The sequence below is a fragment of the Burkholderia cepacia GG4 genome, assembly GCF_000292915.1.
GTDB lineage: Bacteria > Pseudomonadota > Gammaproteobacteria > Burkholderiales > Burkholderiaceae > Burkholderia > Burkholderia cepacia_D.
In genome coordinates this window covers 1,716,854-1,774,524 of the sequence record NC_018514.1, presented here as the reverse complement: position 1 = coordinate 1,774,524, position 57,671 = coordinate 1,716,854, and the positions used below count along the sequence as shown (strand labels likewise).

51 protein-coding genes, 1 tRNA gene and 1 pseudogene (2 of these 53 running past the window's edge) are annotated in these 57,671 nt (G+C 59.1%); 38 read left to right on the top strand and 15 right to left on the bottom strand.

Translation table 11 applies throughout. The features are described 5' to 3' along the window. From fdhE to GEM_RS23530, 17 genes are all read left to right on the top strand, one after another. Window positions 1-750: the 3' portion of a formate dehydrogenase accessory protein FdhE gene (gene fdhE / locus GEM_RS23605; protein WP_014899926.1), read on the top strand. The gene continues 192 nt to the left of window position 1, outside the view; only the last 750 of its 942 coding nucleotides appear in the window; its start codon lies beyond the left edge, outside the window; the stop codon is at window positions 748-750. 75 nt (window positions 751-825) lie between these two features. Continuing rightward, window positions 826-2,265, top strand: a complete 1,440-nt coding sequence (selA, locus tag GEM_RS23600) for an L-seryl-tRNA(Sec) selenium transferase (RefSeq protein WP_014899925.1) — start codon at window positions 826-828, stop codon at window positions 2,263-2,265. Continuing rightward, the gene (selB, locus tag GEM_RS23595; protein ID WP_014899924.1) at window positions 2,262-4,187 is read left to right on the top strand and encodes a selenocysteine-specific translation elongation factor; all 1,926 of its coding nucleotides are present in this window, start codon (window positions 2,262-2,264) and stop codon (window positions 4,185-4,187) included. The genes selA and selB overlap by 4 nt, the downstream gene beginning before the upstream one ends. Before the next feature lie 41 nt (window positions 4,188-4,228). Next, window positions 4,229-4,324 (top strand) — tRNA-Sec (locus tag GEM_RS23590). Window positions 4,325-4,833: 509 nt separating this feature from the next. Beyond that, on the top strand, window positions 4,834-5,184 hold the full coding sequence (locus GEM_RS23585) for a carboxymuconolactone decarboxylase family protein (RefSeq protein ID WP_039319903.1): 351 nt from the start codon (window positions 4,834-4,836) through the stop codon (window positions 5,182-5,184). 195 nt (window positions 5,185-5,379) lie between these two features. Then, complete coding sequence (locus GEM_RS23580; protein ID WP_014899922.1) at window positions 5,380-6,348, top strand: LysR family transcriptional regulator; 969 nt, start codon at window positions 5,380-5,382, stop codon at window positions 6,346-6,348. A 315-nt stretch (window positions 6,349-6,663) separates the two neighbouring features. Then, window positions 6,664-7,461: a transporter substrate-binding domain-containing protein gene (locus GEM_RS23575; protein ID WP_014899921.1), complete on the top strand. Its 798-nt coding sequence runs from the start codon at window positions 6,664-6,666 to the stop codon at window positions 7,459-7,461. A gap of 45 nt (window positions 7,462-7,506) precedes the next feature. Further along, entirely contained in the window at window positions 7,507-8,166 is a 660-nt protein-coding gene (locus tag GEM_RS23570; protein ID WP_014899920.1) for an amino acid ABC transporter permease, read from the top strand. Window positions 8,167-8,224: 58 nt separating this feature from the next. Next, a complete protein-coding gene (locus GEM_RS23565; protein WP_014899919.1) occupies window positions 8,225-8,950 on the top strand; it encodes an amino acid ABC transporter ATP-binding protein in 726 nt (241 codons plus the stop codon). Between the two features lie 136 nt (window positions 8,951-9,086). Then, window positions 9,087-9,755 (top strand): GntR family transcriptional regulator, encoded by a 669-nt coding sequence (locus GEM_RS23560; RefSeq protein WP_014899918.1) that lies wholly within the window; start codon window positions 9,087-9,089, stop codon window positions 9,753-9,755. Window positions 9,756-10,213: 458 nt separating this feature from the next. Beyond that, window positions 10,214-11,164, top strand: coding sequence for a D-2-hydroxyacid dehydrogenase (locus GEM_RS23555; RefSeq protein WP_014899917.1), 951 nt, complete (start codon window positions 10,214-10,216; stop codon window positions 11,162-11,164). A gap of 260 nt (window positions 11,165-11,424) precedes the next feature. Then, window positions 11,425-12,570, top strand: coding sequence for a mandelate racemase/muconate lactonizing enzyme family protein (locus tag GEM_RS23550; RefSeq protein ID WP_272148397.1), 1,146 nt, complete (start codon window positions 11,425-11,427; stop codon window positions 12,568-12,570). Window positions 12,571-12,650: 80 nt separating this feature from the next. Continuing rightward, window positions 12,651-13,934, top strand: a complete 1,284-nt coding sequence (locus GEM_RS23545; protein WP_014899915.1) for an MFS transporter — start codon at window positions 12,651-12,653, stop codon at window positions 13,932-13,934. 247 nt (window positions 13,935-14,181) lie between these two features. Next, on the top strand, window positions 14,182-14,355 hold the full coding sequence (locus tag GEM_RS31955; RefSeq protein WP_014899914.1) for a hypothetical protein: 174 nt from the start codon (window positions 14,182-14,184) through the stop codon (window positions 14,353-14,355). Then, a complete protein-coding gene (locus tag GEM_RS23540) occupies window positions 14,355-14,936 on the top strand; it encodes a disulfide bond formation protein B (protein ID WP_014899913.1) in 582 nt (193 codons plus the stop codon). Before GEM_RS31955 ends, GEM_RS23540 begins: the two co-directional genes overlap by 1 nt. Before the next feature lie 145 nt (window positions 14,937-15,081). After that, window positions 15,082-16,389, top strand: a complete 1,308-nt coding sequence (gene soxC / locus GEM_RS23535; RefSeq protein ID WP_014899912.1) for a sulfite dehydrogenase — start codon at window positions 15,082-15,084, stop codon at window positions 16,387-16,389. Further along, on the top strand, window positions 16,376-16,978 hold the full coding sequence (locus GEM_RS23530) for a c-type cytochrome (RefSeq protein WP_014899911.1): 603 nt from the start codon (window positions 16,376-16,378) through the stop codon (window positions 16,976-16,978). Before soxC ends, GEM_RS23530 begins: the two co-directional genes overlap by 14 nt. A 139-nt stretch (window positions 16,979-17,117) precedes the next feature. Here the strand turns inward: GEM_RS23530 and GEM_RS23525 are convergent, their stop codons facing one another. Continuing rightward, a complete protein-coding gene (locus GEM_RS23525; protein WP_014899910.1) occupies window positions 17,118-18,419 on the bottom strand; it encodes an MFS transporter in 1,302 nt (433 codons plus the stop codon). Window positions 18,420-18,455: 36 nt separating this feature from the next. Further along, the gene (locus tag GEM_RS23520; protein WP_014899909.1) at window positions 18,456-19,649 is read right to left on the bottom strand and encodes a M20 aminoacylase family protein; all 1,194 of its coding nucleotides are present in this window, start codon (window positions 19,647-19,649) and stop codon (window positions 18,456-18,458) included. Window positions 19,650-19,776: 127 nt separating this feature from the next. On the opposite strand from GEM_RS23520, the gene GEM_RS23515 reads away from it, so the two are divergent. Together GEM_RS23515 and GEM_RS23510 are read left to right on the top strand one after the other, a co-directional pair. Continuing rightward, window positions 19,777-20,667, top strand: a complete 891-nt coding sequence (locus GEM_RS23515) for a LysR family transcriptional regulator (RefSeq protein ID WP_014899908.1) — start codon at window positions 19,777-19,779, stop codon at window positions 20,665-20,667. Window positions 20,668-21,062: 395 nt separating this feature from the next. Beyond that, window positions 21,063-22,247: an MFS transporter gene (locus GEM_RS23510; protein ID WP_014899907.1), complete on the top strand. Its 1,185-nt coding sequence runs from the start codon at window positions 21,063-21,065 to the stop codon at window positions 22,245-22,247. Window positions 22,248-22,343: 96 nt separating this feature from the next. Here GEM_RS23510 and gcvA read toward each other — a convergent pair whose 3' ends face one another. After that, window positions 22,344-23,261 (bottom strand): transcriptional regulator GcvA, encoded by a 918-nt coding sequence (gene gcvA / locus GEM_RS23505; protein WP_014899906.1) that lies wholly within the window; start codon window positions 23,259-23,261, stop codon window positions 22,344-22,346. A 140-nt stretch (window positions 23,262-23,401) separates the two neighbouring features. Here gcvA and GEM_RS23500 point away from each other — a divergent pair, with 140 nt between their 5' ends. The 8 genes from GEM_RS23500 (at window position 23,402) to GEM_RS23465 (ending at window position 31,837) form a co-directional block, all read left to right on the top strand. After that, window positions 23,402-24,034 (top strand): carboxymuconolactone decarboxylase family protein, encoded by a 633-nt coding sequence (locus tag GEM_RS23500; protein ID WP_235362692.1) that lies wholly within the window; start codon window positions 23,402-23,404, stop codon window positions 24,032-24,034. Window positions 24,035-24,174: 140 nt separating this feature from the next. Continuing rightward, a complete protein-coding gene (locus tag GEM_RS23495; protein WP_014899904.1) occupies window positions 24,175-25,425 on the top strand; it encodes a MalY/PatB family protein in 1,251 nt (416 codons plus the stop codon). Window positions 25,426-25,777: 352 nt separating this feature from the next. Further along, on the top strand, window positions 25,778-27,211 hold the full coding sequence (locus GEM_RS23490) for an amino acid permease (protein ID WP_014899903.1): 1,434 nt from the start codon (window positions 25,778-25,780) through the stop codon (window positions 27,209-27,211). A gap of 578 nt (window positions 27,212-27,789) precedes the next feature. Continuing rightward, the gene (locus tag GEM_RS23485) at window positions 27,790-28,563 is read left to right on the top strand and encodes an SDR family NAD(P)-dependent oxidoreductase (RefSeq protein ID WP_039319829.1); all 774 of its coding nucleotides are present in this window, start codon (window positions 27,790-27,792) and stop codon (window positions 28,561-28,563) included. A 75-nt stretch (window positions 28,564-28,638) separates the two neighbouring features. Continuing rightward, entirely contained in the window at window positions 28,639-28,920 is a 282-nt protein-coding gene (locus GEM_RS23480; RefSeq protein WP_014899901.1) for a hypothetical protein, read from the top strand. Window positions 28,921-28,995: 75 nt separating this feature from the next. After that, window positions 28,996-29,664: a cupin domain-containing protein gene (locus tag GEM_RS23475; RefSeq protein ID WP_014899900.1), complete on the top strand. Its 669-nt coding sequence runs from the start codon at window positions 28,996-28,998 to the stop codon at window positions 29,662-29,664. Window positions 29,665-29,666: 2 nt separating this feature from the next. Next, a complete protein-coding gene (locus GEM_RS23470) occupies window positions 29,667-30,782 on the top strand; it encodes a flavin monoamine oxidase family protein (RefSeq protein ID WP_014899899.1) in 1,116 nt (371 codons plus the stop codon). 38 nt (window positions 30,783-30,820) lie between these two features. Next, window positions 30,821-31,837: an alcohol dehydrogenase gene (locus tag GEM_RS23465; RefSeq protein ID WP_014899898.1), complete on the top strand. Its 1,017-nt coding sequence runs from the start codon at window positions 30,821-30,823 to the stop codon at window positions 31,835-31,837. A 104-nt stretch (window positions 31,838-31,941) separates the two neighbouring features. Here the strand turns inward: GEM_RS23465 and GEM_RS23460 are convergent, their stop codons facing one another. From GEM_RS23460 to GEM_RS23450, 3 genes are all read right to left on the bottom strand, one after another. Next, on the bottom strand, window positions 31,942-32,856 hold the full coding sequence (locus tag GEM_RS23460; protein WP_014899897.1) for a LysR family transcriptional regulator: 915 nt from the start codon (window positions 32,854-32,856) through the stop codon (window positions 31,942-31,944). 40 nt (window positions 32,857-32,896) lie between these two features. After that, entirely contained in the window at window positions 32,897-34,147 is a 1,251-nt protein-coding gene (locus GEM_RS23455; RefSeq protein WP_041490996.1) for an MFS transporter, read from the bottom strand. A gap of 156 nt (window positions 34,148-34,303) precedes the next feature. After that, window positions 34,304-35,626, bottom strand: coding sequence for a tetratricopeptide repeat protein (locus GEM_RS23450; protein WP_014899895.1), 1,323 nt, complete (start codon window positions 35,624-35,626; stop codon window positions 34,304-34,306). A gap of 166 nt (window positions 35,627-35,792) precedes the next feature. On the opposite strand from GEM_RS23450, the gene GEM_RS23445 reads away from it, so the two are divergent. The 5 genes and pseudogenes from GEM_RS23445 to GEM_RS23430 all read left to right on the top strand — a co-directional run bounded on the left by GEM_RS23445 (window position 35,793) and on the right by GEM_RS23430 (window position 40,670). Continuing rightward, on the top strand, window positions 35,793-36,602 hold the full coding sequence (locus tag GEM_RS23445) for an AraC family transcriptional regulator (protein ID WP_014899894.1): 810 nt from the start codon (window positions 35,793-35,795) through the stop codon (window positions 36,600-36,602). Between the two features lie 259 nt (window positions 36,603-36,861). Next, window positions 36,862-37,311: pseudogene (locus GEM_RS23440) on the top strand (HAD-IC family P-type ATPase); the annotation flags it as partial. A 396-nt stretch (window positions 37,312-37,707) separates the two neighbouring features. Further along, window positions 37,708-38,004: a MerR family transcriptional regulator gene (locus GEM_RS30480; RefSeq protein ID WP_235362694.1), complete on the top strand. Its 297-nt coding sequence runs from the start codon at window positions 37,708-37,710 to the stop codon at window positions 38,002-38,004. 149 nt (window positions 38,005-38,153) lie between these two features. After that, a complete protein-coding gene (locus GEM_RS30475) occupies window positions 38,154-39,674 on the top strand; it encodes a GMC oxidoreductase (protein WP_080599467.1) in 1,521 nt (506 codons plus the stop codon). Between the two features lie 204 nt (window positions 39,675-39,878). Continuing rightward, window positions 39,879-40,670: a substrate-binding domain-containing protein gene (locus tag GEM_RS23430; RefSeq protein ID WP_014899891.1), complete on the top strand. Its 792-nt coding sequence runs from the start codon at window positions 39,879-39,881 to the stop codon at window positions 40,668-40,670. A 22-nt stretch (window positions 40,671-40,692) separates the two neighbouring features. Here the strand turns inward: GEM_RS23430 and GEM_RS23425 are convergent, their stop codons facing one another. Further along, window positions 40,693-41,232, bottom strand: a complete 540-nt coding sequence (locus tag GEM_RS23425; RefSeq protein WP_014899890.1) for a LysR substrate-binding domain-containing protein — start codon at window positions 41,230-41,232, stop codon at window positions 40,693-40,695. Window positions 41,233-41,271: 39 nt separating this feature from the next. Here GEM_RS23425 and GEM_RS23420 point away from each other — a divergent pair, with 39 nt between their 5' ends. The 3 genes from GEM_RS23420 to GEM_RS23410 all read left to right on the top strand — a co-directional run bounded on the left by GEM_RS23420 (window position 41,272) and on the right by GEM_RS23410 (window position 44,483). Continuing rightward, window positions 41,272-42,822 (top strand): GMC oxidoreductase, encoded by a 1,551-nt coding sequence (locus GEM_RS23420; protein WP_039319846.1) that lies wholly within the window; start codon window positions 41,272-41,274, stop codon window positions 42,820-42,822. A 122-nt stretch (window positions 42,823-42,944) separates the two neighbouring features. Then, window positions 42,945-43,784 carry an archaetidylserine decarboxylase gene (gene asd, locus GEM_RS23415; RefSeq protein WP_041490805.1) on the top strand — a complete coding sequence of 280 codons (840 nt, stop codon included), beginning with the start codon at window positions 42,945-42,947 and terminating at the stop codon, window positions 43,782-43,784. A gap of 300 nt (window positions 43,785-44,084) precedes the next feature. After that, window positions 44,085-44,483, top strand: coding sequence for an MFS transporter (locus GEM_RS23410; protein WP_051138017.1), 399 nt, complete (start codon window positions 44,085-44,087; stop codon window positions 44,481-44,483). 224 nt (window positions 44,484-44,707) lie between these two features. Here the strand turns inward: GEM_RS23410 and GEM_RS23405 are convergent, their stop codons facing one another. The 6 genes from GEM_RS23405 to GEM_RS23380 form a co-directional block, all read right to left on the bottom strand. Then, complete coding sequence (locus GEM_RS23405; protein ID WP_014899885.1) at window positions 44,708-45,931, bottom strand: IS110 family transposase; 1,224 nt, start codon at window positions 45,929-45,931, stop codon at window positions 44,708-44,710. A gap of 427 nt (window positions 45,932-46,358) precedes the next feature. Beyond that, a complete protein-coding gene (locus GEM_RS23400) occupies window positions 46,359-47,747 on the bottom strand; it encodes an FAD-binding oxidoreductase (RefSeq protein WP_014899884.1) in 1,389 nt (462 codons plus the stop codon). A 444-nt stretch (window positions 47,748-48,191) separates the two neighbouring features. Beyond that, window positions 48,192-49,220, bottom strand: a complete 1,029-nt coding sequence (locus GEM_RS23395; protein WP_014899883.1) for an ABC transporter substrate-binding protein — start codon at window positions 49,218-49,220, stop codon at window positions 48,192-48,194. Between the two features lie 336 nt (window positions 49,221-49,556). Next, window positions 49,557-50,399: an ABC transporter permease gene (locus GEM_RS23390; RefSeq protein WP_014899882.1), complete on the bottom strand. Its 843-nt coding sequence runs from the start codon at window positions 50,397-50,399 to the stop codon at window positions 49,557-49,559. An 11-nt stretch (window positions 50,400-50,410) separates the two neighbouring features. Further along, the gene (locus GEM_RS23385; RefSeq protein WP_420358934.1) at window positions 50,411-51,673 is read right to left on the bottom strand and encodes an ABC transporter permease; all 1,263 of its coding nucleotides are present in this window, start codon (window positions 51,671-51,673) and stop codon (window positions 50,411-50,413) included. A 270-nt stretch (window positions 51,674-51,943) separates the two neighbouring features. Continuing rightward, entirely contained in the window at window positions 51,944-53,035 is a 1,092-nt protein-coding gene (locus GEM_RS23380) for an ABC transporter ATP-binding protein (protein ID WP_014899880.1), read from the bottom strand. A 361-nt stretch (window positions 53,036-53,396) separates the two neighbouring features. On the opposite strand from GEM_RS23380, the gene GEM_RS30470 reads away from it, so the two are divergent. Beyond that, window positions 53,397-54,110: a GntR family transcriptional regulator gene (locus GEM_RS30470; protein WP_187293252.1), complete on the top strand. Its 714-nt coding sequence runs from the start codon at window positions 53,397-53,399 to the stop codon at window positions 54,108-54,110. A 279-nt stretch (window positions 54,111-54,389) separates the two neighbouring features. On the opposite strand, the gene GEM_RS30465 is transcribed toward GEM_RS30470, so the two are convergent. Then, entirely contained in the window at window positions 54,390-55,139 is a 750-nt protein-coding gene (locus GEM_RS30465) for an SDR family NAD(P)-dependent oxidoreductase (protein WP_014899878.1), read from the bottom strand. A 190-nt stretch (window positions 55,140-55,329) separates the two neighbouring features. Between GEM_RS30465 and GEM_RS23370 the strand changes: the two genes are divergently transcribed. After that, window positions 55,330-55,866: a TetR/AcrR family transcriptional regulator gene (locus GEM_RS23370; protein ID WP_080599466.1), complete on the top strand. Its 537-nt coding sequence runs from the start codon at window positions 55,330-55,332 to the stop codon at window positions 55,864-55,866. Between the two features lie 167 nt (window positions 55,867-56,033). Here GEM_RS23370 and GEM_RS23365 read toward each other — a convergent pair whose 3' ends face one another. Continuing rightward, complete coding sequence (locus tag GEM_RS23365; protein ID WP_014899877.1) at window positions 56,034-56,981, bottom strand: LysR family transcriptional regulator; 948 nt, start codon at window positions 56,979-56,981, stop codon at window positions 56,034-56,036. A 273-nt stretch (window positions 56,982-57,254) separates the two neighbouring features. Here GEM_RS23365 and GEM_RS23360 point away from each other — a divergent pair, with 273 nt between their 5' ends. Beyond that, window positions 57,255-57,671, top strand: the 5' end (the start) of a protein-coding gene (locus GEM_RS23360) for an MDR family oxidoreductase (RefSeq protein WP_014899876.1). It continues 585 nt past the right edge of the window; the window shows 417 of its 1,002 coding nt (coding positions 1-417); it begins with the start codon at window positions 57,255-57,257; its stop codon lies beyond the right edge, outside the window.

Below are 57,671 nucleotides of genomic sequence, written 5' to 3'. Positions count from 1 at the left end.
CTGCAGGCGCTGAACCTGCCGCTGCCGTCGCCCGAAGCGATCGCGCGGGCGCAGCAGCATTCGATGCCGCTCGTGCCGGCGCTCGACGGCGAGCGCGACCCGCAGTGGCGTGCCGTTCTGTATGAACTGCTCGACCGCGTCGACAGCGCCGGGCTCGTCAATCCGTCGCTCGCGAAGCTGCTCGACCGGCTGCGCCTGATGGCGCCCGCCGAACTCGACGCGCAGGCCGACGCGATCCTCGCGCTGCGCTTCGCCGAAGTCGATCCGGCCACCGCGCCGTTCGTGATGGCCGCGCTGCAGGTCGTCTGGACCGATCTCGCGAGCCGCATCGCACCGGCCGACGTGCCGTATCTCGACCAGCCGGGGTTGTGCCCCGTATGCGGCACGCATCCGGTCGCGAGCGTGGTGCGCGTCGGCGGCCAGTTCCAGGGCTACCGTTTCCTGCAGTGCGGGCTGTGCACGACCGAGTGGCACATGGTGCGCACGAAATGTTCGCACTGCGACTCGACCAAGGGCATCGCGTACCACGGGATCGAGGGCGGCAGCGAGGCCGTCAAGGCCGAATCGTGCGACGAATGCAAAACTTATCGCAAGATCGGCTACCAGGAGAAGGACTACGAGTTCGAGCCGCTGGCGGACGATCTCGCGAGCCTCACGCTCGACCTGCTGATGAACGAAGCCGGCTACCAGCGCAGTTCGCCGAACCCGCTGCTGTGGCCGGACATGTCGCGCGAAGCAGAGGCGGACTGACGGCATGGAGCCGGGGCGGGCGCGCGAGCGCCGGCCCCGGTTGCCTGCCGTGCATGGAAATGGAGCCACGATTACGTGACCGAACCGGGTTTGAATGAACTGAATGCCGTCCTCGCACGCGTGCCGTCCGTTGAGCGCGTGCTGTCGTCGGCGCCGCTGCAGCCGCTACTCGCCGACTATGGGCGCACGCGTGTCCTGAATGCCGTGCGCGCCGAACTCGAACGCTGGCGCACCGCCGCGCAGCATGATCCGTCAGCGGCCGAGCCGCTCGACGAGGTGCGCATCGCGGCAGCGGTCGCCCGCACGCTGTCCGCGCAGAGCGCGGGCGCCGTGCGACCGGTGTTCAACCTGACGGGCACGGTGCTGCACACCAATCTCGGGCGCGCGCTGTTGCCCGACGCCGCGGTGCGCGCGGTGGTCGACGCGCTCACGCACCCCGTCAACCTCGAATTCGATCTCGAAACCGGCCGCCGCGGCGACCGCGACGACCTGATCGACGATCTGCTGTGCGAACTGACGGGCGCGGAAGCCGCGACCGTCGTCAACAACAATGCGGCGGCCGTGCTGCTGACCCTGTCGGCGCTCGCGCCGCAACGCGAAGTGATCGTGTCGCGCGGCGAGCTGGTCGAGATCGGCGGCGCGTTCCGCATTCCGGACATCATGCGACGTGCGGGTGCGAAGCTGCACGAGGTCGGAACGACCAACCGTACCCATCTGCACGACTACGCGGACGCGATCGGCCCGCGCACGGCGATGCTGATGAAGGTGCACTGCAGCAATTACGCGATCAGCGGCTTCACCAAGGAAGTGACGCTTGCCGAACTTGCGCCGCTCGCGCGCGAGCACGGTCTGCCGGTGGCGGTCGATCTCGGCAGTGGCATGCTCGCTGACCTGTCGCAATGGGGCTTGCCGCACGAGACGACCGTGCAGGAGACCGTCGCTGCCGGCGCGAATCTCGTCACGTTCAGCGGCGACAAACTGCTCGGCGGGCCGCAGGCCGGCCTGATCGTCGGCGATCGCGCGCTCGTCGCGAAGATCAAGAAACATCCGCTCAAGCGCGCGCTGCGCGTCGGCAAGCTGACGCTCGCCGCGCTCGAACCGGTGTTGCGGCTTTACCAGGCGCCAGAATTCCTGCGCGACCGGCTCACGACGCTGCGCCTGCTGACGCGGCCGCAGCGCGACATCGCCGACGCGGCCGAACGCGTGCGTCCGGCGCTGCAGGCGGCGCTTGGCAGCGGCTTCGAGGTGTGCGTCGAACCGTTGTTCAGCCAGATCGGCAGCGGCGCGCTACCGGTCGATCAGTTGCCGAGCGCCGGGCTCGTCGTGCGCACGCCGGACGGCAAGCGCGGTGGCCGCGCCCTCGTGCAGCTCGAGAAGCGGCTGCGCGAATGGCCGCGCCCGGTGATCGGGCGCGTCGCCGACAACGCGCTGCGGCTCGACCTGCGCTGCCTCGAAGCCGCAGACGAAGCGGTTTTCGTCGCGCAATGCGCGCGGATCGCGGGGCCGGCTGCATGATCGTCGGTACCGCGGGACATATCGACCACGGCAAGACCACGCTCGTGCGGGCGCTGACGGGCGTCGACACCGACCGGTTGAAGGAAGAGAAGGCGCGCGGCATCTCGATCGAACTCGGCTATGCGTATACGCCGCTCGAGAACGGCGACGTGCTCGGGCTGATCGACGTGCCGGGCCACGAGAAGCTGATTCATACGATGGCGGCCGGCGCGAGCGGGATCGACTTCGCGCTGCTCGTGATCGCCGCCGACGATGGCGTGATGCCGCAGACCCGCGAGCATCTCGCGATCCTGCAACTGCTCGGCGTCGCGCATGGCGCGGTCGCGCTGACGAAGTGCGATCGCGTCGACGCCGCGCGCGTGTCGGCGGTGCGCGACGAGATTGCCGCATGGCTGCACGGCTCGACGCTGGACGGCGCGCCGATCTTCGAAACCTGCGCCACGCGCGCGGACGATCCCGGTGTCGCCGCATTGAAGCGTCATCTTGCCGATGCGGCCCAGGCGTGGCGTGCGCGTCGCGACGACGGCCTGTTCCGGCTCGCGGTCGATCGCGTGTTTACGCTTGCCGGGCAGGGCACCATCGTGACGGGCACCGCGTTCGCGGGCCGCGTGGAGACCGGCGACACGCTCGCCGTCGTGCGCACCGGCGGCGCGGCGCGCGTGCGCAGCATCCATGCGCAGAACCGGCCGGTCGAGGCGGGCCGCGCGGGCGAGCGCTGCGCGCTGAACCTGGCCGGCGTCGACAAGACGGACGTCGAGCGCGGCGATACCGTCGCGGATGCGCGGCTCGTCGCGACGTCGCCGCGTCTCGACGTCGAGCTGGCGCTGCTGGCCGATGCGGGGCTCACGCTGACGCACTGGGCGCCGCTGCACGTGCATCTCGGCACGCTGCATCGCGTCGCGCACGTCGCGCTGCTCGACGGCGATACGCTCGCGGCCGGCCAGACGATGCGCGTGCAACTGGTGTTCGACGAACCCGTGTTCGCGCTGCCGGGCGATCGCTTCATCGTCCGCAATCCGCAAGCGACCCGCACCGTCGGCGGCGGTCGCGTGCTCGATCCGTTCGGGCCCGCGCGCAAGCGTCGTACGCCAGCGCGCCGTGCATGGCTCGACGCGTTGGCGGCGTGGCTCGATGAAGGGCGGCTCGATGTGCTGCTCGCTCAGGCGCCGCTCGGCATCGCACGCACGATGCTCACGCACCTGACTGGGTTTGCGCCGGACGCGCTCGCGCTGCCGGACGATGCATTGGCGATCGGGCAACGCGAGCGCGCGTCGAACGACGGCACGGTGATGGCGCGGGTGCACTGGCAGGCGCTACAGGCGCGCGCGATCGACACGTTGCATGCGTATCACGAGCGCATGCCGGACGAGCAGGGACTCGATGCGGCACGCTTGCGGCGGATGGCGGCGCCGCTCGTCGGCGATGCGCTGTGGCGTGCGCTGGTCGATGCGCTGGTGGCGGGCGGGGAGGTTGCACGAAGCGGGCCGTGGCTGCATCTGCCGTCGCATTCCGTGAGTTTCGATGCACGCGAGGAAGCGCTGGCGCAGCAACTGCTGCCGCTGCTCCATGCGGGGCGCTTCGATCCGCCGTGGGTGCGCGATCTGGCGCGCGACACGGGCGCGGCCGAGGAGGCCGTGCGCACGCTGCTGCGCAAGCTCGCGCGGCGCGGCGATGTGCAGCAGGTCGTGCGTGACCTGTTCTATCACGCGGAAGTCGTGTGCGAGTTGGCCGGGCTGGTGGCGCATCTCGCACCGACACGCGGCGGCGGGCTCGATGCAGCGACGTTCCGCGACGCGACGGGGCTCGGCCGCAAGCGCGCGATCCAGATTCTCGAGTTCTTCGATCGGGTTGGGTATACTCGCTTCCACCGCGATCTTCACTTCCTGCGGCCTGACAGCGGTTGGGTGGGTGTACAGGCGTAGGCGCTCGTCGTTCTTCTCGCTCTTTTGGTTCTTTTCCCCACGGAAGGCATTCGTATCCGGTGGTACGGCCGGACTTCAAATCCGGTTGGGGGTGTCAGACACTCCCGGGTAGGTTCGACTCCTGCTGCCTTCCGCCAGTCAAGGGTTTCTGGGCATTCCGACGTCTCTCTTCGCGCTGCTCGCACCGCTTGTGTCGCTTTCCATTCTGCGGGGGCTGAGCGTTCGATATCCGACGCAGTCGTTTCGAGTGCGCGCGGGCGACTTGCGCTACGTCAACGTTCTGATGACGTTTGATCCCTTGCACGTCGCGTTCTTCTTTTTGTCAGTTGATTGGGACTAACCTGAAGTGGGCCGCCGAAGATTTTCTTTCAGTGACGAACAGAATATCTCGTTTGCGGAGGTCGATTGGGCGGCAAAAAATAGCTCTCGGTGGAGACGACTATAAGAGACCCGACCGCCTCTTCCGGCAGTGCTCGGCTGAGGGCGTCGAGACATGAGTGGATCGTCTTCACTGAGGTGTGGATCCGATGCAACGAGTTGTCCATCGACCGCCTTGAAGTTCGCGGAATCGTTCGGTTCAGTCTCGATGTTCGGCCGAAGAGAAGAATGGTGTACTGAGACCTGGTGTAACTAAAGGAGAATGACGCTGATGAAAGACTGGAATGCCTATCGCAATGCCCTGTCGGCGCGATTCGGTGAATTCACTTCGATGAGCCCGGATGTGATGGAGGGGATGAGCAAGATCAGTGGTAGTGCCGTCAAGACGGGGCATCTTGAGCCGAAAATTCATGAGCTGATCGCACTTGCGGTAGCGGTGACGACCCGCTGCGATGGCTGCATCAGCTTTCATACGAAGGCGGCCGTTGAGCGCGGCGCATCGCGAGAAGAAATCGCGGAAGCGCTCGGCGTAGCGATAGCACTGAATGCCGGTGCGGCTGCCGTGTATTCGGCACGCGTACTCGACGCGCATGCCGCACTGCCGGCAGCGAACAAGTAACAGTGCCACGCGACCGGACATGGCCTCGCCGTGGGCGGTCGCATCACCTCTCCCGGCCGGGAAATCGCGCTTTCATTGGACCGGCCTTGATCTCGGCGTGACGACACGGCGCTCGTCGGGCCGGTCCGGCACTGGTGGTCGATGCACGCGTCGTCGCGGCGTGACCGCGCCGGTTCGGATTGATTTGGTCGTGTTATGAAGAACTTTGCGTCGCTGACTCAGATCACCGCTTTCGTTCGAATAGCGGAATTGGGAAGCCTGTCCGCTGCTGCCCGAGAGTTGAACCTGTCGCCGTCGGCAGTCAGCAAGAGCCTTGCGCAACTCGAAAACCGGCTCGGGGTGCTCCTCGTGAAGCGCACGACGCGAAGCCTGACCTTGACGGACAGCGGTCGGATCATTTTCGAGCGTGCCAACGACATACTGGCCGATCTCGAAGTCACCCTGGACGCGGCGCGTCAATCGAAGAGCCCGGAAGGGAATCTGCGCCTGACGTGCTCCATGGCCTTTGGTTCCAAACAACTCACGCCGATCCTGGGCCGCTATCTGGATGCCCGGTCACAGGTGAGTGCGTCGATCGCACTTGAAGACCGGCTGACCAACCTCGTCGAGGAAAACTTCGATCTCGCGATCCGCATTACCAGCAGGGCGGATTCCAGCTACGCCGCGAGAAAACTGGCAACGATACATTGGGTGTACTGCGCGGCACCCGCCTATCTCGATTCGAACGAGTCGATTCGCGAGCCGGCGGATCTTATGCAACACAGGTGCCTGGTCTACCCCGCTATGACCGTAAATGGCGCATGGACGTTCAGTGACGGGCAGCGCACCCACCAGGTACAGCAGATACCGGTCAAGTCGGTCCTCGATTCGAATTCAAGTTTGGCACTACACGAAGCTGCGTTGCAGGGCCTCGGGGTTGCGTGCTTGCCCACGTATCTCGTCTCATCCGATGTGGTTCAGGGCGCGCTGCGCGTTGTCGTGCCGGATCACCGACCGATCATCACGCATACGTTGTATGCGATGTATTACCGATCGAAGCACGCGAACATGCTCGTGCGCAACTTCATCGATTTCGTGGTTGCCGATATCGGGGACATTCCGCATTGGGACCGGGCGGTGCAGGATTCAGTCGGTTTGCCGCGGTTTGAATACGAAGCAACTTGAGTCATCGGATCACGGGGGCCTGAAGGACGCTGAATGGGTGCCGGCAATACTGCTTGCCGTGTGCCTGTCCATGCGTGTGCGTGAACGCGGACACCCTCTGAATACCGTTGGCTAAACGGCCGGGTCACGGCGAGTTGTCGAGGCGCGACCCGTGATGTTTCGGGGGTCGAATTGCGCCCACATTTGTGAGTAAAACGCTCGACTGTGGAGAGAAAAAGTCAATTGTGTCGAAAATTATAGCTGCCGATACTCAAGTTGAGGCACGCGTTAGTCCTTGATTTCTGGTATCAATTAGACGCTACAGGAGATGCAGAAGTGAAACTCAAGAATGCTATTGTATTCGGAATCCTATCGATTTCGACGGTTGGTTCGATCCTTTCAGCACACGCGGAAGACCTGCTCGATACGGTCAAGTCTCGCGGTGTCCTGATGGTCGGGATGGAGGGAACCTACCCGCCGTTCAACTACCGGGACCAGAGCGGCGAGTTGCAGGGCTTCGATGTGGATGTGGCGCGCGGAGTGGCCGCGAAGCTGGGTGTCAAGCCGCAATTCTTCACGTCGGAATGGTCCAGTCTGATTGGCGGCCTGCAGGCCGGGAAATTCGATGTCGTGACCAACCAGGTGTCGATCACGCCGCAACGCCGTCAATCTCTCGATTTCACCCCGCCGTACGCGTACTCCGCGGTTCAGGTCCTGGAACGGCGCGATGACAAGCAGGAGTACCGAAGCCTCGACGAGCTGAAAGGGAAGCGGGTTGCCGTCACGCTCGGCTCCAACTACGCCGACTATGCCAAGTCGGTTCCCGGCATCATCGTACAGACCTATCCGGGGATGTCCGAAGCGCTCAGTGATCTCGTGAGCGGGCGAGCCGATGCGTACCTGAACGATCGCCTGTTCGTTCCGTATCTGATCAAGACCTCGAAGGTCGCGGTTCGCGGGGGCGGATTGATGAAGAACACGGACGTGCAGATCGGCATTCCGTATCGAAAAGGTAATCCGAAATTCGCGGCGGCGGTAAATGGGGCGGTGAGCGCGATGGAACAGGACGGTACGCTCGCCGCGATCTCGAAGAAGTGGTTCGGTACCGATGTGACCCATCCCACGGGCAACTGAACCTTTGATTGCCGATAGAGCGTGCCGCACGCAGGAAACGAACAGATGGAACAATTCAATCTAATTCTGAGCTCCGGTCCCGTCCTGTTGATGGGTGCATTGTTGACCATCAAGTTTGCGATTGCCGCGATGGTCCTCGGTCTCATCGTCGGCGCCGCTGTGGCGGTGATGAGAATCAGCGGCAATCGCGTACTGGATCGTGTCGCTCAGGCTTACGTCAGTATCATGCGCGGCACGCCGTTGCTGGTTCAGATGTTCGTCATGTACTACGGGCTTCCCGACGTGGGTATCTCGCTGTCTCCGACCGCGGCCGGGGTGCTCACGTTGACGCTCAATGCCGGGGCCTATCTTTCCGAAAGCATGCGTGGGGCGATCCTCGGTATTCCACGAGGGCAATGGAGTGCGTCCCACAGCCTGGGGCTCACCTATTTCCAGACGCTGCGGTACGTGGTCGGGCCGCAGGCACTGCGCCTCGCGGTTCCGTCGATGGGGAACACGTTGATCAGCCTGATCAAGGATACATCGCTGGTATCGGTGATCACGGTGACGGAATTGCTGCGGTCTGCGCAAGAGGTGATTGCAACGACATTCCAGCCGCTGCCGCTGTATCTGGCCGTGGCGGCGTTGTACTGGGTGTTGAGTTCGTTGTTGGGTGCGGTTCAGACCCGGCTCGAAGGGCGTCTGACGCTGCGGACCCGACATTGACCCGTGGCGAACGCTCGGCCCCCAACGTTGAATGCACTTGCAGGATAGGTAACCCAACATGATCGACATCAATAACGTCTCGAAGTGGTATGGCCAGTTTCGTGTGCTCGATAGCTGCACGACTGCGGTTCAGAAAGGTGAGGTCGTCGTCGTATGCGGACCGTCCGGTTCTGGCAAGTCGACACTCATCAAGACGATCAACGGTCTTGAAGGATTTCAGGAAGGCTCGATCACGGTCGATGGCGTCAGCGTGGGACATTCGAAGACGAACCTGTCGTCGCTTCGGTCGCGAGTTGGGATGGTTTTTCAGCATTTCGAACTGTTCCCGCATATGACAATTCTTCAAAATCTGACCCTGGCGCAGCTAAAGGTGCTTCGCCGGCCTCGCGACGAGGCGGAGGACAAGGCGCTGACGCTTCTGGAGCGTGTGGGGCTCAAGTGTCACGCGCAGAAGTATCCGGGACAAATGTCCGGAGGACAGCAGCAACGTGTGGCCATAGCGAGGGCGTTGTCGATGGATCCCCATGCCATGCTGTTCGATGAGCCGACATCTGCACTCGATCCGGAAATGATTAACGAGGTCCTGGATGTGATGATCGAGCTCGCGCAGGAAGGGATGACGATGGTTTGCGTGACGCACGAGATGGGCTTTGCCCGCAAAGTTGCGGACCGCGTTCTGTTCATGGATGCCGGCATCATCGTGGAAGACTGCGTGAAGGACAGCTTCTTTGACGCACCGCGATCGGAGCGCGCTCGAGATTTCCTCGCGAAGGTCCTGCATTGAAATCCGACGTGCACACGTTCCCCGTGTAGCGATGGCACCCGCATTGGCGGGTGCCATCGCTGCCGCCGGCGCTGAGGTGGCCGTGCGCGATTCTCTGATCCGCACACAGGATCCTGAAATGTACTAGTGACAGAAAATGGAAGATCGCTTTTGCGCTGCTCCCGATTCCGTAGCGCTGCAACAGAAGATCAAGGAGCTGATCGCCACCGGTGAATTCGAGATGGGGGGGAAGATCAGCGAGGACCAGTTGACCACGCGGTTTGGCGCTGGCAGGGCGACGATTCGTCATGCATTGGCGAGCCTGTCGGCAGTCGGTTTGCTCGACGTTCGGCCCAGGGTCGGAACGTTTGTCTTCTCGCTCGATCTCGAGGAGTTCGATGAGCTCAACACCTTGAGAGAAGTTCTCGAGTGCGCTGCCATCCGGATTTCGATGGAATCGAACCGTCGGATATTTTTGCAGTGCATGCAGGAAAATCTGGAAAAGGCCAGCACACTGACATTCCGGAGCAACCATCACCTCGAATATCGGATGCTCGACCGCGAGTTTCACCGACTTCCATTTGTCTGTGCCAGAAACAAGTACCTGACGGAGGCCTACGGAAACATAGAAATCAAAATCTGGACGATGCGCAGCCTCCTGACCTTTCCCGACGCTCACTACAACGCGTCCCTCGAATCGCATCGTTCCGTCGTCGAACTGTTGACCGACGGTCACGTGGAGCTGGCCTGCGAAAGACTCCAGAAACATATCAAGACGAGTTTTTCGCCTCGGGAAAAGAATCTCCTTCGATCCTTCGACGGGTGACGTTGCCTGCCGGCTATTCATGCACCTCGCGCTCTCCGGAAGTCCTCGGGGCGCGTCAAGCGGGTTCCATGCTCCTCTCTAGTGCTTTCGGCGATGCCTTTGCGGCGCCGGTTCACCTGTGGTGCTTGAATGAGCGTCGCGCATCAACATGCGACTCATAGCGGTTCGTCGAGCGTTACTGAAAGGCTGCTTCGCCGAAGCACGACACGGCGCTTCACCAACCGTACCCGTCCTTGGCGTCCGGTCCGCATCCCGATTGGCCGGCGTTGATCGGCTTTCGAATCCTGTGTCAATCGGCATTTTCATAATCCTGGCAGGCCAGCGCGCGAGGCCATTCATTGACGCTGTATTCGATGGATACCTAAACTTTCGCTGTGTTCTTCGGGCGGCTGCAATCGATCGCGAGTCGTAACAAGCAGTCAACGCGATGAGAATCGCGCGTGTATCGGGAGATTCGAATGAAAGTGGCTTATCTTGGTTCGTTGGCGCGATCGCTGGTCGCGATGGAACTGGACAATGATCCGTTTGAAATCATGCCGGCCGACAACGCATCTGAGCTGGCCGCGATGATCTCCGATGCGGATGTGCTCGTCACGACCGGTCCGTCGTACACGAAGGAGATCGCAGACGTCGTCGGTCGATCCACGCGGCTACAGCTCATTCAGTTGATGTCCGCGGGGTTTGAGAATCTGGTGAAGTATGGTTTTCCGCCGAGCGCAAAAGTCACCAATGCTGCCGACGCTTGGTCGATTGCGGTGGCCGAGCATGCAATGATGCTCGTTCTCGCACTCAGCAAGCGCATTCCGGACGCATTGTTTCTGCAAGCGGCCCGGCAATGGGGGCGCACCTACTCGGACTCGTCGCGATCCCTTTACGGCAAGACGATCGCGATCGTCGGATACGGCAGGATCGGCAGGGCGCTGGCCGTTCGGGCCAAAGCATTCTCGATGCGCACCATTGGTTTGAATCGCGCGGGCGAGGGCGATGCCTTCGTCGACGAAATCGCGGAGATCGTGAACTTCCGAACGGTGGTTTCGCAGGCCGACGTCGTGGTCGCTGCGGTGCCGTCGACGTCGGAGACGGTCGGCATGTTCGACCGAGAGGCGTTCTCCCGGTTCAAGGATGGTGCGCTTTTCATCAACGTAGCGAGGGGAGACATCGTCAACCAGACCGATCTCGACGATGCGCTTCGTTCCGGGAAATTGGGCGGCGCGGCCGTCGATGTCACCAGCCCGGAGCCATTGCCTCGCAGCGATCCATTCTGGTCGACCCCGAACCTTATCATTACTCCGCATGTTGCAGGGGCCGTGTCGGATATCGTTCCTGACAATATTAAGGACATCGTCTCCGAGAATCTGAGAAGGCTCGCGAGAGGCGAGAAACTTAAGAACCTGGTATCTATAAGTTAGTTATTCGAAATTAATTGACCAGGGAGGACGACTTCTCGGTAGCAGGATTGCCGGACACCGGGAATTAGACCACTCTGGTTTATTGGGCGGGTGAAGTGTGCTTCCCCGAGTGAATCCTGTTCGAGTCGACACTTGTTTTTCATGCCCTGCGCTTTGCGGCGTGCCGGTTCAATTGTTTGTGTATTTTTTATATTCGAGGATATATGAAGATAACAAAGGTCGAGATTTTCGATTGCGAGGTCAACCGGAAGGATCCGGCCATGGCGAAGTTCAATCCGGTCATGGTTCGCGTGCATACCGATGCGGGAATCAGCGGTATCGGCGAGGTAGGGCTTGCGTATGGTGCGGGCGCGAAAGCTGCCGTCGGGATTCTGCGCGATTTCGCCCCGTTCGTGCTGGGGCGCGATCCGATGAAGGTCGAGGCGCTGTGGGAGCTGTTGTTTCGAACCACCTACTGGGGTGCAGGCGGCGGGCCGGTCGTTTATGGCGGCATCAGTGCCTACGATATCGCGCTTTGGGATATCCGCGGCCAGGTCATGAACCAACCGGTGTATCAACTGCTTGGCGGCAAGACGAACGACGACCTTCGGACTTACGCGAGCCAGTTGCAGTTCGGCTGGGGCGACGAGTACTCGCAGAACGTGACGCCGGAGCAGTATGCGGCCAGCGCTCGGGCTGCTCTCGCAGAAGGCTATGACGCAGTGAAGGTGGATCCGCTGCAGATCGGCCGCGACGGCGTGAAAACGGGCGTTGCCAAAATCAACCAGAAAAACTACGGGATATTGCGTTACGACGATCTTCAGATGGGCGTCGAGCGCATCGCGGCAATTCGGGACGCGGTCGGGCCACAGGTCGACATCATCTGCGAGATTCATTCGCTGCTCGGTACGAATTCGGCAATTCAGTTCGCGCGCGCCATTGAGCCGTACAACATCTTCTACTATGAAGAGCCGGTGAACCCGCTGAACTCGAAGAATTTCGAGAAGATTTCCGCCAACACGCACATTCCGCTCTCAACCGGTGAGCGCTCCTATACGCGCTGGGGATACCGGGAACTCCTCGAAAAACAGACGCTGGCGGTCGTGCAGCCGGACCTGTGCCTGGTCGGCGGCATTACTGAGGGCAAGAAGATCTGCGACATGGCCAACATCTACGATGCAACGGTGCAGGTACATGTCTGCGGCGGCCCGGTGTCGACGGCTGCGTCGCTGCATCTGGAAGCAGTGATCCCGAACTTCGTCATTCACGAGCACCACACCTATGCGCTGAAGTCCTGTGTGCGTGAACTCTGCGTGAACGACTATCAACCGCATCGCGGGCGCTTCAAGGTTCCCGATGTGCCGGGACTGGGCCAGGCGCTCAACGACGAAGTGGTTAAAGACTATCTCGCCTATACGATCGAGTGACCCGGCATCGCTCCGTCTCGGAGCGATGGAAATAAAGACGGATCAGAAGTCATTTGATCCGTCTTATGGAGGAGACCCCCATGTTGTCGAACAAAGCGGTTCTGGCTCTGACCGACCGTCCGACGCGCCAACGTCATGTGTTGGCGGCGATTCTGCTCGCAGTCCTGTTTTTCTCTTATATAGACCGGGTCAACGTTTCGATCCTGGTCGTCGATCCGACATTTCTTGCGGAAATGGGCATCGCCGGTAATGCGGTGCAGAAGGGTCTCCTGATGACGGTGTTTCTGATCGCTTACGGTGTAGGGAACGTTGTTCTCAGCCCGCTCGGTGACAGGATCGGCGCACGCAAGGCGATGGCCTTGTCGATTGCGTGCTGGGCCCTGTCGTTACTGGTCGGCGGGATGGCGACTGCGTTCATGACGATTCTGGTGTCGCGGGCCGTGCTGGGCATGAGCGAGGGACTGCACTTTCCGATGCAGAGCAAGTATGTGAAGGAGTGGTTCCCGGTGTCCGAGCGAGGCAAGGCAAACGCGGTGTGGCAGACCGGGCTGTCGATTGCGCCGGCATTGGCGATGCCCTTGTTCACGATGATCATTCAGGTCAGCGGCTGGCGGTCGAGTTTCGTGATCCTGAGTGCGCTGGGGTTGATCCCGCTGGCTCTCGTCTGGTTCATGACGACGGATACGCCGCGACAGCACAAGAAAGTCAATGAGCTGGAACTCGACCATATCGAGGCGGGCCTCCAGCCTGGAGACGGTTCGCCGGAGACGGGTGACTCGCTCGCGGCGGGCACCCGGTCATTCACTCGCGACTACCGGTTCTGGCTTCTGGTTTCGTACTATTCCTTCCACGCGTCAATCTTCTGGGGGACGATTACGTGGTTGCCGACCTATCTCAAGGAGGCCAAGGGGTTCTCGTGGGGTGAGATGGGTGTCCTTTCGTCGTTGCCGTGGATTCTGGCGTTCGTCGCGAAAATCGCGTCGGGGTATGTCTGTGACAGGACCGGACAGCGGGCGCCCCTGATTTTCGTGTCAATGGTCGTTGTCAGCCTCGGCGTGCTGTTCGGCGCGACGTTGAGTAACACGGTGATGGCCACGATTCTGCTCTCACTTGGCATCGGGGCACTCGGTTTCGCTTTTCCGCCGGTCTGGACGATGCTGCAGGATATCGTGCCGCGCAATGCAATCGGCATCGGGTCCGGGCTGATGAATGGCCTCGCAAACGGATTTTCAGCGTTGGCGCCAACGGCGATCGGCTTCGTCATCCATATGACGGGATCGTATGCGTACGGCCTTTACTTCCTGGTCTGCTGCAGCGCAATCTCGGCACTCATCATGCTGTTCATGACGCTCAAGGGGCGCTGAACCCCGGCCCTGCAATCCCGGCACGACGACACGAAACGCGTGCCGGGATGTGCGTCAATCAGGCGCCTTCGAACAAGCGGTCAACCTTCGATTGCCTCGACGAGTCAGGTGATTCGCCAACACGAATCACGCGTGAAGGTTGTCTGTTCCTATATATACAACGTCAAATACTCGACAGACAGTCATGTCGCGATGTCTTAAATTCGGTCAGGAAACAAATTTTTAAACCGATAACTGGAATCAATAAATGTTTATTGGCTTTATCCCGGTGCTGGTGGCATTCGCGGCGACGATCACGTCGTTGCGAAATCAGAAAAACGCGCGCCTCCTGTGGATGGTTTGTGCGCTTCTGGTCGTCGTGTGGACCGTGTTTCACGGCAGTCATCACATGGCCGATCTCTCGAAGCTGGGGTCGTGGTGATGAAACGTGACGGTCGAAATCTCCGGAATATCGATGTGGCCGCGCTTGCGGGTGTTTGTTTTGTCCTGATCGAGGCGTTTTACTATCAGCTCGTGCTCGGTGAACTGCCGTGCGCATTCTGCAATCTGATTCGCGTCGGATTCATGTTGTTCGGCAGCGGCCTGTTGCTGAACATGCGATTCGGGGTGAGCGCCTGGAACTACGTTCTCAGTGCATCCGGGGCCCTGATCGGCGGGCTGATCAGCCTGCTGTTCATGTTCGCGAAGGCCCCGCCGTACACGACCCCCACCGGATCGGCGATTTTCGGCCTGCATATGTACACATGGTCGTACATCGCCTTTACCGTCGCGCTGATGTATTGCGTGGTCATGCTGGCGTTGCACGCGCCGGTCGCCACGGGCAACGAACAACTGGCGGTTGGCTCGCCCTCCATTCCGCGATCGATCGTGATCGGCGTATTTGTCCTCCTGGTCGGTGCCAATCTGCTTTCCGCCTTTCTGCAGAATGGATTCCATACGTTCAAGGCGGGCGGACAAAAGCATTATCAGATGCTCTATGACGGGGACGTCATGAAACCGTGACGCGGGCGCGAAGACGCCACGTCGACGATGTGAAGGAAGCGAATCTTTATCGGGCAGGCCAGGGCCGCGACCCTGGTCTGCCGACAACGCGATGCATGCTGTCATGTTGCCTGGTCGGCATGGTCGATCCACCCTGGAGGAGAGAATGGGAGACGTGGGCAAGATCAGCAGGCGTACTGCATTGAAGAATATTGCATCGACCGCATTGGGCGCGAGCGCGGCGTTGAGCGTCGGCACTGCTCACGCAGGTTCGGAATCCGCACGTGGTCGGAATCGTGCAGCGGGGTCGCAAGAGCCCTCCGAGGGGACGAATGTGCCTCCCGGTCGCCCGGCCTGGATGATGGCACCGGGACGAGGGCTGACCGGATACGGCACGCCGTCTTCGTACGAAAAGAATGTCGTGCGCATTCCGACCACCACGACGGCAATCGACCTGGCCTCGTGGAACTTCACACCGTTACAACACCTTCACGGCATCGTGACGCCCAGCGGGCTGCATTTTGAACGCAACCACGGGGGCGTTCCGGACATCGACCCTTCGCAACACCGACTGCTGATCGAAGGGATGGTCAAGCGACCGCTGATGCTGACGATGGACGACCTGATGCGCTATCCGAGCGTCTCGCGCATGCATTTCATAGAATGTTCGGGCAATACGTCGACGGAATGGCGCAGGCCCACGGGCAAGACCGTCCAGCAAACGCATGGACTGCTCAGTTGCTCGGAATGGACCGGGGTTCTGCTTTCGACAGTGTTGAGCGATGTCGGGATCGACCCGAAAGCGACCTGGGCACTTGCCGAAGGGGCCGATGCGGCAGCGATGGATCGCAGCATTCCGGTGCGAAAGCTGCTCGACGATGCGATGCTTGCCTATGCGCAGAATGGCGAAATGCTGCGGCCGTCGCAGGGTTATCCGTTGCGACTGCTCGTGCCGGGCTACGAAGGCAACATGAACATCAAATGGTTGCGGCGTCTGAAATTCGGCGCTGCGCCGTTCGAGACCTACGAGGAGACCGCGTACTACACGGAATTGCTGAAAGGCGGGAGGGCCAGGCAGTTCAATTTCGTGATGCGGGCGAAGTCCGTCATCACGTCTCCTTCGGGCGGCATGCTGCTGGATAAGTCCGGGTACCGCGAGATCTCCGGTCTCGCATGGTCCGGGGAAGGAAAAATCCGGCAGGTCGATGTATCGACCGATGGCGGACGGACCTGGCGCCGTGCCCGGCTTCAGGAACCGGTGCTCTCGAAGTGCCTGACGAGATTCAGGCTCGACTGGGACTGGGATGGCTCACCGGCCATCCTGCAGAGTCGGTGCGTAGACGAGACGGGATACGAACAGCCGTCGATGCAGAGCATCATCCAGGCGCGCGGCGTGAATTCGGTTTATCACTTGAACGGCATCCAGAGCTGGCAGGTCGATCGCAACGGGGAGGTGACCAATGTTCGCGTCTGACCAGACCCTGCGTAGGTTGCTGCTCGCGAGTGCGATATACGCGGGAACCGCGTGTACTGTATTCGCGCAGTCCGTTGCGAAGCCGTCGATGCATGTCGGCCGCAGCCCGACGGCCGAGGAGATCGCAGGATGGGATATCGATGTCGTACCCGACGGCACCGGGCTTCCGATCGGACATGGAACGGCGGCAGAGGGCGCCGCCGTATTTGCGATGCGGTGCGCGGCATGTCATGGCGCGAATGGGGAGGGCGTTTCTGTTCCGGAGCGAGGCGCATTTCCGCGGCTCGTTGGCGGCATCGGGACGCTGGCTGACGATGTGCCCGTGAAAACGGTCGGGAGTTATTGGCCATACGCAACCGGCGTGTTCGACTATATCCGGCGCGCGATGCCGCTGACGGCCCCGGGCTCGTTGACCAGCAACGAGGTCTACGCGCTCGTCGCGTTCATTCTGTCGCGCAACGGCGTGATTCCCGCACCTGCCGTGATGAATGAAAAGACGCTCCCTGCCGTGGTGATGCCAAACCGTGACGGCTTTATCCGTAGTGCGCAAAGCGAGAAGCTGGCGCGTCCGAGGGCTGACGGCGACTGATACCGTCGCCGGTCCCCGTCACTCGCGAACGTCGTTGCATATCCGGGCCATGGCCGCGTGTTGCAGCATCGCGGCGTTCGGAGATGCCTTGCGCGCCGACAACACGTGCCGGCGCGCAAGGACATGCCGGGGGATCGGCTTACGGGACCACCAGCGCCGTATCGCGCTGCTCGCGTGCGGAAGGCGGGGTGCTGAGCAGGCAGCCGACTACGCCGAGCACGCCGCCCGCCACGCTATACAGCACCGGGGCCAGCGGCAGACCCGTTGCATGGATCAGCAAAGTGACATTGAACGGGGCAAACCCTCCGAACACCATGACCGCGAGGTTGTAGCAGATTGCCAGGCCGGAAGAGCGGATGCCGGCGGGAAACTGCTCGCCGAGCGCCGTCGTGAAGGGCCCGAGGAAACCGCCGAAGAAAATGCTGAGCACGACGTAGATGATCACGATGTGCGCGAGCGACGGGGCGCTTTGCACCCAATGGAACATCGGATAGGTGAGGATCGTGAACGGGATCATCGTCGAGAGCATGACGCGCTTCCGGCCAAACCGGTCGGACAGCCATCCGGTGACCGGCGCCATCAAGGTGAGCGCGACGAGCGCGATCGACTGGACTGTGAACGAGCTGGACAGCGGCACGTGCAGTTCGCGGCTCAGAAAAGTCGGCATGTAGCTGATGAACACATAGACGCCTGCAGTGGCACTGGTGGTGAGGAGGAGCGCGGCTGCGATAGCCCTGGGGAACTGGCTGAACAGTTCGCGCAGGACCAGGGTCGTTCCGGCCGACCGAGCCTGGGTCGGCTCGTGGGTCTCGTCGAGATGCCGACGAATCCACCAGCCCACCGGTGCGATCACCAAGCCGAGCGCGAACGGAATCCGCCATGCCCCGTCCAGGAGTTGCTGTTTGGTGAATACGGACGTCAGCACGAGCGCGGAGACTGCGCCGAGCAGCATCGCGATGGCCTGGCCGGTCATCTGCCATGACCCGTACAGGCCTTTTCGATGGGGCGGGGCGGCTTCCACCAGGTAAGCGGTGGCGGACGCGAACTCGCCTCCGGAGGCGAGGCCTTGCAGTAGGCGAGAGACCAGAACCAGTATCGGCGCCGCTATGCCGATGGTCGCATAGGATGGCGTCAACACCAGAATCAGCATCGACACCGCCATCAAGGCGACGATCAGCTGGAGTGCCGCCTTTCTGCCGCGCTTGTCCGCATAGATCCCGATGACGATGCCGCCCAGCGGTCGCGTGACGAATCCCGCTCCGTAAGTGGCGGTCGTCAGGAGCAACCCGGAGTACAGGCCGGCATCCGGGAAAAAAACTTGCGAAATGATGATGGCAAGCGTGCCGTAGATGCCGAAGTCGTACCATTCCAGTGCGTTGCCGACTATGGCAGCTGATACTTGCAACCACCGCGGGGTTACCTTCGTTTGCTGAAGCTGCATGATTCGTCTCCTTGATTTATTGAATGGTCGTCGTCGTTACAGGGTCATCGGTATGCTCATCTCCGCGATTCGAGCGAGCAACGCGGCGCCGATGGGGATCGCGGAATCGTTGAAATCGAAATGGGCACTGTGAAGGCCGTGGCAATGCTCGTTGTCCCCGGTGCCCAGATGGACGTAGGCGCCCGGACGTTCGAGCAGCATGAATGAGAAGTCCTCGCCGCCGAGGCTCGGAACCGGTTGATGAACTACGTTATCCTGACCAACGAGCTCGGCTGCCGCCAGTTGGGCAAGCCGGGCCTCCGGTTCGGAGTTGATGGTGGCCGGGACGCCCGCGCTGTATTCGATGGTGACGGCGCCACCGAATGCCCGAACGATGCCTTCGACGGTTTCGCGCAGGCGGGCCTCGAGCACCTGACGTACTTCGGGCTTCAGTGAACGAACCGTACCGGCGATCGTCACGTCTTCCGGGATGACGCTACGGGCGGCAAGATTGCCCCCGGCAATCCCGCCGATGCTGATCACGCCCGCCTCCAGCGGATTCACGTTCCTGCTGACGATGGAATGGAGCGCGGTGACGACGTGCGCTGCGATGAGTACCGGATCCACGGTCAGGTGAGGGGCGACGCCGCCGTGTCCGCCCTTGCCGTGGATGCAGATCCTGAACCCGTCCGCAGCGGCCATGACCGGGCCGATCGGAACGGAGATCGTGCCGAGCGGCAGGTCCGGCCAGTTGTGAAGCGCGTACACCTGCTCGATCGGAAATCGCTCGAAGAGCCCGTCCGTGACCATTTCCAGCGCGCCGTTGTATCCTTCCTCGCCCGGTTGAAAAATCAGGTAGACAGTGCCGTCGAAGTTGCGGGTGCGCTGCAGGTAGCTCGCGGCGGCCAGCAGCATGGCGACGTGTCCATCGTGCCCGCATGCATGCATTTTTCCATCGCATCGCGACGCATGGTCGAGCCCGGTGCGCTCCAGAACCGGCAACGCATCCATATCCGCTCGAAGGCCGATGGCACGTGCGTGGGTGTTCCCCCGCCCGCGGATGACACCGACGATTCCGGTTTTTCCGATACCTTCGTGATATTCGATGTCGAGTTCGCGAAGCGTCTGGCCGACCACCCCGGCCGTTCGATGCTCGTTGAATCCCAGTTCCGGGTTGGCATGGAGATCGCGACGGAGTGCAAGAAAGGTCGCGAGTTCCGAGCGAATTGCTTCGATGATCGTGTGCGGCATGGGCGGTCGAATCCGGTGGACGATGATTGAATCGGCTCATCGTTGCAGCCTGATCGCATGCTACGAACCGCGGCCCATGCCGTAAAATACCGATTTCTGATGTCCGCCATACCGCGAAGGTATCCCTATGGATCTGCGCCAGATGCGTTACTTCGTTGCGGTTGCCGAATGCCGGAGCATCAGTGTCGCGGCGCGGCTCGTGCACGTGGCCCAACCTGCGCTGACGCGCCAGATGCATGCGCTGGAAGTCGAGCTAGGTACGCCGTTGTTCGATCGAACGACGCGCGGAGTCAATCTGACTGACGCCGGAAAGCAATTGCTCGCGGACGCCACGAAGATGCTCGACGATGCGGCCACTGCAATGGATCGCGTTCGTCGAGCCGGCCGTGGCGAAATCGGACACCTTTCGATCGCGCTGCCGATCCGGCAGGGTTCGGTACCGGAGATCGCGGGGATACTCAAGGCCTTTCGCCGGGAAGTTCCGGGCGTGTCGATCACGCTCAGCCACCTGCTGTCCGAGGCGCAATTGAAACAGCTGTCGACCGGACAGCTAGATGCCGGTTTTTTGCTTTTCAGGCCGGAGGACGATCCGTCTCTCAATGGCATACCGGTGTGTTCGAAGCAACTGCTGTTGTTCTATCCGGCGGACTGGCAATGGGAGCGCGGCAAACCGGAATCGCTGCGTGACCTGAACGATGTGGACTTCATCTGGGTCCAGCGCAGCGCCGCGCCCACCTGGCATGACTCGTTGGTCCACAGCTTCTTCAACGCGGGCTTCGTGCCGAAAGTGTCCGCGCATGGCGTTGACGCAGGCTCCATGCTGACGCTGGTTTCGGCAGGCATGGGCTGTACCGTTTTGCCCGAGATGGCGAACAACACCATGCCGGAGTCAGTCGCCTGCATGAGAATTCCGGACCTGGACGTCGTTCAGAAGTGGGAGTTCGTGTGGCGCGAAGACCGGTGCTCGTCCGTCCTGAGGCGGTTCATCGATGTCGTGACCGTGTACGTTCGGCAATGACGTAACGGAGGAACCGGTTCGTCGGTACCGAAGCCGGCTTCGGTGCGCTCCGTCTGCATGATTGGATGATCGTGTCGATACGCGTGGACGGCATTGCGCGGAAAGATTTCCTTTCTCTGGGCGACATATTTTCTTTGTTGTCCGCATAGCGGAAAGCGAGAAGAATACGGCGCAATCTCATGCCGATTCAGGTCAGTGGTGGAGGGCGGCTGGCAGTTGCCTTTTGTCGCAGGCCTGACTATCAATCACTTTCCCGGTGCTGCCATTTCGCCGCGGACTCGTTCGACATCGACAACAAGACCGGCTCCATCAGATGACGGTCGCTGACGCTTCACCGCCGAAGTTGATACCGGTCAATGACGAATGGGAGGCCGGCATGCGGACTCCATTCTCCGATGCTCAATTCGAAAGTCAGCAGTTCGGTGCTGCGTCTGGCCATCGCGCAAGCACTCGCAGGCGCCAATTCGACCGTCGTCTATGCGACCGGCGCGATTATCGGAAACTTCCTCGCGCCAAGCCCCGAACTGGCGACGTTGCCGATATCCGCGTTCGTCGTGGGCATGGCGATCGCGACGCTGCCGGTCGGGATGATCGCGCGGCGCTACGGCCGGCACCTCGCCTTCCTCGCCGGAAACTTGTGTGGCGTGATCGCGGGACTCGTGGCCGCACTGGCATTGGTCATCCAGTCCTTCTCGCTCTTTTGCTTCGCATTGCTGTTCGGCGGCTCCTATGCGGCTGTCGTGCTGAGCTTCCGCTTCGCGGCCGCCGAATGCGTATCCGAGGAAAATCGTCCGCGGGCGCTGTCAGCAGTTCTGGCAGGCGGCGTGGTGGCCGGCGTTTTTGGATCGCAGTTGGTCACGGGCACGATGAATCTATGGTCGCCGCACGTGTATGCAGTCACCTATATTGCCGCTGCCGGCGCGGCCGCGCTGTCGGCCGTCGTATTGTCGGGCGTCAGGTTCGAGCGCCAGCCGCCGAGCTCGCGTCATGCATCGGGACGTCCAACTTCAATGCTCCTCGCACAACCGCGCTTCGTCGTGGCGATGATCTGTGGCGTCGTGAGCTACATGATGATGAACTTCATGATGACGTCTGCGCCACTTGCCATGGAGCTATGCGGGATCTCGCGGGTGCATGCCAACCTCGGCATTGAAATCCATATAATCGCGATGTATGCCCCAAGCTTCTTCACCGGACGGCTGATTGCTCGCTTTGGCGCGCTCAACGTAACCCTTGCCGGAATGGCGTTGATCGCGCTTGCTGCATTGGCCGGGTTGAGCGGCATCACGGATTATCACTTCTGGGGCGCGCTGCTGCTTCTGGGTGCGGGCTGGAACTTCGGGTTCCTCGGCGCATCGGCTCAGGTATTGGCATGCCACACGCCAGAAGAAGGGCCGCGCGTCCAGTCCATCAACGACTTCATCGTATTCGGTGCGATGGTCGTTGGATCGTTCGTCTCGGGCGGTTTGTTGAGCGCGTTCGGGTGGTCGCTCGTATCGGGGCTGATCCTGCCGCCAGTTGTGGTCGCAACGATCTGTGTGATGTGGCTGAAATCGTCGAGACACGCGGTTGCCGGATAGAAAAACGGATTTCGCCGGTCGGCGTCGAGCGTCGACGACGATGGGATGTGAGCCGGTGGGCACGAGAGTCGCGTGTTGCCGGCCGACCACGAACGTTCACTGCCCTGATGCCGCTTCCTGAATCAGCCATTCCCGAAAAGCAACGAGTTTGGGAAGAGACGCGTATTCGGCGCGATAGACGATGTAGTAAGCCAGTTCAGACGTCCACGTTACAGCGGGAAATAGCTGCACGAGGCGCCCTGCGGTCAGGTCGTCGCCGGCCATCACGCTCCGGGCCAGTGCGACACCATGCCCGTCGATCGCAGCCTGCAGGACGGCGGCCGAGTTGTTGATCTGCATCCCTCGGCTGGCATCGACGTTCGATGCATCCGCTCGCTGAAGCCAGTCGTTCCATGACGCGAATCCGATATGAGCGTCTACCGATAGATCATGTATCAGCGCCTTGCCGGCGAGGTCGCTCGGCGCTGTCACGCTACCGTTCTTGTCGAGCCACGAGGGCGAGCAAACCGGAAAGATCTGCTCGTCCATCAACTTCTCGGACAGAAGCCCGGACCAAGCTCCCCGACCGTATCGCACGCCAATATCGACGCCCTGCGCGGCGAAGTCGACGAGCTTGAGGTTCGTATCGAGTCGAACGTCGATCTCGGGGCAGGTCGCATGAAATCTTTCGATCCGCGGCAGCAGCCACTTCGCCGCGAACGCCGGGCTGACTGCCACAGTCAGCACGCCGCTCCTTGCCCCTTGGCGCATGCGGCTCATGCCGAGCGAGAGCCGATCAAAGCCCGCGCGGATATCCGGCAACGCTTGCTCTGCCGTTTCAGTGGGAATCAGGCGGACGCGCCCGCTCACTTCCCGGCGAAACAGCGGCGTACCCAGCCACTCCTCGAGCGAGCGGACCTGTTGTCCTACCGCGGCTGGCGTCACGTTCAGTTCGGCCGCGGCGGCCGAAAAGCTTTGGTGCCGCGCACTCGCTTCGAAGGCTCGAAGCGCATTCAGAAAGATAGGTGTCTTCATGAAAGTTTTTCTTTGTCACGTGCAAAGAATATAGCAGTTGTGACACCGATCCGTTGACCGCAAAATTTTTTTGCATGGTCGATTGGTCTGATGGTTTCTCGAGTTGCTGGGATGGACTACTGAGCGAGAGGGGGCGGAGCATGAGAAGAAAATCCTACAAAGATTTTCCATCAGCATTCGCAACGCGATGGTCGTGGCGCATCGTCGATGACGTTCCCGCGACCATCCAAATATTGATGAAGGAGAGATTCATGAGTGGTGTACGAGTAGTCCCTTGGCAGGATGGGGAGCCAGCTCCTCCCGAGTTGCTCGCCGGCATGCGTGCGCGCCGGCCGAACGGCGAGCTGATCGGTATAGACCGGATACTGCTGAAGAGTTTCCCGCTTGCAATGGGGTGGAATGAGCTTCTGCGTCGAGTTCGCGCGGACTTCGAGCTTGAGCTCGAGTATCGCGAACTGATCATGTTGCGGGTCGCTGTGTTGAACGGCGCGGATTTCGAATGGCGGGTGCATCAGCCCGCCTACCTGCAGGCGGGCGGCACGCTCGAGAAATGTAGCGCCATTCAGGCCGACCAGGTGACGAGCGCACTATTCGACGAGAGGGAACGAGTCCTGCTTGAACTCGCCGATCAATCGACCAGGCGAGTCGTCGTGGACGCGGCCGCCATCGAGAAACTGAAAGCGCTCTTCGGAGAACGCAAGGCCGTGGAAGCCGTGGCGACAGTTGCTGCGTACAACATGGTTTCGCGTTTCCTGGTCGCGCTGGCGATATGACACCGCCCGAGTACGGGTGCGCGATGAACCCATGAGCTACGCTCACGGGTCCATGAGAACATACCATTGTTGCTCATGAATCCACGCTGTTACTCTTGTCCCAATACGAAGTCGCGCCACTGGCGCGCGGTCCTACAGTAATGGAAGTTATCGTGAGCGCTTATTCAAAATCACTCGTTTGTGGTGCAGCAGCAGGAAAGGAAACTTCGGTCTTCGATCGCGTTGTGGACCGGAAGCACACGAATTCGCTGAAGTGGGCGCTTGGCGAAAAACTCCTCGCAGCAGATGAATTTGCAGCGCAGCCGCTGCCGATGTGGGTGGCCGACATGGATTTCAGGGCTCCCCAGCCGGTGATCGATGCCCTTCACGAAGCCGTGGAGTTCGGCGTTTTCGGCTACTCGTGCGGCGCAACCGCCAGTTACCTGGACGCCGTGGTCCGTTGGCAGGGGAAACGGTTCGGGTGGGATGTGGCCAAGGAGTGGGTGATGCAGACGAGCGGCATCATCACCGCGCTTAAGACGGCGATACAGGCGTTTTCCGCACCGGGCGATACGGTCCTGATTCAGCCGCCCGTCTATGCGCATTTCCACGATGACGTCCTGCTGAACGGTCGGCGGCTGGCGCTGGCGCCGCTCGAACGTACGGATACCGGGTACCGTTTCAATGAAAAGGTGTTCGAAGCGGCGATCCGGGACAACACCAAGCTGTTCATCCTGAGCAATCCGCATAATCCGACCGGGAACGTATGGTCGGAAGATGAGCTGACGGCCATGGGGGAGATCTGTCTCCGCCACGGTGTTCTCGTGATCTCCGACGAGATTCATCAGGACTTGATCATCAACCCGGCGAAGAAGCATATTCCGTTCGCTTCGTTAAGCGAAAAATTTGCAGAAAACAGTATCACCTGCACGGCACCGAGCAAGACGTTCAATCTGCCCGGCCTGCAAAGCGCGAACGTGTTCGTCGCGAACCGTCGCCTCCGTGACGAACTGCGCCGGCAGTACGACCGGAATTCCTACCAGTCGGTCAACACGCTCGGCATGGTTGCGGCGGAAGCCGCCTATGCACATGGCGAATCATGGCTGGAGGAGTTGCTCGTGTATCTCCGCGGCAATCATCTCTACTTCCGCGAAGCGATCCGCGGCATGACCTCGAAAATCGAGGTTCTCCCGGCCGATTCACTGTATCTGGCCTGGATGGACTGTCGCGGCATGGACATGGATGCGGATGCGCTCAACAAGTTCATGCTGACGACGGCGCGAGTCTGGCTCGACAAGGGGCAGAAATTCGGCATCGAGGGGCACGGCTATATGCGGGCGAATCTGGGCTGCTCCCGCGCCACGATCGACGAAGCCGTCCGCCGTCTGACCGATGCGGTAGCGGGCCTCTGAGCGAGCAGGTTTGCGCGTGGCCTGAGAAGGGGAGCGGATCTGGTGCGGTAGCGGTCGGCCGGCGCGTGCGCGCCGGCCGGAACGCTGTGTTCCTCGTGCCTGACCCGAGGCGGAACTGACTAGCTGGCCGATCAGGCCGACGCGATCACGACTCAGTCGTTTGATAGATTATCAAATAATTCGTTATGCGATGGAATTGATTATCGTTGCGCCATCGGATGATGCCGTATATCGGAATGTGGGCGGATTTCCCCGGGTCCGCGGCAAACTAAAATAAGGGCTTCATTTTTTCGCATGTTGCGATAGGGGCCAACTTAAAAAATTAATCATATTGTGATTCTTTGGAGGTGACATGACTGATGGTAGCCAGATACAGGCATACGAACAAGAAGATCTAAAAAGAGACCTGAAAAACCGCCATATTCAGATGATCGCGATTGGCGGCGCGATCGGTACTGGGCTCTTCTACGGTTCTTCCTGGGCCATCAGGACGGCCGGGCCGGCGATTCTCATCGTGTATCTGCTCGCGGCCGTGGCGATCTACTTCGTGATGCGCGCGCTCGGTGAGATGGCCGTCGAGGAACCGGTATCGGGTTCCTACGTCTCGTATTCGAATCGCTACATTCATCGCTTCGTCGGGTTTTTGAATGGCTGGAATGCCTTCATATTTCTTCTTGCCACGAGCGCGGCCGACCTCAATGCGCTGGGAAATTACGTGCACTTCTGGTTTCCCGGTATCCCGATCTGGGTGACGGCCGCTGCTGCGGTGTCGATGATGTTCGTCATCAATATCATCGGCGTGAAAATATATGGAGAAGCCGAGTTCTGGTTCTCGTTGATCAAGGTCGTGGCAATCGTCGCGATGATCGTGTTCGGCGTATGCATGATCGTGTTCGGCATCGGAAACCATGGTGTGCCGATCGGCTATCGCAACCTTGTCGATCACGGCGGGTTCTTCGCGAAAGGTGCTGGCGGAACTTTCCTGGCCATTGTGATGGTGGCCTTTTCGTTCGGCGGCGTCGAGAACCTTGGCCTTGCTGCAGGCGAAGCAAAGGACGTGAAGAAGACAATGCCGAAAGCGGTCAACGCCACGTTCTGGCGACTGCTGATTTTCTATGTCGGCGCGATCGCGGTGCTGCTGATGGTGTTCCCGTGGACGTCGCTCACCACGAAGGGCAGCCCGTTCGTCGAGGTCTTCACGAAGATCGGCATTCCGGCCGCTGCGGGAATCATGAACCTGGTCGTGATCATGGCTGTGTTGTCCGCGGTCAATGCGAGCGTCTTCACGAACAGCCGGACCTTCTACAACCTCGCATTGCAGAAGAACGCGCCGGCATTCCTTGGTGTCGTCAACAGCCGCAAGGTGCCGTCTCGTGCGATCTTCATGGTCTTTGCCGCGATGTTCGCCGGTGTGCTCCTGAACTACATCATGCCCGAGAAGGCGTTTGAACTGTTCTCGTCGGTCACCGTGTTCGCGCTCGTTTGCGCATGGGGGTCCATCGTCATCAGCCATCTGAAGTTCAGGAAGATTCGAATTCAGAACGGCCAGGCAGCCAGTCTTTCGTACAAGATGCCTTTCTATCCGTATGGCAACTATATCGCGCTCGCGTTCGTTGCCGCAGTGATCGCGTGTATCGCCATCTTGCCGGACATGCGCATGTCCTTGATCGTGTCGGGTGTCTGGGTGGGCGTCGTTTTCGTGGCGTACAAGTTTTATACGAGACACGACACGGCGCTTGCGGCTGACGCACCGGAGCCGCGGGAAGCCAAGAATCTGCTTGCGTGATTCCAGCCCCGCGCAAGCGGGAGTTTGACGGGCGGCGATCGGTCGACGCAGGCCTGACAGAATCGCTGCCGCGCATCATGCGGCCAACGCGCGGGGCCGCCTGCAATAGAGAAAGTTTATAGCAGGGGGTTCCCGCCAAATTCGCGCGTTTCGCTTCGGTATGGGGCTGCAAGCTCCGCTGGAGCATGACGATCCGGCCTGGATCGGGGGCGGGGACGCGCGATAGCCGCGTCACGAAACAGCTTCGGCGTATGCGCCGGATGCATCGCGCCAACGCGTTCGACGGTTGCTCATCCGTCGCACTGACATAGTTTTTCTTTCAGGCCAGGACAGTTTATCTCATTTGTCGACCACGGCCGACCGGCACAGAATTCCAGTCAATGTGTGGGGCAGCGATTCGTCGCGGGTGGTCGGCGCAGGCCGTTTTGCGGCCGTTCTTGTTGGTGCGCGTCGTTGCGAACGAGCCAGTGAGACTCGGGTTGCGTGGTGCGCGTGCATCGATCCGTTAACGCCAGGCGTACTTCCCCATTTCGTTCAATCAGAGCCTGACCATGGTCAGGCTGGCAGAGGGATTCGACATGAGCAACCGGTTCGAAGGAAGGAAACTGCTGGTCGTTGGCGGCACCAGCGGAATGGGGCTGCAGACGGCCCGGATCGTTCTCGCCGATGGCGGCAGCGTGGTGATCGTGGGGAATCGCGCCGAGAAAGCCGAATCCGCGCGCGCGGAACTGGCGGCGCTCGGTCAGGTGACGGCGCTGACGGCCGACATCTCGAGCGATCAGGGCCTGGCTTCGCTGCTCGATACGATCGACGAGCAGCACGCGGATGTCGATCTGTTGGTGAATGCAGCCGGGATCTTTTTCCCGAAGCCTTTCCTCGACCATCAGGCAGCGGACTACGAGCAGTACATGAAGCTGAACAAGGCGTTCTTCTTCATCACGCGGAAGGTCGCGGCGAACCTAGTCGACAAGGAGCGCCCCGGCGCGATCGTCAATATCGGTTCGATGTGGGCCAGGCAGGCCATCGCGGCCACGCCGTCCTCCGCGTACTCGATGGCAAAAGCGGGTGTGCACGCGCTGACTCAGCACCTGGCCATGGAACTCGCGCCGAAGCGGATCCGCGTCAACGCGGTATCGCCCGCTGTCGTACAGACACCGATCTACGAGGGTTTCATCCCGAAGGCCGAGGTACACGGCGTGCTGCAGGGCTTCAACGCCTTCCATCCGCTCGGCCGTGTCGGTACGCCACAGGATGTCGCGGAAGTCGTCACGTTCCTGCTGTCGGAGAAGGCGGCCTGGGTAACCGGTGCAATATGGGACGTCGACGGCGGCGTGATGGCCGGCCGCAACTGACGCAATCGGCGCGGGCGCTTCCGGTTCTGAACGCCCGCATCAACTGCTTCATCAACCTAGCCAAGAGAAACAGACATGGTCTATCTGCAGATTACGCTCAAGATCGCCAATGCCAAGCGTGCAACGGCTGCCGGCATATACGAGAAATACAAGGCGCCGTTCCTCGATAACGTCGCGGGCGCGAAGTCCAAGCAACTGCTGTTGCGTGACGAAGACGTACAGGTGCTGCACGGCTTCGACACGGAAGTGAACGCGAATGCGTACCTGCAAAGCGATCTGTTTACCGCGGATGTGGTTGGCGGTCTCCAGCCCCTGCTCGATGCTGCACCGGATGTGCGCATTTACCAGGTTGCATAATCGTGCACGGTCGGGCGCCCTTGTCGGCGTCCGACAACGGCCGGCCACAATCCTTCGATCTCTGAACGAATTTCTATGCTCGTCAATGCGGATTTCTCGCGCAGCGTCATCGTTTCGCCCGACCATTACCAATGGGTGGCCTCCCCGCAGAGCGGCGTGGAGCGAGTGATGCTTGATCGACTGGGTGGCGAGAAAGCGCGCGCGACGAGCATTGTCCGGTATGCGCCCGGTTCCCGCTTTCCGGGTCATGTGCATCCGGGTGGGGAAGAAATTCTTGTCCTGTCCGGGACGTTCTCAGACGACGACGCGCACTATCCGGCAGGCTGGTATCTGCGCAATCCGCCGGGTTCGTGCCATCAGCCGTTCAGCGACACCGGAGCCGTTATTTTCGTCAAGCTTTGGCAGATGTCGCCGAAAGACGAACTTCGCGTACGCATCGACACGTGTGATCCGGCGTCTTGGTGGAAGCGGGACGGTCGGGAGATTTGCGTGCTCCATTCATGCGACGACGAGCAGGTCAGCTTGCATCGCCTGGCTCCAGGCGAGATCTTGCTCGCCGGACCCACTGATAGTGCCGAACTGCTGGTAATTGCCGGCGGCGTGGTTTCAGCCGGACGTTCATATGAGCGCGGCAGCTGGATGCGACTTCCCGCCGGAGAGTATCCGGAACTTGCCGCGGGTGCACGCGGGGCCACTGTATATCTCAAGACCGGCCACCTGTCCCGCGTGGCGATGGGGGCGTAAGCATGCACAAGACGCGCATTGCCATCGTCGGCGGAGGCTTGAGCGGCCTGTATGCCGCTTTCATGCTCGAGGAGAGCGGCATCAGGGACTATGTGCTTCTGGAGGCTCGCGATTCGTTTGGAGGCCGCATTGCGTCGATAGAAGGACATGCGGCTTCCGATCAAGCGGTCGATGGGAGTGGATTCGATCGCTTCGATCTCGGCCCCACGTGGTTCTGGCCGATGGTTCAGCCGCAATTGGAGCGGCTTGTTTCCAGGCTCGGCCTGTCGACCTTCGAGCAACATGAGGTCGGTGACATGATGGTCGAGCGCACACCCGATGCAGCTCCCTTGCGGATGCAAGGCTATGCCAATTCGCCGATCTCGATGCGCCTGATCGGAGGGATGGGCGCATTGACCGATGCGGTACGCGCCCGCGTGGATGCTTCGCGGACGATCGCCGGACAGAAGGTTCGTCACGCACGCAGCATCGGCGCCCACGTCGAACTGACCTGTGTTGACGCCCGCAACGAAGTCTCGACCTGGTGTGTCGAGCATGTGCTTCTAGCTGTCCCTCCGCGCCTGGCCGAAGACACGATCGAATTCACGCCGCCTTTGCCGCCGGGACTGGCGCTGCAATGGCGCATGACACCCACGTGGATGGCCCCGCATGCCAAGTACGTTGCAATTTACGGTTCCGCGTTCTGGCGTGAACAAGGGTTGTCCGGTGAAGCGCGCAGTGCGCGCGGGCCCTTGGGAGAAATTCACGATGCGTCCATGCCGGGCGGCAGCGCAGCGCTGTTCGGCTTTTTCTCGGTGCCGGCGAGTCTGCGCAAGCGTGTGCCTGACGAGATGCTTCGCATGCATTGCCGCGCGCAACTGGCGCGCTTGTTCGGTGCGCGCGCGGCGACGCCGAGGACCGATGTCATTAAGGACTGGGCGATCGATCCGTGCACAGCCGCTGCGGCCGATCTGGAACAGCCTCGAGACCACGGGATGGCTCCACGCGCTACGGCTGCCTCGGGCGTCTGGAGCAGCCGTTTGACCGGTATTGCAAGCGAGTGGTCGAAACAATTTCCCGGCTATGTCGCAGGTGCTGTCGAGGCTGCCAGCGTCGGCGTGCGGACGCTATTGGACTGACTCGTCTCGAAACGATCTATCAATCAGGAGTGTCAATCATGAAATCCCGTTACCGTGCGATGCAAGTGACCCGGCCGGGCATTCTCGAGCTCGTGGAGCGCGAGACACCGACCCCGGGCGTGGGAGAAGTGCTGATCGAAGTCGAGGCTTGCGGCATATGCGGTGCGGATGCTGCCGACATTGAAGGCGCCGATCCGGCGTTGCAGCCGCCTCGCGTGCCCGGACATGAAATTGTCGGACGCATCGCCGCGCTCGGCGCCAATGTATCGGCGATGTGGAAAGTGGGGCAGCGCGTGGGCATAGGCCGGCTTGGTGGTTGCTGCAACGAATGCAGTCAATGTCGCCAGGGGCATTTCCAGCTTTGCGGGAACCAGCCGGTCGTTGGCGCGACGTGCGATGGCGGCTACGCCGAAATGATGCTCGCGCGCAGCACCGGGCTGGTGTCGATTCCGGATGAACTGGATGCGGAAGAAGCCGCGCCGATTTTGTGCGCCGGCATCGCAACGTTCAATGCGCTCAAGAAGTGCGGCGCACAGGCAGGCGACGTCGTGGCCATTCTCGGCGTGGGCGGTCTGGGCCACATGGCCTTGCAGTATGCGCGCCACATGGGCTTCAAGGTTGTCGCCATCGGGCGCCGCAGCGAGGTTCGCGAAGATGCGCTGGCGTTGGGTGCACACATCTACATCGATACCGAGCGGGAAGATCCGGTTGCCAGGCTGAAGGACTTGGGTGGCGCACTCGCCATCGTGACGACCATCGGCCATCGCGATACCGTGTCCGGGCTGCTGGGCGGCCTGGCTCCCATGGGACGTCTGGTTCTGCTCGGCATCGGCAGGGACCCGTTGTCGGTCTCGTTCGGCCAGATGGTTGCCGGCGAACGCAGCGTGCAGGGCTCGATTACCGGATCACCCTACGAGAGCGAGAGGGCGCTCGACTTCAGCGTACTCACCGGCGTGCGTCCGATGATCGAGGTCATGCCGCTGGAACAGGCCGGCGACGCTTATCAGAAGATGCGTTCGGGTGACGTGAGGTATCGGATGGTACTCACGATGTGACGCGGGAATCTACGGCAATCAAACGCTGATTGACCATTCACCTTACTGGTGCACCGCTGTCGATCGATCGCGAGTTAATCAACCGTGCCGTCGACACAGGACGATCATGCTTGACTGGTGGTTCGCCCGACGTAGACGCCGGTTTCCTTCGCCAGTGACAGGAAGCCGGCAATATAGGCGATTTCCTCCTCTCCGCGTCGAACGCCAAGATTGATGCATTTCCTAATGCCGTCCTGCCCTAGCCGAATCGAGCGAATCGGCAGGCCGGCCCCTTCCTCGAGCACCAGCCAATCCGGCAGAACAGCGATCCCGCGTCCGGCGGCGACGAGCTGCAGCATCAGGTCAGTTGCCTCCGCGGTTCGATGGAACCTCGGTTGGCAATGAGCAGGTACGAGAAAGCGCGTGTAGATGTCGAGCCGCTCCTTGCTGACAGGAACAGTGATCAGCTCTTCATCGAGCAGATCGTGCGGTACGGCGAACACCCGTGTAGCAAGCGCGTGCGTTTCATGCACGACAAGAACCAGCTCGTAGTCGATGACCGGGACGAACACGAGGTCCGGCAAGTCGATGGGGTCCGGCGTGACAAGCAGGTCGATCTCATAGCCCAGAAGGGCAGCGACACCATCGAAACGAAATGCGGTACGGACATCGAAATCGACATCCGGCCAGGTCGCTAGATACCGGGGTGTCAACCTTGCCAGCCATTTCTGGCATGGGTGACATTCCATTCCCACGCGCAAGGCTCCCTGGCGACCCTGCGCGAAGTCGATCAGGACTCGCTCCGCGTGTTCGATTTGCGGAAGCACGCGTTGCGCAAGCGCGAGTAGGTATTGTCCCGTCTGCGTAAAGCGCAAGCCGCGCCCGCTCTTCGTCCATAGCTTGACGCCATGTCGCTCTTCGAATCTGCGCACCATGTGCGATAGCGCCGACTGCGTCACATTCAGCTTTTCCGCGGCAGCAGTGACACTGCCGAGGCGCTCGACTTCCATCAGGATCGCAAGGTATTGGAGGTCCAGCATCTTTGATCTCCTTTCGCGGGGCGCCGGATGGGGTTTCCCGTCAGTGTGGCGACGCGGCGTTTCGACAGGTCAGGTAAAAACCCGCCAGGCCGAGCACCGGTCCGGGAATCAGGAGCCACATCGCGTCGAGCCCGATGTGCTCGAACAGGGCTGTGGTCGCGGCGATCGAGATGACCGTGATGGCAAACCCGATGGAGTTCTGGATGGCCAGTGCACTGCCGACCAGGTCCGGCGGACAGGCCTTGGCGGCCAGGGCCGAGAACTGCGGTGAGTCTGCAACGACTGAGGCTCCCCAGACAATCAGGAGGATCGCGATTGCGCCTGTAGGGAGGTGGCGCCAACCGAGCGCAAAAGTCAGTGCACAGAGACCCGAGATGGTCAGTGCTCCGATGGCTACCCTCGCGCTGCCAACATGCCGTGACAATTTCCCGCCAATTAGCGAGCCTGCCGCGCCGGCGCCGATAATGCAAAACGAGATACCGGAAACACCAAGCCCGGGTGCGCGTGCGGTAAGCGACGTGTGGGCGACGAGCAAGGGCACGGTCGTCCAGAACGTATAGAGCTCCCACATATGGCCAAAGTATCCGAGCGTTGCAGCTCGAAAAGGACGCATCCGGAATGCGCCGAGGACGGACGGTGTCCGCGCCATCGAATCCGGTGTCGTCGACGACCGGCGTTTGCTCACGGCATGCGGACCGTCTCCCAGCGCGCCGATCATGCAGGCGCCGATGAGCGCGAGAACCGACGAGGCCGTGATGATCGACTGCCATGGGAAGCCGGCGCCCAGCACGCGCATCGCATGGGGTAGCGCCGTACCGAGGGTGAGCATCGCCACGAGCTGGGCGAGTGCCTGGCCGGTCCGGTCGGGCGCCCAACCGACGATCAGCTTCATGCCCATCGGGTATATCCCCGCAAGACAGATGCCGACACCGAACCGGAACAGGGCCCCGCTCACCAGGCCCGTCGACAGCCATGCGAAGCACACGTTGAACAGCGCTCCCGCGATCGCGCTGCAGACGAAGATACTGCTCGCGCGGAATCGGTCGGCACCGCCGCTCAACGAGATGACGAGTGTGCCGAGTATGAATCCGAGCTGGACGGCGTTCGTCAGCCAGCCGATGTCGGACGCGCTGGCGTGCCAGATGCGCATCAAGTCACCCGCCGTGCTGTTGGCACTGAACCACAGGGCGGTGCCGAACAATTGCGCAATCGACACGGTGGCGACGGGTCCGAGGCCGTTGGTGAGCAACCGCTGCAACCCGCTCTTCTTCACGGCAATGGCCGAATTCATTTCACTTTCCATAAGACGCCTGAGAACCGGCGAGGGGGAACCTCTTTACCGGCGATGCATACTGACTGCTCCTGCATGCCGGGTTTTGCGTACCCGGTTGCGAGTCTCGGGCAGGTCGCGGGCGGCAGCCAACGGCCAGCGATCTCCCCGGCCGACTCAAGCGCCTGCGACCTGGCCAAGCCAGTTCGTGTCGCGCAGCGACGGGCGACGGTGCAAGCGTTTGTCGAGAATCGCGCGCGCCTTGGTCACGTCGCCGCTTCGCATGAGGGACACGAGCAGCGTGTCTTCCACGATTTCTCGTTGTGCGCCGCTGCCGCCGATACGGACCACGTCATGCGCGACCGGCTCGAGGATCTCGGCGCAACGCGCGTAGTTTTCCTCGGCAAAGGCAAGCGCTGCGCGACAGATCGCCGGGACGACAGGGCCGGCCGCCAGGCTGCCCGTTTCGACCATGTTGGCGAGGGCGTCCGCGCGCTGATCGAGTGCGGCCTTGTCTCCGGTTGCCGCGGCGATCATCGCCATGTGGACGTCGGCAAACGGGAAGCCGGCTTGCTTGAAGTAGGCGGACGCGTATTGGGCCGCGTCGTCCCACATTTGCGTCGGCACGGCGTGGCCGTATGCCTGCATGCGCCACAGGAACGACGAGGTGTCGCTGACGACGTTGATGGGCACGCCGGTCGCAACCGCGGGCGCAATGTTCTCGTTGTAGATGGCGAGTGCGCGATCGGTGTCGCCGCGCTCCAGCGCAAGAAGTGCCCCGTGCCATGCGATATGGTTATGGAGAACGCCGCTTCGGTCATATTCCGGCAGCCAGCCGCTGATCACCGCTTCTGCATCGTCGCTGGCGCCAGCTTCATACAAAACGTGCGAGACGGCATGCACGGCGTTGACGTTGTGTCGGCGCAGTTCGAGCGCACGTTCGGTCAATGTGCGGCCCAGCTTGACGTCGCCATTTTCGCCATGCGCCCAGCCACGGTAGGTATTGAACCACCAGTCGTCGGAATCGAAGTGTCGGGCGTGGCGCTCGCAAAGATCGACGCGTGCCTGATCGTGGTCCGCCATTCCGGAAAACGCAAAGAGGCCGAAAGCGCCAAGCGGGAGCGACAGGATCAGGATGTCGCGCGGCCATTGGTCGGCGTGTGCCAGCGCGGCCGTCAAGGCCCTGGCGGACTGTCCGTTGATCGCGAGCGAAAGGACATTGACGTGGCTGCGCTCCCGCTCGGTGCCGTTGCGGGCAACGAGTTCCGTCGCCTTCGCGATCTTGTCCCGAGCCTCGGTGACCTGGGCGCGGATCGCGTGGAAACGCGCACGCGCGGCATAGGCGAGCGCAAAGTCCGGATCGGCGGCAATCGCGTCGTCGAGCGTTTCGGCGACACCTGGCCACAATGATAGAAGGAGATCGACGCCGGTACGGTAGCGCTCGGCCGCGAGATCGGAAGTCGTCGAAAGGGGAAGGCTGTAGCGGTCGAGGCAGGCCATAGAACAGGTTTACTCCAATGGGAATCGTGGGCGATCGGTGCAGTCGGTCGATTGCGGCCCATCCGGTGTCGGGGACTGTAACCTGTCTATTAAACCAATTTTTGTGATGTCGGTATTTCGATGAGCGGCCAATCTGTATAGAATAAATGCCAACCGGAGGATTGCCATGACATGGGATACGATCGAGACACCACCGGGCCTGGCGCCGCCCGGGCCACTGGCGGTTCGCGCGCAATCCATTCCTGCCCGGCATAGCTTCCCCGAACATTCTCATCACTGGAATCAGGTCGTTTACGCAGTGTCCGGAGCGTTGACGGTAATCGCCGAAGGAGGGTCGTTCGTCATTTCTCCTGAGCAAGCAGTATGGCTGCCGACGGGCGTCCGGCATCGGGTCGGATCGCTATTGGGCGCGGAGTTCCGCAGTCTGTGGATTGCAGACGATATTGGCGACGGCCTGCCGTGTGGGACACCGACCGTGTTTGCCGTTTCGCCGTTACTGAAGGCACTGATCGTCGAGGCGGTCGAGATAGTCGACGCGGAAGATCACGACGGGTATGCCGAACGTGTCACTCGATTGATTCTCGACCAGTTGCGTCGCGCGCGTACTCTTTCCGCTGCGCTCCCTTGGCCGAAGGCGGGTACCGTTTCAGCATTGTGCGAGGCGCTTTACGCGGATCCGGCGGACCCGCGCGGTCCGGAGGAGTGGGGGCGAATGTTCGGGATGTCGGCACGGACCCTCGCTCGGCATTTCGTTCACGAAACTGGCATGAGCTTGCGATCATGGCGGCGGCGCCTGCGGTTGTTTAGAGCGATCGAACTGCTCGGGGGCGGGCTCGGCGTGACGCGGACAGCAATGGAACTGGGATACGGTTCGACGTCCGCATTCGTGTACGCGTTTCGAGTCGAAATGGGTTGCAGCCCGCAAGCGTACATTCGTGGACGCGGAGAGGATGCGAGCGTCGCCCGAGATCGGTAGCCGTGCTGGTCGATTGAAAAGGCATGAGGTAGTTGGGCACATATAAAGTGCCTCGACTTACGCTCAAGTGCGATTTCGTGCTTGCTGCCGTTGTGCGAAAGCCGGAGCGATGTCGATCGTAAAGGGCCAATGTGCCGCCGATTTGTCACTCGATTACGGAGGGGGCAGGTCAGACCGTGGCCAGATGCGCTGAGTAGTCCATCCCGCGATAGCTTGTTCAGCATTTTGGAATCTCAGCCGGATGCTCATCAGTGATTTCGCGAATGCCGCGGCGCGTGAGCTTGGCATTGATGAAGTCCGTGCGGAATTGTTGCCAGGTGACAAGGCTGCCGTCGTCCGGGAACTGCGCAAGCAAGGCCATATCGTGGCGATGGTCGGTGACGGACTGAACGACGCACCGTCTCTCGTGGCAGCGGACGTTGGCTTGTCGATGTCGACGGGCACTGACGTCGCGATGGAGGCGGCGGGCATCACGCTGATGCGCGGCGACCCGCGCCTGGTGGCGGATTCGTTCGACGTTTCGCGTAGCGCCTACTCGAAAATCAAACAAGGCCTGTTCTGGGCGTTTGCTTACAACGTGCTGGGCATTCCACTGGCGGCCCTGGGCACGCTGACCCCGGTCATCGCCGGTGCTGCCATGGCCTTCAGCAGCGTGAGCGTGGTCACCAATGCACTGATGCTTCGGCGCAGGCCCGGCGACCGGCGTTAGCCCGATCCAAGGAGCCTGATCGCGAACATCGGCGAAGCAGTCTCGAACCGAAGATCTCGTAGCAGTAAAGATTTTCTTTAGATTTTCGATACTTTATCTCGTTTGCCGCACGACGAGAATCACCGAAGAATGTAATCAATGACTAAGTCCGGCCGTATCTGTGAGCTATGGTCGGCAGCAGGCCCATCGAATCTCGGGAAAGTCGGATAGTTTTTCTTTCCCTTCGATTCGCGATGGTCGGTGACGGACTGAACGATGCGCCGTCTCTCGTGGCGGCTGACGTTGGCTCGTCGATGTCGGCCGGCGCCGACGGCGCGATGGAGGCGGCGGGGATCACGCTGATGCGAGGCGTCCCGCGCCGGGGGGCGACGTCATATCTACTTGAGAATCAAACCTATGAATATCGGCGAAGCGGCCACCGCCTCCGGCGTCTCGGCGAAAATGATCCGGCACTACGAAGGCCTCGGACTGTTGCCGCCGGCGAGCCGCACGGACAACGGCTACCGGCGACACGGCGACAAGGACGTGGGCAGACTGCGGTTTATCGGGCAATGCCGAGACCTCGGCTTCTCGCTGGACAGGGTCAGCGAACTGCTCGATGCACTGCTGCAATGGCGACGATACGCCGGACTGCCCGATCATCGAGTCGCTCACGTCCAAAGCATTCGTGCGAGATCGCGCCGCCAACACTAACCCGCGAAAGACGCTGTCTGAGAAGCGGCGACCGCTCGCTCGTTAGAGCTCGAGCTTTCCGTGAACCGGCTGCTGCTGATGATGATCGTGGGTCGACGTCAGAGGCTGGTTCGAGCGTACTTCGACAATCGGGGGAATTAAGCGTGGCTATGGAAAACGAAGTGGAAATATTGGTAATAGGAAGTGGCTTTGGAGGTTCTATTTCCGCAAAGCGATTTGCGGAGGCAGGACGAAATGTTTTAATGCTCGAGCGTGGGCCATGGAGGAATACCGTTCCCATTCGGTCGACCGGTATCGAGGATTTATCACCGCTCCCGCAAGGGGTAAAGGCGTTTACCCATGGGTTACGATCCGTCAGATCTCGTTTTATTGAAAGAGAATTCGTTTTTAATAAAAGAGGATTTGTGGAGGTGTACGTTGGTGATGGTATAAACGTTATTTGCTCTTCGAATGTTGGTGGTGGTAGCCACATCTATGCCGCTGTGCTGGGCAAGCCTTTCAATCCTGGATACTGGAGCAATCGCCATCCGGAAATTTCTCAGGAGGGCATGGATAAGTACTACGACGAAATTCTGGGATTTCTTGCTGCGCGGCCCGTGTCGCCTCATGACATGGTGCCAAACAGTTTTGATCAAACGAACTACGATGGTGAACTATCGAATGCGGGCCTGAGAAATTCACCCGTTGGCATCCTATTGCCTGAAAGGCCGGGAGAGGCTCGAAAAGTGGTCGATCGGAACGGGGTCGAGCGATGGGAATCCGACATGCGGAATAATAGTTTTCTGGGATCTCCGTCCGGCGCAAAAACGACCCTGGATTTCGCCGTCCTTTGGCCTGCCATAGGGCATGGACTATCGGTTCGTGACTTGTGTGAAGTAAAGTCAATTCATAAGCTGAGAAGGGATGGCGCCGGCAAGATGCGATACGAAGTTCGATATCGCGACCATCGAAGCGGACGGGATGAGCACGTGTTCGCGGAACACGTAGTCCTGGCTGCTGGAGCCTTGAATACAGTTCGCTTACTGTTGAAAAGCCGTGATGTAGAGCGCGGATTGGATGGAATGCCTAGGCTAGGTTTCCGGTTTGGTACGAACGGGGGATTTTTCGGATTTTGGAAAGAAAACAGTGAGAGAGATCTTTCTGCCGGTACGCCGCTATGTGGGCCCTTCAGGGCGAAAGACTCGAAAAGTAAATCAGCTCTGATGCTTCGCGCCAGCATACAGGGATTGGATGCCGTACCGATTCCAAAGCTGATAAGGAAGTGGTTGTGCAAGAACTCCTGTATGGTTGCCTTCGGTGGCGATGGTAGCAATGGATCGATGTCGCTGCGACGCGGAAAATTCGAGGTACGATACAGGAAAAGTGAAAACAGTGTTTATCAAGAAATTGCAGATGAAGTAAAAAATATAGAAGCGGCAACGAATACAACGGTATATGCGCCTGGCACTCCGATAACGGTTCAACCGATCGGAGGTGCTTGTTTGGGCACATCGAATTTGGATGGTGTGATTGGTGCGAACGGTGAGATTTTTGATAACCCTGGGCTATATGTCGCAGATGCCTCTGCTCTCCCGGAATCTCCCGGGGCGCCGCCAAGTTTGTCGATAGCTGCATGGTCCGCCAACGTTGCAGATAGACTGTTGGAATCGCTGCAATGTCGCGACGTATAGGCTCAAAGATGAGCAAAGAAGACCATTGCGGTGAAACGCAGCGAGTTTAAGAAAACATGGTGAGTGCACAGTAGGGAAGGTTTTCTTGCGATTATATAAACGAATATCTAATTTTCGATAGAAAGATGAAAATCGATTCAATTTCTAGTATGCCAGTGCGCTATCTCAGGAGTTTTTGTGCATAGTTCGTGTTCGAGGGAAACCATGAAAGCCATCATGCGAATTGCCGCTGTGTTGACATTATCGATGTCGCCAGGACACGCATTTCCGCAATCCGTGTTGCATGCCTATGGGCCTGGCGGCCCGGCGCCGGCGATGAAGGAGGCTGCCGCGGCATTCGAGAAGCAGACGGGTACGCACGTTGACGTCACGGCTGGACCGACGCCGACGTGGATCGAGCACGCACGCGCCGATGCCGACCTGATCTTCAGCGGCTCGGAGACGATGATGTCCGACTTCGTTGTTGCGATGGGCGACCAGCTAACGCCTCAAGCGCCGGTGCCTTTATACCTTCGTCCAATGGCGATCCTCGTTCGCCCCGGCAACCCTCGCAATATTCATGGCATCGCGGACTTGCTCAAGCCGGGTATGAAGATTCTGGTCGTTAATGGCGCCGGACAGAACGGTGTATGGGAAGACGTGGCGGGCCGGCTTGGCGACGTCCGTTCGGTCGCAGCGATGCGCCGCAATATCGTGAGTTATGCGGGTAATAGTGCGATTGCTCGGCAAACTTGGACCGCGCAGCCCGACATCGATGCGTGGCTCATCTGGAACATCTGGCAGGTGTCGAATCCGTCTCTTGCTGAGACGGTGCCGATCGAACAACGTTACGCGATCTATCGCGATTCTGGTGTGGCTGTGACCAAGCGCGGGAAGGAGAATCCCGCTGCGCAGCAGTTCGTTGATTTCCTTCGCTCCAAAGCGGGCGCAGCAATTTTCTCCCGCTGGGGCTGGATGACTGGGGACCAAGCCGGCAGCCAGGACGGGCGGAACTAGCCAGCGACCGAAGCTTGTGTCGTCAGTGAGGGCGTTTCCTTGCCGACGCGGTAGCCTCGTTGAGCAGCCAATCGCGAAAGGCGACGAGTTTCGGCATGCCAGAGCAATCGGCCCGATACACGACGTAATAGGCCAACGGCGAAGCGAACGTTATCTTCGGGAACAACCGGACGAGCCGTCCGGTCGCCAGGTCGTCGCTCGCGATCACACTGCGAGCGAGCGCGATGCCATGGCCCTGAATGGCTGCCTGCAAGACTGCAGCAGAATTGTTGATTCTCATGCCGCGATTCGTTGCGACTCCCGTAACCCCCGACTTTTGCGGCCATATATCCCAAGTGGGAAAGTCCGTATGGCTGTCCATCGAGAGGCCGTGGATCAACGTCTCGCGCGCTTGGCCGTTCGGTTTTTGCAAGCGTCCCTGCTTGTGCAGCAGCTTGGGCGAGCATACTGGGTGCATCTTCGCGCCCATCAGCTTGACCGCCGTCAGCCCAGGCCAGCTTCCCGTGCCGTAGCGTACGCCAATATCGACGTGCTGAGCGACGAAACGCCATCGAAGCGGCATGCCGTACGCGTATTCAGAGTCAGATTAATAAATATCACCATGAATAATGAAGTTGAAATTTTGGTAATCGGAAGTGGCTTTGGTGGGTCTGTCGCCGCAAAACGAATTGCCGAAGCAGGTCGCGATGTCCTCATGCTTGAGCGCGGCCCCTGGAGAGACACCGTTCCCAACCGGTCGATGGGCATTAAGAATCTGGTGTCTCTGCCGCAGGGCGCCAAAGCCTTCACCCATGGCATACGATCCGTTAGTTCCCATTTATTCAAACGCGATATGGTTCTGAATAAGAAAGGGCTCATCGAAGCTTATTTCGGCGATGGCATCAGCGTTGTTTGCTCGTCCAATGTGGGCGGTGGCAGCCATGTTTACGCAGGATTCCTTGATAAACCGCTGGCTCCAAACTACTGGGATAACCATCACCCGGAAATCTCGCAGGCCGGCATGGAGCGCTATTACAACGAGATCCTTGAAGCCCTTGGTGCTCGCGCACTCACACCACAAGACCAAGCGCCCAACCGGATCGAGGAGGCAAATTATAACGGCCTGCTCACGTGCCTGGGCAACCCACCGGTCGCCATGCTGCTTCCAAAAAAACCAGGATTTCCTTCCAAGGTCGTGGATAGGAATGGAATCGAGCGGTGGGAATGTGACATGAAGAACAATAGCTTCTTGGGCTCTCCTTCAGGCGCAAAGACCACTCTGGATTTCTCGTTTATCCGGCCGGCCATGCAACGGGGCCTGGTCGTCAGGGATATGTGCGAGGCCTTGTCAATACGCCGATTGGCGCAACAAGGTCATGGCGAAATGCGCTATGAGGTCCGCTACCGCGATCATCGAAGCGGGAAAGAAGAATGTGTCCGAGCGGAGCGTGTCATTCTGGCCGCGGGCGGCTTGGGCACCGTTCGGCTGCTGCTCAAGAGCCGCGACGTCGAAAAGGGCTTGGCAGGGATGCCAAGGCTCGGCTTCGAATTCGGGGGGAATGGCGATTTCTTCGGAGTCTGGAAGGAGAATAGCAAATCAGACCTTTCAAAAGGCATGCCTATTGCCTCACCGTTCAGGCTCAAGGACTCGAAGAATGAGCGCGTCATTGTCCTGCGCGCGAGCATTCAAGGCCTGGATGGTGTACCGGCACCTTCCTTTGTCAAGCGTTGGCTACGGAGGCAATCCGTCATTATCGCTTTTGGCGGCGACAATAATAACGGAACCATGGAAATTAAACGTGGCAGATTCAAGATTAAATACAGGTCAAAAGACAACGTCATCTATGGTCAGATTAATGATGAACTGAAGGACATCCAGACGATCACCAAGACAAAAGTTTACGCGCCTCGGAATCCCGTCACGGTACATCCCATTGGAGGTGCCTGCCTGGGCACCTCCAACGCGGACGGCGTGGTAGGTGCCAATGGAGAGGTATTCGATAATCCCGGATTGTACGTCGCCGATGCCGCCGCGCTTCCGATGTCCCCCGGGGGGGCTCCCAGTCTGACCATAGCTGCATGGTCAGCCAACGTCGCCGACCGATTGATCTCAGAATTGGAAAATCGCGGCTCGCCAAGCAAGGATCAGCGGACGGTGCTGAAAGCCACCTGACGCCCCTCGCGGTGCTGTCAACTTTTCACCCGGTGCGCGAGGGTATTTTGCAATTTCCCCGTCTCGGGGCATCCAGCGCGGCGACCTGTCGAATCAACCATGCTTTATGTTCTAAGCCACTTGTGTCCGAGCGCCTATTCGTCCAATTGCAGCATCTGCTGCCCAAGCGTCTCATCACACGCGTGCTGGGCTTTCTCGCGCAACGGCGCGCCGGTGCCTTGACACAGTGGGCAATACGCCGCTTCATCGCCCACTACAATGTCGACCTGACGGAAGCCGTGCAGAGGGAACCCGGCGCCTATGCCACGTTCAACGACTTTTTCACCCGTGCGTTGCTGCCCGGCGTGCGTCCTCTGGCGAAAGCGCGAGTCGTTTGTCCAGTGGACGGCGCGATCAGCCAGTCCGGTCGCATCGAGCGCGACCAGATCTTCCAGGCAAAGGGCAAATCCTTCAGCAGTAGCGCGTTGCTGGCTGGTGATGAGGAACTGGCACGTCAATTCGATGACGGCCTATTTGCCACCCTCTATCTCAGCCCGGGCGACTACCACCGCATCCATATGCCGTGCGATGGCCGCCTGATCTCAATGAGCTATGTGCCAGGCGAGTTGTACTCGGTGAACCCGGCCACCGCGCGCGGCGTCGATGCGCTGTTCGCTCGCAACGAGCGTGTGGTGTGCCACTTCGATTCGCCGCACGGCCCGTTCGCTCTGGTGCTAGTGGGCGCCGTCATCGTCGGGAGCATCATGACGGCCTGGCACGGCGTAGTCAACCCGCCGCGCAGCCCCAGCGTGCGTCACTGGAATTATCGGAACAGGAATATCATCCTGATGCAGGGCGAGGAGATGGGGCGCTTCCTGCTAGGCTCGACCGTGGTCGTGCTGTTCCCGCAGGGGGCGCTGCAGCTCAATCCCGACTGGATGCCGACGCGCGTGGTGTACCTGGGTGAACCGATGGCGGACTGAGCGTTGGCCAGTCGAGCGTTCGATTGCATGGCTTCACTCGTTTCGATTCCTGAAGACTTGTTAATAGCACTAAGGAATCGACCGAGTCTGGAAAAGCTTCCCAGGTGTCCCCAATCGTTGGCAACTCACCGGAGCCGGATGAAGAAGGGGGTGAGGTTCCAGACTTTCGTCGGGGAAAGCTCCACGCAGCAGTCGACGTTTATTTTGAGGCCGGCGACCACGAGGCGTTGATAGACCGGGCCTCGCATGCACATTTGTCGCACAAGACGCAAGGCATGGTCTCGTGAGCGTCGTTCCAGCATGGGCCTCGTCATCGTTCGGGGCGCCTGTGACCGAACGGGACAGCGTGCGTCCTTGATCTTTGTGTCAATGCTCGTCGTCAGTTTCGGAGTATTGTTCGGCGCCACGTTGAGTAATCCAGTGATCTCCACGATCCTGCTCTCGTTGGGTATCGGGGCGCTCGGATTTGCCTTTCCGCCAGTCTGGACCATGCTGCAAGACATTGTGCCGAGCAACGCAATCGGTGTCGGGTCCGGTGTGATGAACGGGCTGGCAAACGGATTTTCGGCTTTGGTGCCACTGGCGATCGGGTTCGTCATCCATATAACCGGGTCGTATGCTTACGGTCTTTACTTCCTTGTTTGCTGTAGCGCGCTCTCGGCGCTCATCATGCTGTTTATGACGATCAAAGGTCGGTGAACACCAGTTCTGCGATCGCGGCAGGACGACTCGCGGTGAACCGCACCGGGAATCGTGGAGGCTGGTTGGTTTAAGTTAATGCGGACACGTCAGCGGCATTTCTGAGTTGCCTGTAGTAGTTTGCCTCAGCTTCAGCAGGCGTACCAGGCGCACTGCGCGCTCTCGGACTTCCGGGGAAAACTTGCTTGGCTTCTTGTTCATGGCTCCATTCCGGTAAGAAGCCCTTACGATGGAGACGCGGGTTGAACGGGATACCCGAGATCCGTCAGTCTTTTGAGCAGCCGTTTAACAGTCCCCTGCATGTCGTGTCGATTGAAGTAATCAGAGCCGAGGTCCTTGTATTCCACGCCGTTGCGAAGCATGTGCCACGCGGCAGTGAGCATGGACGCCGCAACAGCGACGATCGCTTTTTTAGCACCGCGCCGCGCTTTGATTCGCAAGAACTGGGCGTGCAGATAGGTGTTTTTTGTGCGAACTGCTGCCCATGCAGCCGTGACCAGTGCAGTCTTTAACCACGTACCGCTCTTGCGGACACGAGTGCTACGGCGTTTGCCCGCGCTTTCGTCATTACGTGGGCACAAGCCGGCCCACGATATCAAATGGGCGGGATTGGGGAAGCGCGTCATGTCGACGCCGATCTCGGCTACCAAGACCCGAGCAGTCAAATCCCCAACCCCAGGAATGGTCCTGAGCAGTTGGACGTGCTGCCGGATCGGCGTCAACGCCAGCCCCACTGCGGCATCCAAGTCTGCCAGCGCGCGCTCAAGTGCGTCGATGACTTGCAGATGCAGTCCGAGCATGGCGCGGTGATGGGCGGTGACACGGCCGCTCAGCGCTTCGCGCAGTTCACTGGTCTTTCTGCGGGCGTGGCCCTGAGCCAGCGAGGCCAATCGCACCGGGTCATCCTCGCCCGCGACGATGGCCTTGAGCATAGCCCGCCCGCTGTCGCCAAGCACGTCGGACAGTACGCTGCCGAGTTTGAGGTTGGCGTCCTCAAGCACCTTCTGAATGCGCAGACAATGCTGGGCGATTTCGCGGGCCAGCTGCTTACGCGTGCGTGTCAGATCGCGCAACTCCTGAATCGCGGCAGGTGGCACAAAGCTAGAGCGGATCAACCCGTGTGCGAGCAGGTCCGCGATCCACATCGCATCGTTGACATCCGTTTTGCGGCCAGGCACGTTCCGGATGTGTGCGGCATTACCAAGCACCAACTCGAAGGAATCCTCGAGTACGTGCCAGACGGGTTTCCAATACACGCCAGTGGCTTCCATTGCTACATGGGTGCAGAGATGGCTTGCCAACCAGTCAGATAGCGCCAGCAAACCGGTCGTGGTGCTGGAAAAGCTTTGGACCTCGTGGTGCTCAGGCGCAGACACGCAACGTACGCATGCCACGATAGTGTCCTTGTGCACGTCCAGCCCGGCGCAGCGTGGATAAAGTACCTGCATGTTGCCCTCCTGCACGATGGAGAATGGCAGCGGCGGCAGCCCTCGTTATCGGATTCTGGTAAGCGTGATCCAGCAGGGCGACAGACTGCCCCAGGTCACAATTTGGGGTGCTCGCAGGGCTGCGGGTCCAACTCTCAAACGGGCTCAGTGCACCAGACAATGGGCCGACCTCGACCACCGCTGCCTCGCAATACTAGCTCGGCGCGGTGGCCGCTTCATCCTTCGGGGTCGGGCACGTCCGATGAATCACTCTCAAGAGTTGGAGCCTCCACAAAACTCGGGGCGGTTCATAGTGGCTCGCGGTCGAGATTGCAAGGCGCGACCGCAGAAGGCCAAACGAAACAGAGGTGGCAGCCAGGCTGGCGACGATCACCACGCTCATGCTGAGCGGTCTGGACGCATGACAGTGGCTGCCCCACGTGAATTGTCAGATGACCTTCCCCGGGTTGAGGATTTCACGCGGATCCAGTGCCGCCTTGATCTTGCGCATTGCGGTGATCTCGGCATCGCTGCGAGTATGACCTAGGAAGGCCTTCTTCTTCACACCGATACCGTGTTCTGCAGATACTGAACCGTGAAATTCGCGCGTCACGTCGTAGATGACGTGGTCAATTTCATCGTGCAATCGCCCGTCAGAACCGGGAATATCCACCTCGATATGCAGGTTGCCATCACCCAAGTGACCGTAGATTATGATGAGGGCATCTGGCCATTGCTCACGCAACCTTTGCTCACAACGCTCAGCTACGCGTCCAGCGTCAACAATAGGGAAACTCACATCGTACCCGCTATGGTTGGGAATAAATTTCATATATTCGCCAGGTGCATCGCGGATTGTCCAGAATGCAGATGCATCCGATTCCGATCGCGCTAGCGCTGCATCGCTCACGATTCCCTCTTCGAGCAGTTTTCCAAGAAATGTCTCGAACGTGCCCGTATGTTGTTCAGGGTCATTGCCTACGCTTTCAAGTAAAACGTAATAAGGATGTCGTCCATTTAGTGGTGCACGCAATTGGGGGAGAAAAATCTGAACGGCATCGAAATAACAAGCCCACATCACTTCGAAAGCCGTTACAGCGTCCGACAGTTCTTTTTGCGAGCGAGCGAGCAGAGTCGTGACGGCATCGTAGTCGGGTAATGCGCACCATGCGGTAGCCACCGCCATGGGCCGAGGGCGCAAACGTAGTACAGTCCGCGTAATGATACCTAGCGTGCCTTCGCTGCCGATAAGTAGATGCCGCAAATCATAGCCGCTATTATTCTTGATCATTTTGTGCATCGCACTGACTACTTCGCCATTGGCGAGCACGGCTTCGATCCCGAGTACTTGATCGCGCATCATGCCGTACTTGATCACGCGGTTACCGCCGGCGTTGGTCGCTAGATTGCCGCCGATAGTGCAGCTACCACGAGCGCCGAGATCGAGTGGAAAATAGAGCCCTGCGTCGAGTGCCGCCTCTTGCACCACCTGCAGAGGCACACCTGCCTCGACCGTGATGGTCGACGACGTGCGATCCACTTCCAGAATGCGGTTCATTCGCTCCAAGCTCAATGCTACTTCGTCACTGAGTCCATTTGCTCCGCCAACGAGCCCCGTCATCCCCCCTTGGGTCACAATGGGCTGACCGAGCGAATGACACACGCGCAATGCAGTGGCTACATCCGCGGTCGTGCGTGGTCGAATTAGTGCGGTCGGAACCGAGCCCGGAAGCCCGCTCCAGTCTTTCAATTGCCGATTGCCAAACTCGCAGGGCAATTGCACTATATCATCGCCGAGTGCCGCAAGCAATGCGTCAGTTACTGACAATTCAGACATATTAGATTCCAATATGATTGTTCAATTTAGGAAAAATCTGACCGCTGCTAGTCGGATCGAATTGCAACAATGTAAAAACTGAAGCGTGATTCGGGGGTCCGGCTGCCTTAAAAACATTTTTTTCTGTTCATTGGGTAGGTGGGCGTAGTAACGAAGTGTCTAATCAAATTCTACTTCCAGCCGTTGGAATGACAGATGCTTGGATCAGAGTGCTGCTGATTCGTACATGGTTGTTTTTCTTTATTTGAGTGTCGGTAAACTAATTTGGTGACGTTATATAATAATAGGCTGTCGAATTCAATGATTTGGTTAATGAGAGGCCTGGCTCCTTTGCGTCTATTCGATTTCAACGATCACGGGTTTAACGCACTCTGATGTGCCCAGCGGACGGTGCTGGAAAACACTGGTCAGCACCGTGCATGTGGGTGGTTCTGGAGTCCGACCTTACTTGGTAGCCCATGCCCGGAAGCGCTGTTCAAGGTCTTCACCGTTCTCCACCCAGAACTTTGCATCAAGCGCAAGAGCGGTTTGAAGGTTCTGCGGGGAGGAGCTCATCTCTGCAACTACCTTGGGGGCGAGCATCGCATTCGTTTTGATGTTCGTCGGACCGTAAAAAAGTCGACTGGAGTAAATCTTCTGTTGTTCAGGTTGTTCGGTAAATCTGATGAACTGCTCGGCGATCTTTTTGTTCTTGCTGCCTTTCGGGATAGCCCAGGAATCGATGCCGTAAATGTTGCCGGTCCAAACGTTCTTTAGATTGACGCCTTCCTGCCGGGCGGCGGGGATACGACCGCTCCACGTCGTGCTCATCACTACGTCCCCTGCGGCGAGGTATTGCGGTGGTTGCGCACCCGCTTCCCACCACTGGATGTGTGATTTAAGTTGATCAAGCTTCTTGAACGCACGGTCGACGCCGTCCTTGGTCGATAGAACCTTGTAGACGTCCTTCGTCGGAACGCCGTCGGCCATTAGTGCGATTTCGAGGTTGTACTCGGCACTCTTCACCATACCTCGCTTGCCGGGATACTTCTTGACATCCCAAAAGTCCTGCCAACTGGACGGCGCAGTCTTCACTTTATCGGCGTTATAAGCCATCGTCATGGCCCATACAAGGATGCCGACGCCGCATGGAGAAACCGTGCCAGGAACAAAGTCGGCAGACCGTTCGACAATATTTTTATCGAGTTTTTCGAACAATCCTTCTTCGCAACCTCGGCGCAACGACGGTGCTTCGACCTGCACAACGTCCCATGTAACGCTCCTGGTGTCGACCATAGCCTTGATTTTCCCCATCTCTCCATTCCACTCGGTGGCATTAACACGGTTGCCAGTCGCATTTTCGAATGGCGTGTAGTAAGCGTCTGCCTGGGCAATTTTGCTTGGGCCACCATAAGAAACGACCGTCAACTCGTTCGCCATTGCGTTCGAGAGGAAGATTGAGCCGGTCAAAATGAGGATCGCTTTGTTTTTCATGATTTGACTCCTTGTGTAATTGGTAGAATGGTATGTATTTGCTATACAAATGCGAATGGAATTCCAGCGAAGTGGTTCATCACGTGAATGTCAATGGTGGCGAAACCCTTAAGTTTGGATATGGATCTAAACGGATCATTCTGTCCGAATAAGAGTCTATTGTTTGCTTTCTACTAAAAGGATTTGATAGTTTGTAGAAGTGAATGTCGCTCTAGATCTTTGAGATCGTACCGTCCTGTTTTTGCAAAGGAGATAATATTTTGTTGATATCGTCAACAGTATGCGGCATCATTTAAAATATTCTATTTGCAAGCTGGACTGCTCGAATCGAGATAGTCACGATATCGATTGACGCTGAGCAATTCTTCCACGCAACCATTCCAGTGCGAGTAGTAGGCCGGTGGAAAAAACGATCAGGATAGTTGCTAGTGCCGCGATTGTGGGGCTGATGTTTTCGCGAATACCAGTGAACATCTGACGCGGCAGTGTCGCTTGATCGGCACCAGCCAGAAACAGAGTGACAACCACCTCATCGAATGACGTTGCGAACGCGAACAAGGCTCCCGATATCACACCTGGCGCGATCGCGGGCAGCGTAACCCTGAAGAAGGTCTCCACAGGATTAGCGCCAAGTGACAGACTTGCGCGCACGAGGTTTTGATTGAAGCCTTGCAGCGTCGCCCCGACCGTTGTCACGACAAATGGTACGCCCAGGGAGGCATGCGCCATGATCAGCCCAACGTAGGTATTCGCAAGTCCCAACGGCGCAAAAAACAAATACATGCCGACACCCACTACTACGACGGGTACGATCATTGGCGAAATCAGGATCGCCATCAGCAGCGATTTGCCTTTGAAGGCGGCCTTGTTCATGCCAATGGCAGCTAGTGTGCCCAGTATCGTCGCCAGCACCGTTGCCGATGGCGCGACCAGAAAGCTGTTTTTCGCAGCCATGCGCCACTCGTCAGACGCGACCAAGTTTTGATACCAGCGAAGCGACCAGCCCGGTATGGGATAGACGAGAAACGTGCTTGAGGAAAACGATAGAGGCACGATCGCAAGGACAGGCAAGATCAGATACAGCAGCGTCAGTACACATATTCCGCGTAACGTGAAGTACCACATGCGCTGTATCAGTGACGTATGTGGTGCGAAAAACATCGGTTTCTCCAATTGCATTGTAGTGCTCCTTAACCAAGACCTACCTGCGAACGCGTTAAGCGTCCGTAGACGAGGTACAGCAGAAGCGTTGCTCCAAGCAACATTCCGCCGAGTGCGCATGCCATTCCCCAATTGATCGTGATATTTGTGAAGTACGCGACGTAGTAGCTAACCATCTGGTCGTCCGGGCCGCCAAGCAGAGCAGGCGTTATGTAATAGCCAATTGCGAGAATAAACACGAGTAGTACACCTGCGCCTATTCCCGGATAGGTTTGTGGTACATACACACGCCAAAAAGCCGCGAACGGATGTGAACCGAGGGACACCGCTGCCCGCTGGTAAGTGGGGGGGATTGACTTCATCACACTATAGAGTGGCAGTATCATGAATGGCAGCAAGATATGCGTCATAGAGATATATATGCCGACTCGATTGAACAACATGGTTAGTGGAGCGTGTGTCAGTCCGATCCCCATTAGTGCCTTATTAACCAGCCCTTCGCTTTGCAGGATGACAATCCACGAGGCGACTCGCACGAGAATGGATGTCCAGAACGGGATCAGGACAAAGATCATCACGAAGTTGGCGCGACGTTCATTCAGCGTCGAAATCCAGTACGCCACCGGATAGCCGAGCAACAGCGCGAACGCTGTTACCGCGAAGCCGATCGCCAGGGTGCGGCTGAATACTGCGAGATAGATCTGCTGATCGGGATCTGTCGGAACGATGTGGCCGAACGGGTCCTGCTTGTGATCGAGTGCAGCGAGCAGATAGAACGGTGAATATGCGCTGCTGTTTTTCGCAATCGCTTGCCAGTACCTCATCTCGCTCCATCGTTCGTCCAGCTCTAGAATTTTTGCCCTGACCAGCGGGGGGGGTAGGGCGTTCCCGGCGTCATCCTGCATCGGCATGGCGCGGACGGTTTTCGCGATCAATGACCGAAACCCCGGGATTTCCAGGTTGAGACGGCGTCCGACCGCACCCATCCCATCACCGTCAGCGATTGCGGTCAGGTCAGTTGCAAGGGCGGCATACGCAGCGTCACCAGGTATCGACTTGCGGTCCCAGTGACTCAATGCCGTCACGGTATGTGGCAGAAAGGTCACAATCTCCGGATTACGTACCGCACGCATGAGGAGCGAGCCTATCGGTACGACGAAGATCATCAGCAGGAAAATCGCAAGCGGCGCAACCAGCGCGAGCGCCACCGCGCATTTCTTTGCTTCGGTTGCTTTCAATTCACGCTTGAGCTTATTAACTGATTCCGGTTTGGAATCGGCGGGGATCGAAATGGTGTCCACACGTATCTCCAGCTTTTGTTGCCGCGGCACGCCAGCAGCCCAGGAGCGGTTGACTAGCCGAATATGTTCGATTGGGCGTTGATGCAGGCCGGACGCTCTAGTGCGTCAGAATGCATTGCGCCTGCTTTGACGCCAACGAACGGAAGCGAACTTAGGACTCCGCATCGCGTTCAGAAGGTTATGTTGTTTGTTGTTGCATGCTCTGTACCTGCGGAAGAGTCTCACAAGTCTCGAACACCTATACGGGCCGCATGATCAGTCTCATGCGAATACACGTAGATGCTCTGGCGGGAACTCTATATTTACAGGCGCGCCCGGCGAGAAGCCATGGAGTGCATCCATGTCGAGCGGGACCTTGATCGAGCACTCTTCCTGCTCCGGCAACTTGCACCGCATGCGCACGTGATCTCCAAAATAGATGACCCCGCGAGCTTCGCCTCTAAGTGCGTTTTCACCAGGATGGATATTCGACGTAAGCTTCATTCGCTCTGGCCGAATACAGGCGATGGCTGACGCTCCTGGCTTCGAGCGACCTATGTAACGGCCAATGAGCCGCGTGCCATCCGCCAAGTGAAACTCGCAATAGTCGCCGTCGACATTTCCAATGGTGCCAACGAACTTGTTGCTGTCTCCGATAAAATTTGCCACGAATTCATTGCATGGTGACTCGTACAGACGATCGACTGTGTCTAGCTGTTGCACCACCCCCTTGTCGAACACTGCGACTCGATCAGACATTGTCAGAGCTTCGCCCTGATCGTGCGTCACGTAAACGAACGTTACTCCGAGCTTTTCATGCAGCGATTTGAGCTCATATTGCATGTGCTCACGCAACTGCTTGTCCAACGCACCGAGCGGTTCGTCCATCAGTACGAGCTTGGGTTCGAAGACCAGCGCGCGCGCGAGCGCAATACGCTGTTGTTGGCCGCCCGACAGTTGCGCGGGATAGCGCTTCGCAAAGCCTTCCATGCGAACCATTTTGAGCGCGTTGTGCACCTTGTGTGCGCGTTCATCGGCAGGAAGCTTGCGCACGCTGAGCGGATAGGCGACGTTTTGCCCGACGGTCAAATGTGGAAACAGGGCGTAGTTTTGAAAAACCATGCCAATGTTGCGCTTGTGGGGCGGCACATTGTTTAGCAACTGACCATCAAGAAGGATCTGTCCGCTTGTCGGAAATTCGAACCCTGCAAGCATCATTAAACAGGTTGTTTTCCCTGAACCTGACGGTCCAAGCAGTGTCAAGAATTCCCCTTGGTATATGTCCAGATCGAGCTGCCTGACGACGAGAGATTCGCCATCATATGTCTTGCGAATACCGCGAAAGCTCACGAGCACATTGGCCTTTTGACTCATCTTTTGCGACTCCTGATAGACCTGATTGGTGACGTCGGGCGCGCGACCGAAGTCCGGATGTTGATTGCGATATCGCTTGCAATCGTGTCGTATCGTCCGGTCTCGAACACGCGCCTCTCTGCATACGTGTATACAATCACGTAGATATACCGTGGTCAACGGCGCGATGTTCGGCGTTTACACCTACGACGACTCATCCGGACTCTCTGGCGGTGCACGTCAAGGGGGCAAACAGACTGGTTGGGGGGAAGACGGAAACCCGCAGGGGGCAGGGATGGCTGGCATACATGTATGCAAACGTGTCAAAATACATGTCGGGCCGAATCGGTCTGCGCGTTTTGTTCCTTTATCAGAGGTTCCTATGAGCGGTTCGACTCCCAGTTGGCAACCCGTGCGTGCGCGCACAATGGTCGATGCCGCAGTCGACGCAATCGTTAGCGGTGCTGCCCGAGGACTTATCTTGCCCGGCGATCGCATCGTGGAGGCGGAAATTGCAGAAAAACTCGGCGTGAGCCGAGTTCCTGTTCGGGAAGCACTGCGAATGCTCGAGAGCCAGGGAATCGTTCAGAGTGTCCCCAACAGAGGAATCAGGCTTGCTCCGGTAACGCGCAATCGCGTAATGGATTTGCTAGAGGCGCGGATCGCTTTGGAGCTTCTTTCGGTAAGAAGGGTTATTAAGTTAAAACTTCACAAATCGCCCGAGACGTTGATACGGTTGCGGAGAAAGATCGACGAGATTGAGTTAATGGAAACTCGTCAGGATCTTTATGGACTTGCACTCGCCGACGTTGGATTCCACAGGGAACTGCTGGAAATCGGTGGAAACGAAATCGTGCTGAACTTGTGGGAAGGCATTGCCCGCCAAATTGTGATCCTGGTTGGACTTTTAACCGAACTTCGGAACTTCCCGAATGCTGTTCAGGAGCATCGTGAGCTGCTATCGGCTATCGAAGATGGAAATCTGCGACGCATCGAGTCTCTGTGGGAGGAGCACACCACGAGAATTTACTGCGATATGGATTACGAGAAAATAATATCTGACCGTCGCGAGCAACTATCGCGCGTAGGGCTGTAAGCACTGGTGCCTTTCGTGGCAGAGAGATATCGTGACGGCGTTTGCTTTTCCCCGCCTTATCGCCCATGATGGGGCTCGGGAAAGTGGGCATTAGAACGTGCTTGGCTGGTATGGCTGGTCCAATACCAGACCCGTTCTATTTGGAAAATTCTCAAGTCTGAAGCATACGTCGGTCTACGACAGCGGCAATTCCGATATCGCAGACCGAGTTGCAACGTAGGCTGGAGAAACGTCAAGCGGGTGACCTGATCCTCATTCTGTAACGAGACATGCCGCGGCTTACCATGGAAGCGCACCTTCGGCATTCGTGAATCTGCCCGTAGGGCTATTAAATCCAAGCATGGTCAATCGGACTGGCTCACGCGCTGCATCCTCGACTGTACCGGGCCCGATGAACTTGTTGTTGTCCGTGGCGGTGAATCCGGGGCAGACGGCGTTGACCTTGATGTTGGTATCTCGAAGCTCGATTGCGAAGGCTTGTGTGATTGCATTCAAGGCGGTTTTCGACGACGAGTAGGTTCCGGCATAGATGCGGAAAGGGTTTGATGGATCGTCGTTCAGCGTCAATGAGCCAGTGATGCTTGATATGTTGACGATTTGTGCGGTGGGCGCTTCGCGCAGTAGCGGCAGCATGGCTTGAGTGACCGCGATGACGCCGAACACGTTGGTCTCATACACGGCGCGCAGTTCGTCCGGATTGACGATGGAAAGAAGTGTCGCTCCGATCATTTGCTCCGGTGTCCGACTTGACGGGCCCGCATGAGAGATTCCCGCATTGTTCACGAGAACGTCGAGTCGACCGTACGTCTCGCGGACGTATCTGGCTGCACGAGCGATGGAAGCCCGGTCAGTCACGTCGAGTTGAACCACATCGGCACCCGCCCCCACGCTGCTGGCGACTGCTTTACCTCCTTCAAGGTTGCGTGAGCCAACGAGTACGGTGAAGCCGCTCCTCGCGAGATCCTTCGCGATTTGCAAGCCGATTCCCTTGTTGGCTCCCGTAACGAGAGCAACTGCCTTTCCGTGCATACACAATCTCCATCAAGAGTGGACAAAGTCGACCGCTCGCGCTATATGTGGAACGGGGTTCCGTATTTAATATACGGAATCGAGTTCCGTTTATCAAGGGGAGAATGTGGCTGACAACGACAAAAAATCGAGGAGCGCAGCTGCGCCGTCTGGCACTCGGCGTCATGTGCGGGCCGATGCGCAACGCAACATGGATACCATTCTCCGTGCAGCAGCAAAGAGCTTTGCCCGCTCCGGAGTAGATGTTGCCGTGCGTGAGATTGCAGAAAGAGCAGGTGTCGGGGTCGGCACGCTCTACCGCCATTTTCCAACGCGTTCCGACCTTATCGTGGCGGTATTTCACCAGGAGGTAGAGGAATGCGTCGATACGGTCTCGGAGTTGTCGGCCAACTATCCGCCGGCCGACGCACTTGCACGATGGGTTTCGCATTACGTCAATTTCATAGATGCACATCGTGGATTGGCTACGGCCCTGAATTCTGGCGATCCGGCGTTGGAGCGTCTGCCCGCCTATTTTCAGCAGCGACTACAGCCGGTGATCCAGGACTTGCTGGACGCTGCAGCTGCGGCGGGCGTCCTTCGGGCCGGTGTGAAACCAAGCGAGCTGCTCCATGCGGTTGCGATGTTGTGTGTACCGCCTAGCTGTGGCGAGCCCACGGATCCGCAACGAATGGTGGGGATTTTTATGGATGGGTTGCGGTTCCACGCGAACTGCGCGGGGAAGTAAGGTGAGGCAGGACGCTGACGCGAGACGGAGGCAGGTGGAGTCGCTGGTCAAGAAACGGGTGATTCCGATGTCACGCTGGCGCAGTCTCGCCAGCGCCGCCCGGTTGATTCGCCGGGCAATCCGCATCTATCAACCCGGTGTTCAGTCGCAGGCTTGCTCCTGAAGTACTAGAAATCCCCGGACACATTGATTCCGGAGTTCGATGAATGAACGACGTCGAACTGTTGTAGCATCCAGCGCATCAATGGCACAAGGACTGCATTGTCACGATATCGCGAATGGAGGATGTAGCCGAAATTGGGTCGTCTGACCGTCGGTTGAAGCGCTACCAGTGAGCCCTCCGCGATCATGTCGCGGACCAAGGTCGACCAGCCAAGCGCCATCCCTCTACCTTCCTTTACCGCGGACATCATCAGGGGATAATTGTTATAGCGAATGGACGGAGTCTGGTTCGACGGCGTCACGCCGGCCAGCCTGCACCATTGCTCCCAATCCAGCCATCTGACGTCATCCGTATCCATGTGCAGGAGCGGAACGTGGCTCAAATCGACCTCATGGATATCGCCAAGTCGATACCGTGCTGCGAATGCGGGGCTGCAGATCGGGAACACGACCTCGCTTTCCAACAACTGGTCGGACCCGTCAATACAGTCGTATCTGCCAAAGCGTATGGATATATCCGCTTGAACCATCTCCTTGTCGTCGGCGCGATCCACCGGAAGGATTTCGAACTGGATGTTCGGGAACGTCTCTTCGATCAGCGGTAGCTTGGGAAGCAGCCACAGGTGGGCAAAACCGAAGTGGGCGGCGATCGTGATCTTGTGGCGTTGTGGCGTAACGTCGGCTTGAAGACCGCGAATGGTCCCTTCGATGCGACTCAGGGACGACGACACTTCGTCATACAGAATTCTCCCTTGCCGAGTCGGCACCAACCGTGCACCTGTTCGATCGAAGAGCACGATCCCGATCGTATCTTCGAGGGCACGTATACGTTGCGAGATCGCGGGCTGTGTGCTGTCCAGTTCCTTCGCCGCTGCAGTCATCGATCCGAGCCGAACTACCGCTTCGAAAGCGGTCAGTGACTTCAATGAAGGGAGTGCCTTCGATTTGCTCATGGGTAGTGCTTCGACCGTGGGTGAATGTAGGGATATGCGGGAGGATGGAATCCTTCTTCCTCAGCATTACACGCGAAAATTTTCTTGGCAATTCGTGGACCGCATCGGCAGGAAGTGCTGCCTGACACGAGCCATCGATCGAGCCGCTCGGTCTCGCAATAAGGAAATTTGATGGGCTCCATAAATTTATGACCCTGTTCGACAAGCCGGTGTTCGAAGAAGATCAACGCTCACTACTGCGGCAACCTAATACTTTCACTTCAGGAGACACCGGTGACCGAATCCTTCAACGCGCTGTTGATCAAGGACGAAGATCGAAACAAGGAACCCGAGGTCGTGTTGCTCACGGCCGACGATTTACCGGCTGGGGACGTGCTAGTCCGGGTTGAATATTCGAGCCTGAACTATAAGGATGCGATGGCCGTTACGGGGACCGGGAAGATCGTTCGGAGCTACCCGATGGTTCCTGGTATTGACTTGGCAGGCACGGTTCTCCATTCGGACTCACCGTCTTATGTGCCGGGACAGAAGGTCGTTCTGACCGGATGGAGCGTGGGTGAGCGGTATTGGGGCGGCTATACGCAGGTGCAGCGTGTGAAATCGGAGTGGCTCGTTCCCTTGCCATCCGGGCTGTCGACACATCAGGCCATGGCAATCGGTACGGCGGGATTTACCGCAATGCTTTGCGTG

Excerpts from the sequence above, each read along its gene's own strand:
- GEM_RS23580 (WP_014899922.1), top strand. The coding sequence starts at position 5,380 with ATGAAGAACTTTGCGTCGCTGACTCAGATCACCGCTTTCGTTCGAATA.
- GEM_RS30465 (WP_014899878.1), bottom strand. The coding sequence starts at position 55,139 with ATGCACGGAAAGGCAGTTGCTCTCGTTACGGGAGCCAACAAGGGAATC.
- GEM_RS23455 (WP_041490996.1), bottom strand. The coding sequence starts at position 34,147 with ATGAATTCGGCCATTGCCGTGAAGAAGAGCGGGTTGCAGCGGTTGCTC.
- soxC (WP_014899912.1), top strand. The coding sequence starts at position 15,082 with ATGGGAGACGTGGGCAAGATCAGCAGGCGTACTGCATTGAAGAATATT.
- GEM_RS23480 (WP_014899901.1), top strand. The coding sequence starts at position 28,639 with ATGGTCTATCTGCAGATTACGCTCAAGATCGCCAATGCCAAGCGTGCA.
- GEM_RS23545 (WP_014899915.1), top strand. The coding sequence starts at position 12,651 with ATGTTGTCGAACAAAGCGGTTCTGGCTCTGACCGACCGTCCGACGCGC.
- GEM_RS23380 (WP_014899880.1), bottom strand. The coding sequence starts at position 53,035 with ATGAGTCAAAAGGCCAATGTGCTCGTGAGCTTTCGCGGTATTCGCAAG.
- GEM_RS23370 (WP_080599466.1), top strand. The coding sequence starts at position 55,330 with ATGGATACCATTCTCCGTGCAGCAGCAAAGAGCTTTGCCCGCTCCGGA.
- GEM_RS23420 (WP_039319846.1), top strand. The coding sequence starts at position 41,272 with ATGAATAATGAAGTTGAAATTTTGGTAATCGGAAGTGGCTTTGGTGGG.
- GEM_RS23495 (WP_014899904.1), top strand. The coding sequence starts at position 24,175 with ATGGAAGTTATCGTGAGCGCTTATTCAAAATCACTCGTTTGTGGTGCA.
- GEM_RS23540 (WP_014899913.1), top strand. The coding sequence starts at position 14,355 with ATGAAACGTGACGGTCGAAATCTCCGGAATATCGATGTGGCCGCGCTT.
- GEM_RS23570 (WP_014899920.1), top strand. The coding sequence starts at position 7,507 with ATGGAACAATTCAATCTAATTCTGAGCTCCGGTCCCGTCCTGTTGATG.
- GEM_RS23400 (WP_014899884.1), bottom strand. The coding sequence starts at position 47,747 with ATGTCTGAATTGTCAGTAACTGACGCATTGCTTGCGGCACTCGGCGAT.
- GEM_RS23550 (WP_272148397.1), top strand. The coding sequence starts at position 11,425 with ATGGCGAAGTTCAATCCGGTCATGGTTCGCGTGCATACCGATGCGGGA.
- GEM_RS23410 (WP_051138017.1), top strand. The coding sequence starts at position 44,085 with ATGGGCCTCGTCATCGTTCGGGGCGCCTGTGACCGAACGGGACAGCGT.
- GEM_RS23425 (WP_014899890.1), bottom strand. The coding sequence starts at position 41,232 with ATGCCGCTTCGATGGCGTTTCGTCGCTCAGCACGTCGATATTGGCGTA.
- GEM_RS23510 (WP_014899907.1), top strand. The coding sequence starts at position 21,063 with ATGCTCAATTCGAAAGTCAGCAGTTCGGTGCTGCGTCTGGCCATCGCG.
- GEM_RS30470 (WP_187293252.1), top strand. The coding sequence starts at position 53,397 with ATGAGCGGTTCGACTCCCAGTTGGCAACCCGTGCGTGCGCGCACAATG.
- GEM_RS23470 (WP_014899899.1), top strand. The coding sequence starts at position 29,667 with ATGCACAAGACGCGCATTGCCATCGTCGGCGGAGGCTTGAGCGGCCTG.
- GEM_RS23515 (WP_014899908.1), top strand. The coding sequence starts at position 19,777 with ATGGATCTGCGCCAGATGCGTTACTTCGTTGCGGTTGCCGAATGCCGG.
- GEM_RS23490 (WP_014899903.1), top strand. The coding sequence starts at position 25,778 with ATGACTGATGGTAGCCAGATACAGGCATACGAACAAGAAGATCTAAAA.
- GEM_RS23520 (WP_014899909.1), bottom strand. The coding sequence starts at position 19,649 with ATGCCGCACACGATCATCGAAGCAATTCGCTCGGAACTCGCGACCTTT.
- GEM_RS23390 (WP_014899882.1), bottom strand. The coding sequence starts at position 50,399 with ATGCAATTGGAGAAACCGATGTTTTTCGCACCACATACGTCACTGATA.
- GEM_RS23530 (WP_014899911.1), top strand. The coding sequence starts at position 16,376 with ATGTTCGCGTCTGACCAGACCCTGCGTAGGTTGCTGCTCGCGAGTGCG.
- GEM_RS31955 (WP_014899914.1), top strand. The coding sequence starts at position 14,182 with ATGTTTATTGGCTTTATCCCGGTGCTGGTGGCATTCGCGGCGACGATC.
- GEM_RS23365 (WP_014899877.1), bottom strand. The coding sequence starts at position 56,981 with ATGAGCAAATCGAAGGCACTCCCTTCATTGAAGTCACTGACCGCTTTC.
- GEM_RS23475 (WP_014899900.1), top strand. The coding sequence starts at position 28,996 with ATGCTCGTCAATGCGGATTTCTCGCGCAGCGTCATCGTTTCGCCCGAC.
- GEM_RS23445 (WP_014899894.1), top strand. The coding sequence starts at position 35,793 with ATGACATGGGATACGATCGAGACACCACCGGGCCTGGCGCCGCCCGGG.
- GEM_RS30475 (WP_080599467.1), top strand. The coding sequence starts at position 38,154 with ATGGAAAACGAAGTGGAAATATTGGTAATAGGAAGTGGCTTTGGAGGT.
- GEM_RS23555 (WP_014899917.1), top strand. The coding sequence starts at position 10,214 with ATGAAAGTGGCTTATCTTGGTTCGTTGGCGCGATCGCTGGTCGCGATG.
- GEM_RS23525 (WP_014899910.1), bottom strand. The coding sequence starts at position 18,419 with ATGCAGCTTCAGCAAACGAAGGTAACCCCGCGGTGGTTGCAAGTATCA.
- GEM_RS23460 (WP_014899897.1), bottom strand. The coding sequence starts at position 32,856 with ATGCTGGACCTCCAATACCTTGCGATCCTGATGGAAGTCGAGCGCCTC.
- GEM_RS23565 (WP_014899919.1), top strand. The coding sequence starts at position 8,225 with ATGATCGACATCAATAACGTCTCGAAGTGGTATGGCCAGTTTCGTGTG.
- GEM_RS23500 (WP_235362692.1), top strand. The coding sequence starts at position 23,402 with ATGAGAAGAAAATCCTACAAAGATTTTCCATCAGCATTCGCAACGCGA.
- GEM_RS23485 (WP_039319829.1), top strand. The coding sequence starts at position 27,790 with ATGAGCAACCGGTTCGAAGGAAGGAAACTGCTGGTCGTTGGCGGCACC.
- GEM_RS23560 (WP_014899918.1), top strand. The coding sequence starts at position 9,087 with ATGGAAGATCGCTTTTGCGCTGCTCCCGATTCCGTAGCGCTGCAACAG.
- GEM_RS23405 (WP_014899885.1), bottom strand. The coding sequence starts at position 45,931 with ATGCAGGTACTTTATCCACGCTGCGCCGGGCTGGACGTGCACAAGGAC.
- GEM_RS23430 (WP_014899891.1), top strand. The coding sequence starts at position 39,879 with ATGAAAGCCATCATGCGAATTGCCGCTGTGTTGACATTATCGATGTCG.
- GEM_RS30480 (WP_235362694.1), top strand. The coding sequence starts at position 37,708 with ATGAATATCGGCGAAGCGGCCACCGCCTCCGGCGTCTCGGCGAAAATG.
- gcvA (WP_014899906.1), bottom strand. The coding sequence starts at position 23,261 with ATGAAGACACCTATCTTTCTGAATGCGCTTCGAGCCTTCGAAGCGAGT.
- GEM_RS23395 (WP_014899883.1), bottom strand. The coding sequence starts at position 49,220 with ATGAAAAACAAAGCGATCCTCATTTTGACCGGCTCAATCTTCCTCTCG.
- GEM_RS23450 (WP_014899895.1), bottom strand. The coding sequence starts at position 35,626 with ATGGCCTGCCTCGACCGCTACAGCCTTCCCCTTTCGACGACTTCCGAT.
- selB (WP_014899924.1), top strand. The coding sequence starts at position 2,262 with ATGATCGTCGGTACCGCGGGACATATCGACCACGGCAAGACCACGCTC.
- GEM_RS23465 (WP_014899898.1), top strand. The coding sequence starts at position 30,821 with ATGAAATCCCGTTACCGTGCGATGCAAGTGACCCGGCCGGGCATTCTC.